Source organism: Nonomuraea sp. NPDC001636, from assembly GCF_040298265.1.
Taxonomy (GTDB): domain Bacteria; phylum Actinomycetota; class Actinomycetes; order Streptosporangiales; family Streptosporangiaceae; genus Nonomuraea.
Window position 1 is genome coordinate 114,386 of record NZ_JBEOZT010000021.1, and the last position, 53,054, is coordinate 167,439.

General features: G+C 74.2%; 59 protein-coding genes and 1 pseudogene (2 of these 60 running past the window's edge). 30 read left to right on the forward strand and 30 right to left on the reverse strand.

Features of this window, described 5'->3' with window-relative positions; genetic code table 11:
- The 3 genes in view from ABT158_RS33080 to ABT158_RS33090 are tightly spaced (at most 36 nt apart) and all read left to right on the forward strand, a layout consistent with a single transcriptional unit that may run on beyond the window.
- Window positions 1-1,998: the 3' portion of a helix-turn-helix transcriptional regulator gene (locus ABT158_RS33080; RefSeq protein ID WP_352360189.1), read on the forward strand. It extends 687 nt beyond the left edge of the window; 1,998 of the gene's 2,685 nt are visible here — the last part of the coding sequence; its start codon lies off the left edge, out of view; the stop codon is at window positions 1,996-1,998.
- 3 nt (window positions 1,999-2,001) lie between these two features.
- Window positions 2,002-2,889, forward strand: coding sequence for an alpha/beta hydrolase (locus tag ABT158_RS33085; protein ID WP_352360191.1), 888 nt, complete (start codon window positions 2,002-2,004; stop codon window positions 2,887-2,889).
- A gap of 36 nt (window positions 2,890-2,925) precedes the next feature.
- Complete coding sequence (locus tag ABT158_RS33090; protein WP_352360193.1) at window positions 2,926-3,414, forward strand: hypothetical protein; 489 nt, start codon at window positions 2,926-2,928, stop codon at window positions 3,412-3,414.
- Window positions 3,415-3,512: 98 nt separating this feature from the next.
- Here the strand turns inward: ABT158_RS33090 and ABT158_RS33095 are convergent, their stop codons facing one another.
- From ABT158_RS33095 to ABT158_RS33115, 5 genes are read right to left on the reverse strand one after another with little or no spacing between them, the layout of a single operon-like run.
- Window positions 3,513-4,673: an amidohydrolase gene (locus ABT158_RS33095; protein ID WP_352360195.1), complete on the reverse strand. Its 1,161-nt coding sequence runs from the start codon at window positions 4,671-4,673 to the stop codon at window positions 3,513-3,515.
- Window positions 4,674-4,728: 55 nt separating this feature from the next.
- A complete protein-coding gene (locus ABT158_RS33100; RefSeq protein WP_352360197.1) occupies window positions 4,729-6,540 on the reverse strand; it encodes a S9 family peptidase in 1,812 nt (603 codons plus the stop codon).
- Window positions 6,540-8,327 (reverse strand): N-acetylglutaminylglutamine amidotransferase, encoded by a 1,788-nt coding sequence (locus tag ABT158_RS33105; RefSeq protein WP_352360199.1) that lies wholly within the window; start codon window positions 8,325-8,327, stop codon window positions 6,540-6,542. Before ABT158_RS33105 ends, ABT158_RS33100 begins: the two co-directional genes overlap by 1 nt.
- A gap of 31 nt (window positions 8,328-8,358) precedes the next feature.
- Complete coding sequence (locus ABT158_RS33110; RefSeq protein ID WP_352360201.1) at window positions 8,359-9,576, reverse strand: carboxylate-amine ligase; 1,218 nt, start codon at window positions 9,574-9,576, stop codon at window positions 8,359-8,361.
- Between the two features lie 52 nt (window positions 9,577-9,628).
- Complete coding sequence (locus tag ABT158_RS33115; RefSeq protein ID WP_387680668.1) at window positions 9,629-10,228, reverse strand: helix-turn-helix domain-containing protein; 600 nt, start codon at window positions 10,226-10,228, stop codon at window positions 9,629-9,631.
- A gap of 117 nt (window positions 10,229-10,345) precedes the next feature.
- Between ABT158_RS33115 and ABT158_RS33120 the strand changes: the two genes are divergently transcribed.
- Window positions 10,346-11,380, forward strand: a complete 1,035-nt coding sequence (locus ABT158_RS33120; protein ID WP_352360205.1) for an alpha/beta fold hydrolase — start codon at window positions 10,346-10,348, stop codon at window positions 11,378-11,380.
- Here the strand turns inward: ABT158_RS33120 and ABT158_RS33125 are convergent.
- Together ABT158_RS33125 and ABT158_RS33130 are read right to left on the reverse strand one after the other, a co-directional pair.
- Complete coding sequence (locus ABT158_RS33125) at window positions 11,264-12,169, reverse strand: MerR family transcriptional regulator (RefSeq protein WP_352360207.1); 906 nt, start codon at window positions 12,167-12,169, stop codon at window positions 11,264-11,266. The genes ABT158_RS33120 and ABT158_RS33125 overlap by 117 nt on opposite strands.
- A 22-nt stretch (window positions 12,170-12,191) precedes the next feature.
- Entirely contained in the window at window positions 12,192-13,001 is an 810-nt protein-coding gene (locus ABT158_RS33130; protein ID WP_352360209.1) for an alpha/beta fold hydrolase, read from the reverse strand.
- A gap of 198 nt (window positions 13,002-13,199) precedes the next feature.
- Between ABT158_RS33130 and ABT158_RS33135 the strand changes: the two genes are divergently transcribed.
- From ABT158_RS33135 to ABT158_RS33145, 3 genes are all read left to right on the forward strand, one after another.
- The gene (locus ABT158_RS33135; RefSeq protein ID WP_352360211.1) at window positions 13,200-13,517 is read left to right on the forward strand and encodes a hypothetical protein; all 318 of its coding nucleotides are present in this window, start codon (window positions 13,200-13,202) and stop codon (window positions 13,515-13,517) included.
- Window positions 13,518-13,572: 55 nt separating this feature from the next.
- Window positions 13,573-13,905: a hypothetical protein gene (locus tag ABT158_RS33140; protein ID WP_352360213.1), complete on the forward strand. Its 333-nt coding sequence runs from the start codon at window positions 13,573-13,575 to the stop codon at window positions 13,903-13,905.
- A 165-nt stretch (window positions 13,906-14,070) separates the two neighbouring features.
- On the forward strand, window positions 14,071-14,496 hold the full coding sequence (locus ABT158_RS33145; RefSeq protein ID WP_352360215.1) for a nuclear transport factor 2 family protein: 426 nt from the start codon (window positions 14,071-14,073) through the stop codon (window positions 14,494-14,496).
- A gap of 89 nt (window positions 14,497-14,585) precedes the next feature.
- Here ABT158_RS33145 and ABT158_RS33150 read toward each other — a convergent pair whose 3' ends face one another.
- Window positions 14,586-15,647, reverse strand: coding sequence for a DUF2867 domain-containing protein (locus ABT158_RS33150; protein WP_352360217.1), 1,062 nt, complete (start codon window positions 15,645-15,647; stop codon window positions 14,586-14,588).
- 82 nt (window positions 15,648-15,729) lie between these two features.
- Here ABT158_RS33150 and ABT158_RS33155 point away from each other — a divergent pair, with 82 nt between their 5' ends.
- The 4 genes from ABT158_RS33155 (at window position 15,730) to ABT158_RS33170 (ending at window position 19,238) form a co-directional block, all read left to right on the forward strand.
- Window positions 15,730-16,326 carry a TetR/AcrR family transcriptional regulator gene (locus ABT158_RS33155; RefSeq protein WP_352360219.1) on the forward strand — a complete coding sequence of 199 codons (597 nt, stop codon included), beginning with the start codon at window positions 15,730-15,732 and terminating at the stop codon, window positions 16,324-16,326.
- 53 nt (window positions 16,327-16,379) lie between these two features.
- The gene (locus ABT158_RS33160) at window positions 16,380-17,138 is read left to right on the forward strand and encodes a class I SAM-dependent methyltransferase (RefSeq protein ID WP_352360221.1); all 759 of its coding nucleotides are present in this window, start codon (window positions 16,380-16,382) and stop codon (window positions 17,136-17,138) included.
- A gap of 168 nt (window positions 17,139-17,306) precedes the next feature.
- On the forward strand, window positions 17,307-18,533 hold the full coding sequence (locus ABT158_RS33165) for a cytochrome P450 (RefSeq protein WP_352360223.1): 1,227 nt from the start codon (window positions 17,307-17,309) through the stop codon (window positions 18,531-18,533).
- Between the two features lie 144 nt (window positions 18,534-18,677).
- Window positions 18,678-19,238 (forward strand): GNAT family N-acetyltransferase, encoded by a 561-nt coding sequence (locus ABT158_RS33170; RefSeq protein WP_352360225.1) that lies wholly within the window; start codon window positions 18,678-18,680, stop codon window positions 19,236-19,238.
- Between the two features lie 13 nt (window positions 19,239-19,251).
- Here the strand turns inward: ABT158_RS33170 and ABT158_RS33175 are convergent, their stop codons facing one another.
- The 6 genes from ABT158_RS33175 to ABT158_RS33200 all read right to left on the reverse strand — a co-directional run bounded on the left by ABT158_RS33175 (window position 19,252) and on the right by ABT158_RS33200 (window position 26,403).
- Window positions 19,252-19,659: a nuclear transport factor 2-like protein gene (locus tag ABT158_RS33175; protein WP_352360227.1), complete on the reverse strand. Its 408-nt coding sequence runs from the start codon at window positions 19,657-19,659 to the stop codon at window positions 19,252-19,254.
- Between the two features lie 149 nt (window positions 19,660-19,808).
- On the reverse strand, window positions 19,809-20,813 hold the full coding sequence (locus ABT158_RS33180) for a C-terminal binding protein (protein WP_352360229.1): 1,005 nt from the start codon (window positions 20,811-20,813) through the stop codon (window positions 19,809-19,811).
- Window positions 20,800-22,572, reverse strand: a complete 1,773-nt coding sequence (locus ABT158_RS33185; protein ID WP_352360231.1) for an IlvD/Edd family dehydratase — start codon at window positions 22,570-22,572, stop codon at window positions 20,800-20,802. Before ABT158_RS33185 ends, ABT158_RS33180 begins: the two co-directional genes overlap by 14 nt.
- Window positions 22,573-22,675: 103 nt before the next feature.
- Window positions 22,676-23,455: an LLM class flavin-dependent oxidoreductase gene (locus ABT158_RS33190; RefSeq protein ID WP_352360233.1), complete on the reverse strand. Its 780-nt coding sequence runs from the start codon at window positions 23,453-23,455 to the stop codon at window positions 22,676-22,678.
- Entirely contained in the window at window positions 23,455-25,791 is a 2,337-nt protein-coding gene (locus ABT158_RS33195) for an ATP-binding cassette domain-containing protein (RefSeq protein WP_502911587.1), read from the reverse strand. Before ABT158_RS33195 ends, ABT158_RS33190 begins: the two co-directional genes overlap by 1 nt.
- Before the next feature lie 57 nt (window positions 25,792-25,848).
- Window positions 25,849-26,403: an NADPH-dependent FMN reductase gene (locus tag ABT158_RS33200; protein WP_352360237.1), complete on the reverse strand. Its 555-nt coding sequence runs from the start codon at window positions 26,401-26,403 to the stop codon at window positions 25,849-25,851.
- 116 nt (window positions 26,404-26,519) lie between these two features.
- Here ABT158_RS33200 and ABT158_RS33205 point away from each other — a divergent pair, with 116 nt between their 5' ends.
- Window positions 26,520-27,437 carry an AraC family transcriptional regulator gene (locus ABT158_RS33205; protein WP_352360239.1) on the forward strand — a complete coding sequence of 306 codons (918 nt, stop codon included), beginning with the start codon at window positions 26,520-26,522 and terminating at the stop codon, window positions 27,435-27,437.
- A gap of 12 nt (window positions 27,438-27,449) precedes the next feature.
- Here ABT158_RS33205 and ABT158_RS33210 read toward each other — a convergent pair whose 3' ends face one another.
- Window positions 27,450-28,007, reverse strand: a complete 558-nt coding sequence (locus ABT158_RS33210) for a hypothetical protein (protein ID WP_352360240.1) — start codon at window positions 28,005-28,007, stop codon at window positions 27,450-27,452.
- A 200-nt stretch (window positions 28,008-28,207) separates the two neighbouring features.
- Here ABT158_RS33210 and ABT158_RS33215 point away from each other — a divergent pair, with 200 nt between their 5' ends.
- Genes ABT158_RS33215 through ABT158_RS33225 form a run of 3 tightly spaced genes read left to right on the forward strand, consistent with a single transcriptional unit; the run spans window position 28,208 to window position 30,367 of the window.
- Complete coding sequence (locus tag ABT158_RS33215) at window positions 28,208-28,792, forward strand: isochorismatase family protein (RefSeq protein ID WP_352360242.1); 585 nt, start codon at window positions 28,208-28,210, stop codon at window positions 28,790-28,792.
- 13 nt (window positions 28,793-28,805) lie between these two features.
- Window positions 28,806-29,747, forward strand: a complete 942-nt coding sequence (locus ABT158_RS33220) for a GlxA family transcriptional regulator (RefSeq protein ID WP_352360244.1) — start codon at window positions 28,806-28,808, stop codon at window positions 29,745-29,747.
- A gap of 8 nt (window positions 29,748-29,755) precedes the next feature.
- On the forward strand, window positions 29,756-30,367 hold the full coding sequence (locus ABT158_RS33225; protein WP_352326553.1) for a pyridoxamine 5'-phosphate oxidase family protein: 612 nt from the start codon (window positions 29,756-29,758) through the stop codon (window positions 30,365-30,367).
- A 15-nt stretch (window positions 30,368-30,382) separates the two neighbouring features.
- On the opposite strand, the gene ABT158_RS33230 is transcribed toward ABT158_RS33225, so the two are convergent.
- Window positions 30,383-31,360, reverse strand: coding sequence for a phosphotransferase family protein (locus ABT158_RS33230; RefSeq protein WP_352360247.1), 978 nt, complete (start codon window positions 31,358-31,360; stop codon window positions 30,383-30,385).
- A gap of 105 nt (window positions 31,361-31,465) precedes the next feature.
- Between ABT158_RS33230 and ABT158_RS33235 the strand changes: the two genes are divergently transcribed.
- From ABT158_RS33235 to ABT158_RS33255, 5 genes are all read left to right on the forward strand, one after another.
- On the forward strand, window positions 31,466-31,960 hold the full coding sequence (locus ABT158_RS33235; protein WP_352360249.1) for a DUF6653 family protein: 495 nt from the start codon (window positions 31,466-31,468) through the stop codon (window positions 31,958-31,960).
- Window positions 31,961-32,005: 45 nt separating this feature from the next.
- Complete coding sequence (locus tag ABT158_RS33240; protein ID WP_352360251.1) at window positions 32,006-32,620, forward strand: TetR/AcrR family transcriptional regulator; 615 nt, start codon at window positions 32,006-32,008, stop codon at window positions 32,618-32,620.
- 129 nt (window positions 32,621-32,749) lie between these two features.
- Entirely contained in the window at window positions 32,750-34,261 is a 1,512-nt protein-coding gene (locus tag ABT158_RS33245) for a nitrilase-related carbon-nitrogen hydrolase (RefSeq protein ID WP_352360253.1), read from the forward strand.
- 77 nt (window positions 34,262-34,338) lie between these two features.
- Window positions 34,339-35,556, forward strand: coding sequence for a sensor histidine kinase (locus ABT158_RS33250; protein WP_352360255.1), 1,218 nt, complete (start codon window positions 34,339-34,341; stop codon window positions 35,554-35,556).
- A gap of 44 nt (window positions 35,557-35,600) precedes the next feature.
- Window positions 35,601-36,191 (forward strand): LuxR C-terminal-related transcriptional regulator, encoded by a 591-nt coding sequence (locus ABT158_RS33255; protein ID WP_352360387.1) that lies wholly within the window; start codon window positions 35,601-35,603, stop codon window positions 36,189-36,191.
- On the opposite strand, the gene ABT158_RS33260 is transcribed toward ABT158_RS33255, so the two are convergent.
- Entirely contained in the window at window positions 36,181-36,825 is a 645-nt protein-coding gene (locus ABT158_RS33260) for a TetR/AcrR family transcriptional regulator (protein ID WP_352360257.1), read from the reverse strand. The genes ABT158_RS33255 and ABT158_RS33260 overlap by 11 nt on opposite strands.
- 98 nt (window positions 36,826-36,923) lie before the next feature.
- On the opposite strand from ABT158_RS33260, the gene ABT158_RS33265 reads away from it, so the two are divergent.
- Window positions 36,924-38,354 (forward strand): MDR family MFS transporter, encoded by a 1,431-nt coding sequence (locus tag ABT158_RS33265; RefSeq protein ID WP_352360259.1) that lies wholly within the window; start codon window positions 36,924-36,926, stop codon window positions 38,352-38,354.
- Here the strand turns inward: ABT158_RS33265 and ABT158_RS33270 are convergent.
- The gene (locus ABT158_RS33270; RefSeq protein WP_352360261.1) at window positions 38,293-38,772 is read right to left on the reverse strand and encodes a MarR family winged helix-turn-helix transcriptional regulator; all 480 of its coding nucleotides are present in this window, start codon (window positions 38,770-38,772) and stop codon (window positions 38,293-38,295) included. The genes ABT158_RS33265 and ABT158_RS33270 overlap by 62 nt on opposite strands.
- Window positions 38,773-38,867: 95 nt before the next feature.
- On the opposite strand from ABT158_RS33270, the gene ABT158_RS33275 reads away from it, so the two are divergent.
- Both ABT158_RS33275 and ABT158_RS33280 read left to right on the forward strand, forming a co-directional pair.
- Complete coding sequence (locus ABT158_RS33275; RefSeq protein WP_352360263.1) at window positions 38,868-40,280, forward strand: FAD-binding oxidoreductase; 1,413 nt, start codon at window positions 38,868-38,870, stop codon at window positions 40,278-40,280.
- 87 nt (window positions 40,281-40,367) lie between these two features.
- Window positions 40,368-40,949, forward strand: coding sequence for a hypothetical protein (locus ABT158_RS33280; protein ID WP_352360265.1), 582 nt, complete (start codon window positions 40,368-40,370; stop codon window positions 40,947-40,949).
- Between the two features lie 31 nt (window positions 40,950-40,980).
- Here the strand turns inward: ABT158_RS33280 and ABT158_RS33285 are convergent, their stop codons facing one another.
- The gene (locus ABT158_RS33285; protein ID WP_352360267.1) at window positions 40,981-41,439 is read right to left on the reverse strand and encodes a hypothetical protein; all 459 of its coding nucleotides are present in this window, start codon (window positions 41,437-41,439) and stop codon (window positions 40,981-40,983) included.
- 51 nt (window positions 41,440-41,490) lie between these two features.
- On the opposite strand from ABT158_RS33285, the gene ABT158_RS33290 reads away from it, so the two are divergent.
- A complete protein-coding gene (locus ABT158_RS33290) occupies window positions 41,491-41,616 on the forward strand; it encodes a hypothetical protein (RefSeq protein ID WP_352360269.1) in 126 nt (41 codons plus the stop codon).
- Window positions 41,617-41,992: 376 nt separating this feature from the next.
- Window positions 41,993-42,118, forward strand: a complete 126-nt coding sequence (locus ABT158_RS33295) for a hypothetical protein (protein WP_352360271.1) — start codon at window positions 41,993-41,995, stop codon at window positions 42,116-42,118.
- Here ABT158_RS33295 and ABT158_RS33300 read toward each other — a convergent pair.
- The 4 genes and pseudogenes from ABT158_RS33300 to ABT158_RS33315 form a co-directional block, all read right to left on the reverse strand.
- Entirely contained in the window at window positions 42,084-42,503 is a 420-nt protein-coding gene (locus tag ABT158_RS33300) for a hypothetical protein (RefSeq protein ID WP_352360273.1), read from the reverse strand. The genes ABT158_RS33295 and ABT158_RS33300 overlap by 35 nt on opposite strands.
- On the reverse strand, window positions 42,496-42,657 hold the full coding sequence (locus tag ABT158_RS33305; RefSeq protein WP_352360275.1) for an SPASM domain-containing protein: 162 nt from the start codon (window positions 42,655-42,657) through the stop codon (window positions 42,496-42,498). Before ABT158_RS33305 ends, ABT158_RS33300 begins: the two co-directional genes overlap by 8 nt.
- Window positions 42,654-44,081, reverse strand: a complete 1,428-nt coding sequence (locus ABT158_RS33310; RefSeq protein ID WP_352360277.1) for a nitronate monooxygenase — start codon at window positions 44,079-44,081, stop codon at window positions 42,654-42,656. The genes ABT158_RS33305 and ABT158_RS33310 overlap by 4 nt, the downstream gene beginning before the upstream one ends.
- A 106-nt stretch (window positions 44,082-44,187) precedes the next feature.
- Window positions 44,188-44,427, reverse strand: a pseudogene (locus ABT158_RS33315) (globin family protein); the annotation flags it as partial.
- A 212-nt stretch (window positions 44,428-44,639) separates the two neighbouring features.
- Here ABT158_RS33315 and ABT158_RS33320 point away from each other — a divergent pair.
- Window positions 44,640-45,065 (forward strand): pyridoxamine 5'-phosphate oxidase family protein, encoded by a 426-nt coding sequence (locus tag ABT158_RS33320; RefSeq protein ID WP_352360279.1) that lies wholly within the window; start codon window positions 44,640-44,642, stop codon window positions 45,063-45,065.
- A 51-nt stretch (window positions 45,066-45,116) separates the two neighbouring features.
- Here the strand turns inward: ABT158_RS33320 and ABT158_RS33325 are convergent, their stop codons facing one another.
- Both ABT158_RS33325 and ABT158_RS33330 read right to left on the reverse strand, forming a co-directional pair.
- Window positions 45,117-45,872, reverse strand: a complete 756-nt coding sequence (locus ABT158_RS33325; protein WP_352360281.1) for a sigma 54 modulation/S30EA ribosomal C-terminal domain-containing protein — start codon at window positions 45,870-45,872, stop codon at window positions 45,117-45,119.
- Window positions 45,873-45,994: 122 nt separating this feature from the next.
- On the reverse strand, window positions 45,995-46,462 hold the full coding sequence (locus tag ABT158_RS33330; protein WP_352360283.1) for a MarR family winged helix-turn-helix transcriptional regulator: 468 nt from the start codon (window positions 46,460-46,462) through the stop codon (window positions 45,995-45,997).
- Window positions 46,463-46,529: 67 nt separating this feature from the next.
- On the opposite strand from ABT158_RS33330, the gene ABT158_RS33335 reads away from it, so the two are divergent.
- From ABT158_RS33335 to ABT158_RS33345, 3 genes are read left to right on the forward strand one after another with little or no spacing between them, the layout of a single operon-like run.
- Window positions 46,530-47,306 carry an SDR family NAD(P)-dependent oxidoreductase gene (locus ABT158_RS33335; RefSeq protein ID WP_352360285.1) on the forward strand — a complete coding sequence of 259 codons (777 nt, stop codon included), beginning with the start codon at window positions 46,530-46,532 and terminating at the stop codon, window positions 47,304-47,306.
- A 55-nt stretch (window positions 47,307-47,361) separates the two neighbouring features.
- Window positions 47,362-48,186, forward strand: a complete 825-nt coding sequence (locus tag ABT158_RS33340; RefSeq protein ID WP_352360287.1) for an SGNH/GDSL hydrolase family protein — start codon at window positions 47,362-47,364, stop codon at window positions 48,184-48,186.
- Window positions 48,183-48,824, forward strand: coding sequence for an NAD(P)-dependent oxidoreductase (locus ABT158_RS33345; protein ID WP_352360289.1), 642 nt, complete (start codon window positions 48,183-48,185; stop codon window positions 48,822-48,824). The genes ABT158_RS33340 and ABT158_RS33345 overlap by 4 nt, the downstream gene beginning before the upstream one ends.
- A 44-nt stretch (window positions 48,825-48,868) precedes the next feature.
- Here ABT158_RS33345 and ABT158_RS33350 read toward each other — a convergent pair whose 3' ends face one another.
- The 3 genes from ABT158_RS33350 to ABT158_RS33360 all read right to left on the reverse strand — a co-directional run bounded on the left by ABT158_RS33350 (window position 48,869) and on the right by ABT158_RS33360 (window position 51,153).
- A complete protein-coding gene (locus ABT158_RS33350; protein ID WP_352360291.1) occupies window positions 48,869-49,585 on the reverse strand; it encodes a dienelactone hydrolase family protein in 717 nt (238 codons plus the stop codon).
- A 133-nt stretch (window positions 49,586-49,718) separates the two neighbouring features.
- Window positions 49,719-50,225, reverse strand: a complete 507-nt coding sequence (locus tag ABT158_RS33355) for a GNAT family N-acetyltransferase (protein WP_352360293.1) — start codon at window positions 50,223-50,225, stop codon at window positions 49,719-49,721.
- Window positions 50,226-50,307: 82 nt separating this feature from the next.
- Window positions 50,308-51,153, reverse strand: a complete 846-nt coding sequence (locus tag ABT158_RS33360) for an acyl-CoA thioester hydrolase/BAAT C-terminal domain-containing protein (protein WP_352360295.1) — start codon at window positions 51,151-51,153, stop codon at window positions 50,308-50,310.
- Between the two features lie 105 nt (window positions 51,154-51,258).
- Here ABT158_RS33360 and ABT158_RS33365 point away from each other — a divergent pair, with 105 nt between their 5' ends.
- Window positions 51,259-51,555, forward strand: coding sequence for a DUF4287 domain-containing protein (locus ABT158_RS33365; protein WP_352360297.1), 297 nt, complete (start codon window positions 51,259-51,261; stop codon window positions 51,553-51,555).
- A 56-nt stretch (window positions 51,556-51,611) separates the two neighbouring features.
- On the opposite strand, the gene ABT158_RS33370 is transcribed toward ABT158_RS33365, so the two are convergent.
- Entirely contained in the window at window positions 51,612-52,607 is a 996-nt protein-coding gene (locus ABT158_RS33370; protein ID WP_352360299.1) for a ribonucleotide-diphosphate reductase subunit beta, read from the reverse strand.
- Window positions 52,608-52,624: 17 nt separating this feature from the next.
- On the reverse strand, window positions 52,625-53,054 hold the end of the coding sequence (locus tag ABT158_RS33375) for a ribonucleoside-diphosphate reductase subunit alpha (protein ID WP_352360301.1). The gene runs 2,015 nt beyond the window's last position; 430 of the gene's 2,445 nt are visible here — the last part of the coding sequence; its start codon lies beyond the right edge, outside the window — the gene reads right to left on this strand; the stop codon is at window positions 52,625-52,627.

Sequence of the window (53,054 nt, forward strand, 5' to 3'; positions counted from 1 at the left end):
CTCGCCGGACGCGAACCGCTGCCCGACCCGCTGCCCGGCGGCGCCCGGCTGTTCGGCGACCGGGTGGCCGCGTTGTCCGCCGCCGCCCGGCTGGCCGCCCTGGTCGCCGCCGTGGAGGGCGACCTCGACGTGGTCCTGCGCGCCACCGGCCGGCTCCTCGCCGACCGCGCGGAGGCCGGGCGGGCGGCGCTGGCCGAGCTGGAGGAGGGCGGGCTGGCGGAGGTGTCGGGCGCCGGCGTGCGCTTCCGTCATCCGCTGATCCGTTCGGCGGTGCACGAGGCGGCCGCTCCGGCCGAGGTGCGCCGGGTGCACGCCGTCCTGGCGGAGCTGACCGCCGACGACCGCCGCGCCTGGCATCTGGCCGGAGCCGCCCTGGGCCAGGACGAGCAGGTCGCCGCCGCGCTGGTGGCCGCCGCCGGCCGGGCCCGCGACCGCGGCGGGTACGGCGCCGCCGCCACCGCCCTGGCCAGAGCCGCCGAGCTGACCCCCGAGCCGCGCGAACGGGCCGTCCGGCTGAAGGACGCCGCCGTCGCGGCCTGGCTCGGCGGCCGTCCCGGCCAGGCGGAGTCGCTGCTGGCCGAGGCGCGCGAACGGGCCGGCGACGACGTCGCCGTGACCATGGAGATCGCCCAGCTGCGGGGCCGGTTCGAGCTGAACTCGGGCAACGCCGCCGAGGCCGTGCGGATCCTGGCGGCGGGCGACAGCCTGGACATGCTGGCCGACGCCTCCGAGGCGGCCGCGTACGTCGGCGACACCGCGATGATCGTCGAGCTCGGCCGCCGGGCCGCCGCGCACCCGGAGGGCTTCCTGCGGGACACGGTGGCCGGCATCGGCCTGACCCTGGACGGCGACGCCGCCGGGCCCGGCCTGCTGCGCCGGGCGCTGGCGCGGGCCGGCGAGCTGGAGGACCCGGCGGGCCACCTGTGGGCGGCGGCCGCGGCCAGCCAGCTCGGCGAGACGGACCTGGCCGCCGAGCTGAGCGACCGGGCCGGGCAGGTGGCCAGGGTGTCGGGCATGGCCGGGCAGTTGCCGGTCGTGCTGGAGTTCGTGGCGACCGCCGAACGGCTGGCCGGGCGGCTGGCGCGCAGCCAGGCCCTGTCGGAGGAGGGCCTGGAGCTGGCCCGCGAGGCCGGTTACGAGAACACGGTGGCCGCGCACCTGGCCAACCTGGCGGTGGTGGCGGCGCTGCGCGGCGAGGAGGAGGACTGCGAGCGGCAGGCCCGCGCGGCGCTGGCGATCGCCGTCCCCCATCGGGTGGGGCTGCGCGCGGGGGTGGCGGCGTACGCGCGGGCGATGCTCGACCTGTGCCTGGGCCGGCACGCGGCGGCGCGCGACCGGTTCGCGGCCATCGCCGCGGCCGGGCCGGGCACCGGGCATCCGGCGGTCGCCTGGCGGACGACCCCCGACCGCGTCGAGGCCGCCGTCGGAGCGGGCGACGAGGCGGGCGCGCGGGCGGCGCTGGAGGCGTACGAACGGGGGTCGCGGCACGCGGCGACGCCGGAGTCACGCGCGTTGCTGGCCCGCTGCCGCGGCCTGGCCGAGTCGCGCGAGGACGCCTTCGACGAGGCGCTGCGGCTGCACACCAACCCCTTCGAGGCGGCCAGGACGGCCCTGCTGCTGGGCGAGCGGTTGCGGCGCGGGCAACGTCCGGGCGAGGCGCGGGCGCATCTGCGGACGGCGTGGGAGACGTTCGAACGGGCGGGCGCGCGGCCGTGGGCGCGGCGCGCGCAGGAGGAGCTGCGGGCGGCGGGCGAGAGCGGGCAGGCGCCGGCCGCGGCCGTGCTCGACGCGCTGACCCCGCAGGAGTTGCGCATCGCGGGCCTGGTCGCCGACGGGTTGTCGAGCAAGCAGATCGCCGCCCAGCTCTTCCTGAGCCCGCGGACGGTCGAGTACCACCTGTACAAGATCTATCCGAAGCTGGGCATCGGCTCCCGTACTGATCTGGCGCGGCTAGTAGTTCTACAGAAGGCGCCCGTAGCCGGGACGGGCAGGCTGTGAGGCATGCAAAACGTGAACATCTGGAGTGAAGAGTTCGGCGCCGCCACCGACGAGCCGATCCTGCTGATCATGGGTTCGATGTCGCAGGGCGTCCTGTGGCCGGACGAGTTCGTCGGGCTGCTGACCGCGGGCGGCCGCCGGGTGATCCGGTACGACCACCGTGACACCGGCATGTCGGACACGGTCGACTTCGCGGCGCACCCGTACACGTGGGAAGACATCAAGGACGACGTCTACCGGGTGATGGACGCGCACGGCCTGGACAGCGCGCATCTGGTCTGTCACTCGGCGGGCGGGCTGCTGGGGCAGTTCGTCGCGGTGGAGCGGCCGGAGCGGGTGCGGTCGCTGACGGTCATCGGCTCCTCGCCGCTGGGCGGTGCCGAGGGGCAGGTCATCATGCGGGCGCTGCTGGGGCAGCCGCAGCCGGAGGGCAGCCTGCCGGTGCCGCTGCCCGAGTTCGTGGCCTTCTACCAGGCCCTGATCGCGTCGCCGCCGCCGCAGGACCGGCGGGCGGCGATCGAGGGCATGATCGCCGAGCAGCGTCTGCTGCACGGGACCGGGCTGCCGTTCGACGAGGACGCGGCGCGCCGGTTGCAGGAGCGCATCTATGACCGGGCGCGCGACCTGTCGGCGACGGTCAACCACCGGCTGGCGGCGGGCGCCAAGCCCGATTTCGAGCCGGTGGGCGTGCTGCACCAGGTCAAGGCGCCGACGCTGGTGATCGAGGGCACGCACGAGCCGGCCAAGCCGGGTCATGGCGCGCTCATCGCCGAGCAGGTGCCGGGGGCGCGGTTGATGATGGTGGAGGGCATGGGGCACACGCTGCCGCCGCAGGTGCACGAGGAGCTGGCCGCCGCCGTCCTCGCGCACACGGCCCCCCGCGACCGCTGACTGGCGAACTCGCCGATCATGCCCGATGCTGAACCGATGATCAGCATCCCGCCGCGTACGGCCACCGACGCCTACTTCGCCGAGAGGGACGGGTCGAGGCGTCTCGACGTCGTCTTCGACATCGACCTCGGGGAGCTGGTGGAGGGCCACCACGTGGTGGCCCGGGGGCTGGAGCTGTCGGAGGCCGGCGGGGTGCTGCACTACGAGTTCGTCCCCGGGGTCCGGGACGAGGAGGCGGACAGCAAGGGGTCGTTCTTCTGGTACTGGATGCTGTCCGCCGAGGACGACCTCGGCACCGACTACTCCGGCCACAACAATGGCAGCTTCGACCGGGAGGGCGTCAGGGCCGCGCACGGGAGTCGCCAGCTCGGCGGGGTGGTCCCGCGCTCGGCCCGCCGGCTGAGTGTCGGTTTCGAACCCGCCTGGGGGTGGGCGCCGCCGGGGCCGTGGTGCCGGCGGCTGGACGTCGCACTGCCGGACGGCCCCGTCACGGAGGTGCGCACGGGCCCGCGCGAGACCGGCTGACCCCTCCGGCCCGCCGGCGGACGGGTTCCGGAGGTCGCCGCCGGGCCGAACCCGTCGCTGGGGCGGACGATCCGCCGTACCTGGTCGGGGGGCGGGGCTCAGCGGGTGGGGGGCAGGGCGCGGCGCGTCAGTGTGACGTAGAAGTCCGTCCCCGTCCGCAGGACGGCGTCGTTGAAGTCGTACTCCCTGCTGTGCAGCGGGTCGCCGCCCCGGCCGGGTTCGGTGCCGTTGCCGAGGAAGGCGAAGCAGGCCGGTACGGCCCCGGCGAACACGCCGAAGTCCTCGCTCGGCATGACGGGCGCGCAGTCGGGGTCGACGCCGTCCTCGCCGGCGACCGCGACGGCCGCCTCGACCGCCGCGGCGACGCAGGCGGGGTCGTTGACGGTGGGCGCGAACTCGTGGGTGTAGGTGACGGCGCACGTGGCGCCGTGGGCGGCGCCGATGCCCTCGCAGAGCCGCCGGACGCGGTCCTCCAGGAGCGCGGCGACGGCGGGGGCGAAGCTGCGGGTGTCCCCTCTGATGACGACCTCGCCGGGGATGGCGTTGCGCGCGCCGTCGGTGCTGATGTCGGTGCAGGACACCACGGCGGGCAGCGCGGGGTCGACGTTGCGGGCGACGACCGTCTGCAGGGCCAGGACGATCTCCGCGCCCACCACGATGGGGTCGACGACCATGTGCGGGCGGGCGGCGTGCCCGCCGCGGCCCCGGATGCGGATCTCGAAGTTGTCCTCGCCGGCCATGATGCTCCCGGCGCGGGTCAGGAAGTGGCCGGCGGGGGCGCCGGGCCAGTTGTGCAGCCCGTACATGGCCTGGACGGGGAAGCGGGCGAGCAGGCCGTCGTCGAGCATGGCCCGCGCGCCGCGGCCGGGCTCCTCGGCGGGCTGGAAGACGAACCGGACGGTTCCCTCGAAGCCGCCCTCGGCGGCCAGGATGGCGGCGGCGCCGAGCAGCATCGCCATGTGCCCGTCGTGGCCGCAGGCGTGCATGAAGCCGGGGTTGCGGGAGACGTGGGCGTGCGTGCCCGGCTCGTCGAGCGGCAGGCAGTCCATGTCGGCCCGCAGCCCGATGGCCCGGCCGGTGCCGCCCCTGGTCAGCGAGGCGACGACGCCGGTGCCGCCGACGCCGGTGACGACGTCGAGGCCCGCCGCCTCCAGCGCCTCGGCCAGGTAGGCGCTGGTCGCGTGCTCGGCGAAGGCGGGCTCGGGCCGCCGGTGCAGGTCGTGCCGCCAGGCGCGCAGCCGGGCGTCGAGGTCGGTCACGAGCGGGTCCTTCCGTGCCGGTGGGGCACCATGATGGACGCGTCCGGCCGCCCGATCAATGCGGGGAGGGCCGCAGGTGCTCGTCGAGCCAGTTCAGGACCTTGGAGACGAGGCTGACGCGGTTGGCGCGGTGGCGGATCTCGTGGCCTTCGTCCTCGAAGAGCAGCAGGTCGCAGGGCACCCCGCGGGCGCGGGCCGCCCGGAACGCCTGCCGGGCCTCGTGCACCGGCACGTTGGTGTCCTGCGTCCCGTGCACGACCAGGAGCGGGGCGGCCAGCCGGTCGAAGGCGCGCAGCGGGGACAGGGCGTGCAGCAGGTCGCGGTCCGTCTCCGGGTGCCCGTACTCGGACACCGCGGCGGCGGCGATCCACGGTTCGGTACGGGCGTAGAAGGTGGCGAAGTCGGCGATGCCGCTCATGTTCACGCCCGCGCGGAACAGGTGCGGATGGGTGACGAGGGCGGCCAGGGTCAGGTAGCCGCCGTACGACCAGCCCATGCAGGCCAGCCTGGACGGGTCCGCCGCGCCCGTCCGTACCAGCGCGGCGGCGCAGTCGGCGACGTCCTCGACCGCGCGGAAGCGCAGCGCCAGGTCGTCGGCCTGGCGGAAGGCCCGACCGTACCCGCCCGAACCGCGCACGTTGGGCGCCAGCACCCCGATCCCGGCGGCCAGGAGGTTCTGGTAGAGCGGGTTGAAGGTGGGGCGTTCCTGGTCCTCCGGCCCTCCGTGCAGCGACACCACGAACGGCGCGGGCCCCTGGACGTGCACGGGACGGTAGAGCCAGGCGGCCAGCTCCAGCCCGTCGCGGGCCGGGAAGCGCAGCAGCTCGGCGCCGGTGGCGACCGGGAGCCGCCCGGCCCCGGCGGCGTACCGGTACGTCCCGGAGGTCAGGTCGCACAGCAGCACGTGCGAGGGCTCCTCGGGGCTCTCGGCGGCGAGCACCGCCGTGCCGCCGTCCCAGGCGAGGCGGACCGAGGTGACCACATCGGCGGGCGGCGGCGGTAGCGGCCGGACGTGCGCGGCGGGCAGTTCCACGAGGTCCAGGGCCGAGCGGCCGTGCTCGTTCCACAGCAGGACGCCGCGGCGGCCGTCGGCGCTGAGCGCGAACCGGTCCAGCTCGGCGTCCGGCCGCTCGGCCAGCACGACGGGATAGGTGTTGCGCCGCACCGCCAGCAGCGCGGCCCGGTCGCGGCCCGCGTCCGACACCAGGTAGGCGATCTCGCCGTCGGGCGACAGGACCCCCTGGTCGGTCGAGCCGGGCAGGCCGGGCAGCAGGTCGCGCTCGCCGCCCGGCGGGTGACCGGGGACGGCGTCGGCCGCGTACATCCGGCGCAGTCCGCGCGGCCCGCGCCGGAGCAGCATGCGCGCGTGGTCGCGGCTGACCGCGGCCGGCCACAGCAGCTCGCCTGCGGCGATGACCTGGCGGGCGCCGGTGACGGCGTCGGCCAGCTCGGCCCGGGTCAGGCCGGCGGCGGAGGTCTCGGCCACCAGGACCGACTCGCCCCGGCCGGTCCAGCGGACGAGCGCGGCCGACCCGTGCGGCGGGACGGCGAGCGGCCGCAGCTCGCCGCCGTGCGGGCGCACGGTCCACACCTGCGTGTGCTCGCCGCCGTCCGGCGCCACCAGGACCGCCAGATGTTCCCCCGTGGGCCCCCAGCTCACGTCCACGACCGGGTGGTGGCCGGTGTCGACCGGCCACGCGTCGAGGTCCGCGCCGAGCGGCTGGACCCACACCCGGGGCACGCCGTCCTGGTCGCTGACGAAGGCCACGGCGCTGTTGTCGGGCGCCATCGCGGGCCGTCGGCAGTTCCAGGCGTGCAGCGCGGCGGCCGACGGCAGGTGCGACAGGTCGCCGAGGATGTCCGGCATCACATCTGGTGGGCCTGGAGCCACAGTTCGAGCAGGCCGATCTGCCACAGCGTGTTGACGCCGGTCGTCGCCCTGTCGGATTCGGGGTCGGCCAGCAGCCGCCGCACGAACTCAGGACGGAACAGGCCCCGCGCGCGGGCGGCCCCGCTGGTGAGGGCGTCCCGGACGAGGTCGAGCAGGGCCCCTTCGACGTGCCGGACGGCGGGCACCGGGAAGTAGCCCTTCGGCCGGTCGACGATCTGCGCGGGCAGCAGCCGGCGGGCGGCGTCCTTGAGCACGCCCTTGCCGCCGTGGGCCAGTTTGAGCCCGTCGGGGCAGGCGGCGGCCAGCTCGACCAGGTCGTGGTCGAGGAACGGCGTGCGGGCCTCCAGCCCGTGGGCCATGGTCATGTTGTCGACGCGTTTGACCGGGTCGTCGATCAGCATGGCCGTGGTCTCCAGGCGCAGCACGGCGTCGAGCGCGGTGTCGGCGCCCGGCCGCGCCACGTGCTCCCGGACGAAGTCGCCGCTGACGTCCCGGTCCAGCAGGTAGCCGGGGGCCAGGACGCCGGACAGCTCGTCGTGCGGGCGGTCGGCGAACTCCCTGTGGTAGACCTCGGCCGCCTGCTCGCGTGGCACGCCCGCCAGCGGCGGGAACCAGCTGTAACCGGCGAACACCTCGTCGGCGCCCTGGCCCGACTGCACGACCTTCACGTGCCGGGCGACCTCCTGCGACAGCAGGTAGAAGGCGACGCAGTCGTGGCTGGCCATCGGCTCGCTCATGGCGCCCACCGCGCGTTCCAGCCCGTCCAGCAGGCGGTCGCCGGGGATCCGGATGCGGTGGTGGTCGGTGCCGAACCGGCCGGCGACCAGGTCGGAGTAGGCGAACTCGTCCCCCTGCTCGCCGCCGGCCGCCTCGAAGCCGATGCTGAACGTGGTCAGGCCGCTCTGCCCCTCCTCGGCCAGCAGCGCCACGATGAGGCTGGAGTCCAGGCCGCCGGAGAGCAGCACGCCGACCGGCACGTCGGCGACCATCCGGCGGCGCACCGCCGTGCGCAGGGCGTCCAGGACGGCCCGGCGCCACTCCTGCGCGCTCAGCCCCGCGTGCTCGGGCAGGGCGGAGCGGGTGTAGGGCGGGTCCCAGTAGCGGTGGTCGGTGCTCGTGCCGTCCGCCTCGACGACCCGGACGGTGGCCGCCGGCAGCTTGCGCACGCCCGCGAGGATCGTGCGCTCGCCGGGCACGAGCGAGTGGAAGGTCATGTAGTGGTGCAGCGCCACCCGGTCGATGCCGGTGTCCAGGCCGCCGCCCGCGGCCAGCGCGGGCAGCGTCGAGGCGAAGCGCAGGCGGCGGGCGTCGTGGCTGACGTACATGGGCTTGATGCCGAGCCGGTCGCGGCCGAGGACCAGCCGGCCGCTGTCACGCTCGTGGATCGCGAAGGCGAACATGCCCTTGAAGTGGCCGACGCACTCGGCGCCCCACCGGTGGTAGGCCTTGAGCAGCACCTCGGTGTCGGAGGTGGAGTAGAACCGGTAGCCCGCGCCGCGCAGCTCCTCGCGCAGCTCGCGATAGTTGTACAGGCAGCCGTTGAACACCACCGCCAGGCCGAGCCCGGCGTCCACCATCGGCTGGGCCGCCTTCTCCGACAGGTCGATGATCTTGAGCCGCCGGTGGCCCATCGCGACGGCCCCCTGCGCCCACAGGCCGGAGCCGTCCGGCCCGCGGTCGTGCATGGCGTCGGTCATCCGGCCCACCGCCCCGATGTCGGCCTCCGCGCCGTCGAACCTGAACTCGCCGCTCAGCCCGCACATGCCGGCACCCCCGCCGCGCACCCGCCGGCCATCAGGCCGCCGGCCGGCACGAAGGGAGGTCGTGGTCCCCCGTCGGCCGGTCCCACTCGCAGGTGCGGGTCTCGCTGAGCACCAGGTCGACCACGTCCGCCAGGCTGCCCCGCTCGGCGTACGCCGCCCGCTGGCGGGCCGCCGACGTGCCCGTCTGCAGGACCTGCCGGGTCAGCCTGGTCACCAGCTCCCAGTCGCCGGCCGCCTCCAGTTGCGGGCGCAGGCCCGTCACCAGGTCCTCGACCACCTCCTTGGCCGGGCGCGGCACGCCCTCCACCGGATCGACCAGGTCGCCCTCCAGCCCCCACCGGGCCGCCTGCCAGGTCGCCGCGCGGGCCGCCTCCACCTGCACCTCCGGCCCCGGGCCGCGGCGCGCCGCGGCCACCTCCCTGGCCACCAGCGCCCGGAACAGCCCGGCGATCAGCACGACGTCCTCCACCCGGGGACAGGCGTCACAGATGCGCAGCTCCACCGTCGGCACATGTTGCGAGGGCCGGACGTCGAAATAGAGCATCCCCGCGTCGCTGATCACCCCGGACCGGATCAAACCCCGCACCATCTCCTGGTACTCGGCCGCCGAGCCGAACTTGCCGATCGGCCCCGTCGTCGGCCACCGCTGCCACACCAGCGTGCGGTAGCTGGCGTAGCCGGTGTCGGCGCCGTCCCAGAACGGCGAACTGGCGCTGAGTGCCAGCAGCGGCGCCAGCCAGGGCGTCAGCCGGTGCGCCACCGCGACCGCCAGGTCCGGGTCGGGCACCTCCGCGTGCACGTGCGTGCCGCAGATGAGCTGCTCACGGGTCAGCACCTGGAAGTCGCTGAGCATCTTCTCGTATCGCTGGTCGGGGAAGACCTTCACCTCGTCGAGGTCGGCCAGCTGCGGCGTGCCGACCGCCGCGATCCCCAGCCCCAGCTCGTCGGCGGCGGCGATCAGCTTGCGCCGCAGGCGGCACACGTCGCGGGCCAGGTCGTCCAGGGCCAGGAACGGCGCGCTGTTGGCCTCGACCATCGACCGCTGCAGCTCGTGCGTGAAGCTCTCCTCGGGCAGCGCGCTCAGCAGCGCCCCCGCCCGCGCGGTCACCCGGCGTGTGGTCGCGTCGACGATGTGGTACTCCTCCTCCACACCGACCCGGATCGCTCCCCCGGACCCCTCCACGGTCACCACTCCCATCATCAGGCATTCGAAGCCACCCCCTTCTCCCCCGAAAACGGGCTTCAGCACCTCTTGACCTCCACAAATGAAGGTCAGGCCGCAAATGCGGCCTGTCGGAGGCTCAGTGAGAGTGCCGGTGGGGGTCGGCGTGGATGTGGGTGCGCATGCCCTGCGGGTCGAACAGGATGAGCAGCTCGACCGTGCCGCCGTCGGCGCTGCCCAGCCAGTGGGGCATGGACGTGTCGAACTCGGCCGCCTCGCCGACCGGCAGCGTGAGGTCGCGGTCGCCGAGGACGAGCCGCAGGCGTCCGGTGAGGACGTAGAGCCATTCGAAGCCGTCGTGGGTCTGCGGGGCCGGTTCCAGCGGTTCCGGCCGCGCGGGGATGATCATCTTGAACGCGTGGACCCCGCCCGGCCGCCGGGACAGCGGCACGAACGTCATCCCGAACCGGGTGATCGGCTTGAGGTGGATCCGGGGGTCGCCGGTGCGCGGGGCGCCGACCAGGTCGTCGAGCGGGACGTCGTAGACGCGGGCCAGCGGCAGCAGCAGCTCCAGCGTGGCCCGGCGCTGCCCGCTCTCCAGCCGGGACAGCGTGCTCTCCGAGACGCCGGTCGTGGTGGCGAGCTCGGCGAGGGTGATGCCGCGGTGACGACGCAGGGCCCGAAGCCGCGGCCCCACCGCGCCCAGCACCTCGTCCATGTCGTCGTGCACGACGGCCATCTTGCCATAACCGCAAGTTTTCGTGCCAGATCGGCGGGCTGCTGGTGGGATTGAGCCCGCACTGATCGACGGCAGCACCGGCCGTCGACCCCGCCACTCTCCTCAGGACAGGACCACATGACCACCGCTCCACGGCCGTCGCCGGGCCGTCTCGCCCGATCCGCGCGCACGGCGGCGACCGTCGCGCTCGCCCTCCTGCTCGCGCTCGGCGCCGCGGCCTGTTCGCCGCCCGCCGCCGCTCCCCCGCCCGCCGCCTCCTACGCCACCGCCACCCAGGACGATCCGCGCTTCGGCACGACGTTCCGGCACGAGTTCGCCGACGTGGACGGCGTGCGCATGCACTACGTGAAGGGCGGGACCGGCACGCCGGTGGTGCTGATCCACGGCTGGCCCCAGACCTGGTACGGCTGGTGGCCGATCATGCCGGACCTGGCCCGGCACCACACCGTCTACGCCGTGGACCTGCCGGGGCTGGGCGACAGCGAAGGCTCGCCCACCGGCTACGACAAGGCCACGCTGGCCCGGTACGTGCACCAGCTGATCGCCGGGCGGCTCGGGATCCGGGACGCCGCCGTCGTCGGCCACGACTTCGGCGCCGCGGTGGCGTTCCAGTACGCCAGCCGGTTCCCCGCCGACACCGCCCGCCTCGGCTACCTGGACCTGCCGCTGCCCGGCCCGGCCGTCGACGCGGCCACGTACCGGTCGCTGAGCTGGCACATCGCCTTCCACTCCCAGCGCCGGGTGCCCGAGGCGGTGGTGGGCGACGACGTCCGCGAGTACCTGGCGTTGTTCTACCCCCAGGTCTCCTACGGCGGAACGGCGTTCGGCGGCACCTCGCAGCGGTCCCCGTTCACCGACGCCGAGATCACCGAGTACGCCCGCACCTACAGCCGGCCGCAGGCCCTGTCGGGCGGCTTCGAGCTCTACCGCGCCCTGGACCAGGACGTGCGCGACACGAAGGCGGCGGCGCCGGTACGCGTCCCGGCGCTGCTCATGACCGCCCAGGGGCAGCTCGACGCGATCCGGGCCACGGTGTCACCGCGCCTGACCAGGATCGTCCGCGCGGTGGACGTCCCGCGCGCCGGGCACTGGCTCGTCGAGGAGAACCCCGGTTTCGTCACCGCGGAGCTGGAGCGGTTCCTCGACGGCTGACCCGGCCGACGACCAGGACGGCGGGTCCACCCGCTCCAGCTTGCTCCAGCCGCTCCAGCCCCGCCGGCGCAGCAGCTCGATCAGCCGGCGGGCGGGCGGGACGGCGTCGAACGCCAGGGCGTCCATCAACCGGACGAACTGCGGCTCCACGTCGAGGTCGTCGGCGTAGCCCTCGTCCCGCGCGCCGGTCAGCCGCGTGAGGCAGGCGGCCAGCTCACCGGCCAGCTCCGCCAGCCGCGGGTCGTCGGCGGGCCGGGTGAGTGCCTGGCCCAGGATGCGGAAGAAGCGGACGAAGTCCGGGTCGTCGAGCTGGTCCCGTTTGCGGGCCATCCACTCCGGCACGCGGCCGGGCGAGTGCGCGGCCAGCAGGATCCAGCCGTCGCGTTCGGCCTGGACGATGCGGTCGTCCACGCCGAGTGCCCGCAGCCGGTCGAGGTAGCCGACCACCTCCGGCGGCAGCGCCAGGCCGTCCCCTGCGGCCAGCCGGGCGATCCGCTCCCGGTGGCGCTGCCGCCGCCGGATCTCGGCGCGCAGCCGCCGGTCGATGTCGGCGAGCGCGGCGGCGAACTCCTCCTCGCCGGCCCGCAGCAGCTCCCGCACCCGCGCGAGCGGCACCCCGGCCTCGGCGAGGGTCCGGATCCTGATCAGCTCGACCGCGGCGGCGGCGTCGTACCTGCGGTAGCCGTGGCGGTCGCGCTCGGGCTCGGGCAGCAGTCCCTTGGCGTGGTAGTGCCGCACCGCCCGCACGGTCACCCCCGCGTACGCGGCCAGTTCGCCGATGGTCAGCATGGGACCAGCCTTCCAGAGGCCATCAAGAAGCCGCCTGCCGGATGATCCGGGCGATCTCGGCGGCGTGCGTGAAGACCAGCCCGTGGTCGGCGTCGAGCCACGTCGTGGCGATCCGCGGCTGCCGCCGGACGAGCCGCTCGATCCCGGCCCGCCAGTTGCGGTTGAACCGCGCGGCGGGCCCGCCGCTCTCGCCCGCCATCGAGGTCGACATGATCATGCTGATCGGCCCGTCGATCATGGGGTATCGGGACAGGAGGTCGGACCGGACCACGTCGATCTCGACGTTCAGGTCGAGGATCTGCCGCGCGGTGAGCAGCACCTGGCGCGGGGTGCCGCGGCGGCTCTGCTGCTGCGCGGCCAGCTCCTCCCACATCGCGCGGAACGCCGGCAGGACGTCCTCGGTGAGGAACGGCTCGGGCACCGGGTTCGCCCCGTCGATCAGGACGAGCCCGGCGACGCTCCCGGGATGCCGGGCGGCGTGGTGCACGGCCAGGTCGGCCCCCAGCGAGTACCCCACGAGCACGGGCGCCTCGCCGAGGCCGAGCCGGCCCACCCGGGCCATCACGGCGTCCAGGTCGCCGAGGAACGCCTCGAAGGAGTACCGGTCCGCGGCCGGGGTGCGGCCGTGGCCGCGCAGGTCGAAGGTCACCACGTCGTGGTCGCGCCGCAGCAGCTCGATCAGCTCGCCGAGGTCGGCCTGGGTCGCGTTCAGCCCGGGGCACAGCACCAGCGGGCGGCCCCGTCCGCCGCGGGACAGCGGGATCGTGAGGCCGTCGTGGTGGGCGGTCAGCTCGCCGGACGGTGGGCGGTTCGTACTGGTCGCAGAGGTCATGCCCCCATGCTTGGACATTGACCCTGCGTCAGGGGAAGAGCGCCGCACACGGCCCCGGGCGCGAGTTCTCCCGGTTCGGCACGATCCTGCTAGCCTGATCGCCGTTTCTGCCGGAAGGCGGGAGCCGAGACGATCGTGTGCCCCGGCCGCGGCGAGCCGCTCGGCCCGCGCCGCCATGAAGTCTGGGGCCGACTGACGATGAGCGCGGAAGAGGACTTCCTGCAGGTCGGCGCCGAGCTGGCCGACCTGGGGGTGCGGGTCTCCAGGATGATGGGACGCCCGGCGCTCAAGGACCAGGCGGGCAAGGTGTTCGCCAGCCTGCAGCGTGACGGCGCGATGGTGTTCCGGCTGGTCAGGGACACCGCTGAGCACGCGGCCGCGCTGGAGCTGGCCGGGGCGCGCCTGTTCGATCCCTCGGGCGAGGGCAGGGTGGTCAAGGACTGGGTGGTCGTGCCGCACTCCTCGGCCGGGAAGTGGACGGATCTGGCCGAGGCCGCCCTCAGCCGGCCCCGCTGACCGGCGCCCCAACGACGAGGGCGACCGGCGCCTCATCTCCCAGGCCCAGCCCGCCGTGAGCAGCACGACGGAAGTGATCACGATCGACGGGATCACCCAGATCCGGTCGCCCCGCTCGACGTCGGCCACGGCCAGGAGCACGGCGACGCCGCCGAAGGCGAGCGCCACGGCGCCGATCCCGGCGAGCAACGCGGCGGCGCCCCCGGCGACCGCGACGGTCGTACCCGCGGGGATCCCGGCGGACGGCAGGACCTTGGTGCGGTCATCGGCATCGGCCGGGACCGGCTGCTGCTCGCCGAGCAGGGCCAGCGCCTCCTCGACGGTCGGCCTGCCGGGCGGCTCCTTGTCGAGCAGCCGGGCGGCTCGTTGTCGAGCAGCCGGGCGATGAGCGCCGCGAGCAGCCCGGCGTCCAGCCGGTAACGCCCGCCGACCAGGTGACCACGCTCCGCCGATGTCATGACCATCCATCCTCTTGCCCTGAATGTCGCCCTCACGTGGCGCGCAGCGTTCCCGTATGCTGTACGGTACGTCGTACGACACGAGGAGGAGCAGCATGTACCAGCCGAGCGCCGAGGAACTGAAGGACATCGACGACTGGTTCGCCGCCTACGACGCGCTGGCCGAGGAGGGCGCGATCGAGCAGCTCGCCGACCTGGCGGTCTTCCCGATGAACGTGGCCACCGACGTGCCCGGCGGCCACGCGAGCGTCCGCCAGTGGACGCGGGCCGAGTACGTCGAGGGCATGAAGCAGGCCATGGGCGGCGGCACCGCCGGGCTCGACCTGCGCTCGACGCGCACCCCGCGCTTCGTCAGCCAGAACCTGGTGGTCGTGGAGACCGAGGCGACGATGACGATCGAGGGCGAGGAGCACCGCATGCACTACGCCGACCTGCTGGTGCGCACCGGGGACGGGTGGGCGTTCCAGACCATGGTCCAGGGCGGCTGGGGGCACGGCTGGCCGTCCGCCAGGCGCGGCTGACCCCGCCGTCCCCGGTCAGGGCGCGGCTCCGGCGCACGTGACCGGGGGCTACCGGACAGGGCGCGGCTCCGGCGCACCTTGACCGGCCGCTACCGGACGCCGCCGCGGGTCATCCGCGCGGCGGCGCCCCGGAGCACCCCGGGAACCAGCCGGCGATGGATCGCCGACAGGGGCGGCCACACGACGCGCCCGAGGCCCCGGTCATAACGCAGGAGGGTGGTCAGCGACACCCGCCCGTCCGCCACCCGGACGACGAGGTTGGCGGTCAGGAACCAGGAGGCGGTCTCCAGCCGGATCCAGTCGTCGCCACGTGCGGTGATCCGCCACCCGGCCACGGTGGCGGACGATCGGCCGCGGGCGAGCCGGAGCCCCAGGAGGCCCCGCCAGATCAGCCGCTCCCCCGGACTGGGCACGTCGCCGAACATCGCCCGCGCCCACTGCTCCGCCGTCGCCCCGGCATCGGCGGCGCGGGCGGTCACGGTGAGGGCGAAGTGGTCGGCGTAGTCGACGACGGGCAACGAGCTCAGCGCGCGGACGGACGGCGGGATGCCGCCCGTCCCGACGGCGGACTCCAGGACGCCCGCGTCGCGCTCCCGCCAGGCGCGCTCCAGCCGCCGGACGAAGGCCGGCAGGACGAGGGTCCGGCGGAACGGCAGGATGGCGGCCATGTAGCACCGTCCCAGCAGTCCGTTGGGGCGCACGAGGACGGCCATGCGCAGCTCGCGCCCGCCGGCGACCGGCGCCCACGCCAGGTGCATCACCGCGTGCACGGTGCGGTTCGCCAGCTCCAGCGCGCATTCGTCGTCCAGCGCGTAGACCGGGGAGAAGGGCGCCAGGCCGGCGTCGGAGCCGTGCGGGGCCCGGCGCAGGTCGGCGGGCAGGCGGTCGCACAACGACGGGACGCGCCTTCCGACACCCGCCGACGCCCTGTCCCAGCCGAACAGCGCGCCCAGTTTCCAGCGCGCCGCGAGCAGCAGCCGCAGTGGCAGGGGGCCGCCGCTGGAGTCGCGCATCGCGGCGAGCACGGCGGGGAAGTCATCCCGTCCGGCGCCGGGGGTGCGGATCACCCAGACGTCCTCCAGCTGGAAATCTCCGGCGATGTCGTGGATGCGCCAGGGCCGGCCGGTGTGGGCGGCGTTCGCCAGCCTCATGATCCCTCCCGATCTATACGCTGCCGTATATACTGAGGTTAACCACGGTTATACGGTGGCGTATACATCTGTTCCGAGTGAGGTGGCACACACTGTGGGCGCGGTCCGTACGACACGGGAGGGGTGGATCGAGGAGGGATTGCGGGCGCTGGCCGCCGGCGGCCCCGATGCGGTGCGCGTGGAGGCGCTGGCCAAGCGGCTCGGCGTCACCAAGGGCGGGTTCTACGGGTACTTCGCCGACCGGGAGGCGCTGCTCGGGGCGATGCTGGACACCTGGGAGCGGGAGAGCACCGACGAGGTGATCGAGCGCGTCGAACGCGAGGGCGGCGACCCGCGGACCAAGATCAGGCGCGCCGGCGTGCTCACCTTCTCCGACGACCGCCTGCTGCCCATCGACCTCGCCGTCCGCGACTGGGCCAGGCGCGACGAGGCGGTCGCCGAACGCCTGCGACGGGTGGACAACCGGCGCATGGCGCTGCTGCGCGAGATGATCGGCAGCTTCTGCGCCGACCCCGAGGAGGTCGAGGCCCGCAGCCTCCTGGCCTTCTGCGTGGCGATCGGCGAACACTTCCTGGCCGCCGACCACGGCGGCCGCACCCGGGCGCAGGTGCTCGCCCGGGCGGCCGCCCTGCTGCTCGACAAGGCAGACGACAAGGCAGACGACAAGGCGGAAGCCTAGCCGGACCCGGCGGAAGCGCCGCGTCTCCGCGCCCCCGGGACGCGCGGGCCAGAATGGCCCCCATGACGACCATGCCCGAGAACCGGGTCTCGGATTCGCCCGAGAGCAACGCCTACGACGCGATCGCCGAAGGTTACACCGCCGAGAACGAGACCAGCCTGGTGAACGCGTACTACGAGCGGCCCGCGATGCTGGAGCTGGCCGGGGACGTGACCGGCCGGCGCGTCCTCGACGCCGGCTGCGGCTCGGGCCCCCTGTTCGCCGAGCTGCGCGATCGGGGCGCCGTCGTGACCGGCGTCGACGCGAGCGCCGGGATGCTGGAGCAGGCCCGGCGGCGGCTGGGCGCCGACGCGGACCTGCGGGTCGCCGACCTGGCCGACCCGCTGCCCTTCCCCGACGACGCCTTCGACGACGTCATCGCGTCGCTGGTGCTGCACTACCTGGAGGACTGGGGGCCGGCGCTGGCCGAGCTGCGACGCGTGCTGCGGCCCGGCGGCCGGCTCCTCGTCTCGGTCGAGCACCCCCTCGTCATCACCCTCATGCAGCACCAGGCCGGGGAGAAGCCCGATTACTTCGGAACCCGCAACCGGGTCGAGGAATGGACCATGGGCGGGCAGACCAGCCGGCTGAGCTTCTGGGACCGGCCGCTGCACGCGATGACCGAAGCCTTCACCGCGGCGGGCTTCCGCATCAGCGTGATCAGCGAACCGCCGTACGCGCCGGAGGCCCGCGAGCTGTTCCCCGAGGAGCTCCGCGAGATCTCCGGCGCGAGGTTCCTGTGCTTCCTGTTCTTCGTCCTGGAAGCCGGCTGAGGCGCCCGGCGTCAGGACGTCCCGCGCAGCTCCCGGAGGCCGCCGAAGCAGGCGCTTGACTTACCACCGCGCGCGTCGGTTACTGGACATGACAGCGGAGAGTGCCGGTGCGTCAGGCGGGAAGTCGATGAGCGCCGTCCGGGCCAGGCGAGCGGAAGGAACACCGTCATGACGGCCATCCCGGATCAGGGCATGTCCGGCACGCTGCCCGAGTTCCCCGGCGTCAGGGCGGCGGCGTGCCCGTTCGACCCGCCGCCGGCCCTGCAGGCGCTCCGGCAGGACGCGCCGCTGACCAGGGCACGGCTGCGCGGCGGCGGCACCGTGTGGCTGGTCACCGGCTACGCCGAGCAGAAGGCGGTGCTGAGCCATCCGCAGGTCAGCTCCGACGTCACCCGGCCGGGCTACCCGCTGCCGGTCCTGGCGCCCGACCGGCCCGACAGCGCGATCAGCTTCGTCTTCATGGACGACCCCGAGCACCACCGGCTGCGCCGCATGGTGCAAGCGGCGTTCACCGTCAAGCGGGTCGAGACCATGCGCCCGGCCGTCCAGCGCATCGTCGACCGCCTCGTCGACGACCTGCTGGCCGGGCCGAGGCCGGTGGACCTGGTGGAGGCGTTCGCGCTGCCGGTGCCGTCGCTGGTGATCTGCGAGCTGCTCGGCGTCCCGTACGCCGACCACGGCTTCTTCCAGGACAACAGCCAGATCATCGTCAAGCGGGACGTGTCGGTCGAGGACCGGACGGCCGCGGGCGGACGGCTGCGGCAGTACCTGGACGGGCTCGTCGGCGACAAGCTCGTCCACCCCGGCGACGACCTGCTGTCCCAGGTGGCCGCCCGGGTCACGGCGGGCGAGCTGACCAGGCAGGAAGCGGCCCAGATGGGCGTGCTGCTGCTCGTGGCCGGCCACGAGACCACCGCCAACATGATCGCCCTCGGCACCCTCGCGCTGCTCCGCCATCCCGGCCAGCTCGCCCTGCTGCGCGCGAGCGACGACCCCGCGCTGATCGCGGGCGCGGTGGAGGAGCTGCTGCGCTACCTGAACATCACCCACGGCGGACGCCGCCGGGTGGCCAAGGAGGACATCGAGATCGGCGGCCAGGTCATCCGCGCGGGCGAGGGCATCATCGTGGCCAACGACATCGGCAACCGCGACCCCGAGATCTTCCCCGCCCCGGACGAACTGGACGTGCGCCGCGACGCCCGCCGGCACGTGGCCTTCGGCTTCGGCGTCCACCAATGCCTGGGCCAGCCCCTGGCCCGGCTGGAGCTGCAGGTCGCCTACGGCACCCTCTACAGGCGCGTCCCCACCCTCGCCCTGGCCACCGAGTTCGAGAAGATCCCCTTCAAGCACGACGGCCAGGTGTACGGGGTGTACGAGCTCCCCGTGACCTGGTGACCGCAGGAACGGCGCCGGGTTCCCGGCCCGGAGGCGGTGCTGCCCCACCTGCGGGCCGTGCCCGCCCCGCCGAGATCAACGGGCCCGGCCGCCCGTGAGAGGATTCCCCCTCAAGACGGGTGAATCCTGGACGGAAAGGCAGCGATGTTCGCGATCTCCCTGGGCGACGACGGTGCGGAGCTGCGTCCGCTGGAGCCCTGGCGGGCCGAGGAGTTCCTGAGCCACATGGACCGCGGACGCGAGTTCATCGGACGGTTCATCTCCCTGCCCGACCTCGTCACCGACCTGGAGTCCGCCAGGTCGGTGCTGCAGGCGTACGCGGACAAGGCCGCGGCCGACACCGGGCGGATCTACGGCATCTGGACCGGCGGCGGGCTGGTCGGCGGCGTGCTGTTCCGGACGATGGACGTCCGGCAGGGCACCGCCGAGGCGGGCTGCTGGCTGGAGCCGTCGGCGGCGGGCAAGGGCCTGGTGACCAGGGCCATCCGCGTGATCATCGACTGGGCCGTCGAGGAACGCGGCATCCACCGCGTGGAGTGGCAGGCCGCGGCGGGCAACACCGCCAGCATCGCGGTGGCCCGGCGGCTCGGGATGAGCAAGGACGGCGTCCTGCGCGAGAGCTACCCCCACCGGGGCGTGCGGCACGACGTCGAGGTCTGGTCCGTGCTCGCCCCGGAGTGGCGGGCCGGCCGCAGGGCGGACTGAACCGCCTGCGCGGCTACCCCGCTTCGTCGAGTCGCCTAGTGGTCTGGTCGATCCGGCGGATGCGGCCGTCCGGGGCCAGGCGGCCGAACATGAAGACCTCCGCCGTGAAGGTCGTGCCCTTGCGCAGCCTCGTGCGCAGGGTCCACCGGGCGGCGATCCGGTCGCCGGAGACCAGCGTCTCGTGGATCTCGACCCCGGCCCCGTCGCCGGCGGCCGTCGCCTCCTGGTCGACCTGCCGCCGGACAGGGTGGACGTGGTCGATCATGCGCTGCCGGTCGATCACGAACCCGTCGTTGCAGTACTCGAAGTCCGGGACGAAGTAGCGGTCGATGATCGTGGCGGGCTCCTCGGGGGAGACGGCCATGTCCCGGGTGTAGGCGGTCAGGAAGTCGGCGAGGTCGCGCTCGCAGGTGATGCCCATGAAGCGTCCTTGAGGGAGTGGGGTGGCTGGCGTCCCGATCCTCGCCGCCCGCGCCCGCCGCCGTCGTCGTACGGCCGGAGACGGTCGGCGCTACTCCCGCCGTCGTACGCTGCCCCGCGGCTACGGCGCCGGGACCATACGACGGCCCGTCAGGACCGGGCGGTCACGTCGTTCACGGGGCTGCGCGGCGCCTGCCCGGTCAGGACCCGGACGGCCTCCTCCGCGGCGAACCGCCGCACGGTCTCGACCGCCTGCTCGGAGTAGTAGGCGGCGTGCGGGGTGACGATCACGCCGGGCAGCGTGAACAGCGGGTTGTCCGGACGCCAGTCGCGCTGCTTGGCCGGCTCCTCCTCCAGGTCGTCCAGGGCCGCGCCGGCGATCCACCCCTCGGTGAGCGCCTGGTAGAGCGCCTCGTCCTGGACGATCGGGCCGCGCGCGGTGTTGACGAGGATCGCGTCCGGCTTCATCCTGCGCAGCGTCGCGCGGTCGAAGGCGTGGTGCGTCCCCGAGGTGAGCGGCGCCTGGATCACCAGATGGTCGGCGCCCGACACGAGCTCGTCGAACGACACCGGCCGCACGTGGTGTGCCAGGATCTCGGAGTCGTCCAGGAAGGGATCGTGCGCCCAGACCTCGACGCCGAAGGGCCGCGCGCGGGCGGCGATGAGCTGGGCGATGGCGCCGAAGCCCAGCAGCCCGAACACCCGCCCCCGCAGCCGCCGGATCGGCTCGCCGGTCTGCCAGCGCCACACGCCCCGCCGGGTGGCGCGGTCGTACTCGCAGATCTTGCGGGCGGCGGCCAGCCAGAGCGCGACGGCGTGGTCGGCGACCTCCTCGGCGCACCACTCGTTCGGCGCGTTGGTGACCTGGATGCCGTGCCTGGTCGCGGCCTCGACGTCGACGATGTCCACGCCCGTGCCGTAGCGGGCGATCACCCGGCAGCGGGTGAACGCCTCGACGGCGCGGGAGCCGATCCGGGCGTACTGAGTCAGGACGCCGTCGGCGTCCCGGCCCTTCTCGATCACCTCGTCCTCGCTCTTGCACTGCTCGGCGCGGAGCTCGAACCCGGCGGCCTCGACGATCGCGCGTTCGATGTCCACGTCGCCGAAGTCGGAGTCGGCGATCATGACGGTGCCTCTGGCGTCAGTGCGAGTCACGGGGAATCCCCTTGGTGTGTACGAGGTCCTGGTACGACAGGGCCAGCTCCAGGCATCCCCCGCCGTCGAGCTGCCCGACCGTGGCGCGGTAGATCTCCTGCCACGGCGTCTGGTTCTCCAGCGCCGGCGGCGTGTGACGGGCCCACCGTGCGGCGATCTCCTCCTCCGACAGCAGCACGTCGACGCGCGCGTTGTCCACGTCGACGCGGACGAGGTCGCCGGTGCGCAGGATGGCGAGGTTGCCCCCGGCGGCGGCCTCGGGGCTGGCGTTGAGGATGGACGGCGCGTCGGAGGTGCCGCTCTGGCGGCCGTCGCCGAGCGTGGGCAGCGTGGTGACGCCCAGCCGCAGCAGCGCGGACGGCACCTCCATGTTCACCACCTCGGCCGACCCCGGGTAGCCGATCGGCCCGGTGTAGCGGATGACGAGGATGCAGCCCTCGTCCACGCCGAGCTCCGGATCCTGGATGCGGGCGTGGTAGTCCTCGGGCCCCTCGAAGACGATCGCCCGGTAGTCGCGGGCCGTGCGGAACTCCTCGCCGAGGACCGAGGTCTTCATGACGGCGGAGTCGAACAGGTTGCCCGTCATGATGAGCAGCCCGCCGCGCGCGGCGACCGGGCGGTCGTAGGGGCGGATGACCTCCGGGTCGGCGGGCGGGGCGTCGGCCAGGTTCTCGGCCACGGTACGGCCGGAGACGGTCATGACCTCTCCGTGCAGCCGCCCGGCCGCCAGCAGCGTCCGCATGACGGCGGGCACGCCGCCCGCGCGGTAGAAGTCCTCCCCCAGGAACTCGCCGGCGGGGGCGACGTCGGCCAGCACCGGGACGTCGGCTCCGACGCGCTGCCAGTCGTGGATCGTCAGCGGCACCCCGGTGTGCCGGGCGATGGCGTTGACGTGGATGGGCACGTTGGTGGAGGCGCCGATGGCCGAGGCGACGACGATCGCGTTCTCGAAGGCCCGCATGGTCATGATCTTGCGCGGGGTGAGGTCCTCGCGTACCAGCTGCACCGCGCGCAGGCCCGTGTCGTAGGCCATCTGGGCCCGGCGGCGGTAGGGCGCGGGGATCGCCGCGCAGCACGGCAGCGACATGCCCAGCGCCTCGGCCAGGCTGTTCATCGACAGGGCGGTGCCCATGGTGTTGCAGTGGCCGATGCTGGGCGCGGAGGCGGCCACGCGGGTCATGAACTCGTCGTAGTCGATCTCGCCGGTGGCCAGCAGCCGCTTCGACTGCCAGATCACCAGCCCCGACCCCGACGCGGCCATGCGCCTGCCCTGGTGGTAGCCGTTGAGCATCGGCCCGCCGGACAGGACGATCGCCGGGATGTTCACCGTCGCCGCCGCGGCCAGGCACGCGGGCGTGGTCTTGTCGCAGCCCGTCGTCAGGACGACGCCGTCGAGCGGATATCCGTAGAGCACCTCGACCAGCCCGAGGTAGGCGAGGTTGCGGTCGAGGGCGGCGGTCGGGCGTTTGCCGGTCTCCTGCAGCGGATGGACGGGGAACTCCAGCGGGATGCCGCCGCCGTCGCGGATGCCGTCCCTGACCCGGTCGGCCAGGGCGAGGTGGTGGCGGTTGCAGGGCACCAGGTCGCTGCCCGTCTGGGCGATGCCGATGATCGGCCGGCCGGACTGGAGCTCCTTCGGGGTCAGCCCGAAGTTGAGGAAACGTTCGAGGTAGAGAGCGGTCATCTCCGGATTGCCGGCGTTGTCCCACCATGCCTGGCTGCGCAGGCCGCCGCTCTCGGGATGCCCGGTCGGGCGCATCAGCTCGCTCCTCACTCGCGCGGGCCGCCGGCCGGGTGGTGTCGTGACGCACCTCAGGCGGGCGATGACTGGCCTACCCCGCCGCCGTCGTCGCGCAAACGTCTCAGATCATCGCCGCCATCACCTGCTCGACGCTGCTGACCTCGGGAAACTCGATGAGGCACCACGTCGCGCCCGCGTCCTCGTACGGGCCGGGATGCACCCCCGGCGGGACGCCGACCGCGACCTCGAAGCCTTCCAGCCCGCCCCGGTGCTCGGCGACGACGGCCAGCATCTCCCGCAGCCCGATCGGCGTGGTCTCGGGACAGAGCCCGTCGAAACGGGCGGCGCGGCGGAGCGGCGCCTGCCGGACCGACTGGGCGGCCACCCAGACGGGGATCCGCGGCCGCTGCACGGGCTGCGGCTGGAACGCCAGGTCGTCGACGCGGTAGTGGCGGCCCCGGTGGCGGACGGGCAGCCCGGTCCAGAGCCGGCAGATGACGTCGAGGCCCTCGTCCAGCATCTCCGCCCGGACGCGCGGGTCGCCGGTCTCGCCGAGCCTGCTCAGCTCCCCGCCGTTGTCCGAGCCGAGACCGACGCCGAGCACCATGCGCCCGCCGCTGAGCTGGTCGAGGGCGGCGGCCTGCCGGGCCACCTCGTACGGCCGGCGCCGCGACAGCGGCGTGACCCTGGTGCCGATGCGGATGCGCTCGGTGGCGGCGGCGATCGCGGCCAGGGCGATCCAGGCGTCGCAGACGGCCAGCCCCGGGCTCAGCGGGCGCACGACGTGGTCCCACAGGAAGACGCCGTCGAACCCGGCGTCCTCGGCGCGGACGGCCAGGTCGGCGAGCACCCGCGGGTCGGCCAGCTCCCCGAACGGCGGCAGGTACAGCGCGCGGCGCATCACAGCAGGCCCTTCAGGTGCGGCGCGGTACGGCTGCGCGGGCTGGCGGCCACCTGCGCCGGCGTGCCCGCGGCCACCACGGTGCCCCCGGCCGAGCCGCCTCCCGGCCCGAGGTCGATGACGTGGTCGGCGGTCGCCACCACCCGCATGTCGTGCTCGGCGACCACGACCGTGCCGCCGCCGCCGACCAGGTCGTGCAGCCGGTCCATGAGCACATCGGTGTCGTGCGGGTGCAGGCCGGTGGACGGCTCGTCGAGCAGGTAGATCGTGGACTCGGCGCGGCGGCCCTGCAGCTCGGCGGAGAGCTTGATGCGCTGGGCCTCGCCGCCCGACAGCTCGGTGGCGGGCTGCCCCAGCCGGAGGTAGCCGAGCCCGACCTCGTGCAGCGTCTCCAGCGGGCGGCGTACCGCGGGGACGTCACCGAAGAAGCCGGTGGCCTCGTCGACCGTCATCTCCAGGATCTGGGCGATCGTGCGGTCGCGGTAGGTCACCCGCAGCGTGTCGGGGTTGTAGCGGGCGCCGCCGCAGTCGGGGCAGGGCGCGTACGTCGTGGGCAGGAACAGCAGCTCGACCGCGACGTAGCCCTCGCCCTGGCAGGTCTCGCAGCGTCCGCCGGGCACGTTGAAGGAGAACCGGGCCGGGCCGTAGCCGTGGGCGCGCGCGCCGTCGGTGGCGGCGAACAGCTTGCGCACCGTGTCGAACAGGCCGGTGTAGGTGGCCAGGTTGGAGCGCGGGGTGCGGCCGATGGGCTGCTGGTTCACCCAGACCACCCGCCGCTCCCCGGCGGCGGCGGCCTCGGCGACGGCCGCCAGCAGGCTGCTCTTGCCCGCCCCCGACACGCCGGTGACGGCGGTGAACACGCCCAGCGGCACGTCGACGTCCACGCCGCGCAGGTTGTTGCGGGTGAGCCCGCGCAGTTCCAGCCGGCCCGCCGGCCGGTGCGCCGGCCGTTCCGGCACGACGGTGTGGAACAGGTAGCGGCGGGTGACCGACCCGGCGACCTCGCGCAGCCCGGCGACCGGCCCGCTGTACAGGACGCGCCCGCCGTCGCCGCCCGCGCCGGGGCCGACGTCCACCACCCAGTCGGCCTGGCGCACGACGTCCATGTCGTGCTCGACCAGGCAGACGGTGTTGCCGGTGTCGCGCAGGCGGCGCAGCAGGTCCGACAGCGCGGCGGAGTCGGCGGGGTGCAGGCCGGCCGAGGGCTCGTCCAGCACGTACACGACGCCGAACAGCCCGGCGCGCAGCTGGGTGGCCAGCCGGATCCGCTGCAGCTCGCCGCTGGACAGGGTCGGCGCGGGCCGGGCCACGCTCAGGTAGCCCAGGCCCAGCTCGTCCAGCACCTCGATGCGGTCGAGGATGTCGCGGGTGAGCGCCCCCGCCGGTCCTGGTTCGTCCCGGTGCGGGCGCAGCACGCCGGCCAGTTCGCCCATCGGCATCGCGGCCAGCTCGACGACGGTGCGGCCCGCGTACGTGACCGCCAGCGCCTCGGGACGCAGCCGCCGCCCGCCGCAGAGCGGGCAGGTGCGGGCGGTCATGAACCGTTCGGCGCGCAGGCGGCTCTTCTCGCTGGCCGAGGACGCGTACGCCTTGAGCACCAGCCGCCGGGCGCTGGCGTACTTGCCCTGGTAGGGGCGGTGGATCCGGCCCGCCTCGCGTACGGGATGGACGGTGACCACCGGCTCCTCGTCGGTGAACAGGATCCATTCCCGCTGCTCCCGCGGCAGGCTGCGCCAGGGCGCGTGGATGTCGTAGCCGAGCGTCGCCAGGATGTCGCGCTGGTTCTTGCCCTGCCAGGCGCCCGGCCACGACGCGATCGCGCCCTCCGCGATGCTCAGCGACGGGTCGGGCACCAGCGACTCCTCGGTGACCTCGTGCAACACCCCCTGCCCCTGGCACTGCGGGCACGCCCCGGCGACGGTGTTGGGCGAGAACGCGTCCGAGTCAAGGCGCGGCGCGCCCGCCGGGTAGGCGCCGGCGCGGGACATCAGCATGCGCAGCGAGTTGGAGACCCGGCTCAGCGTGCCGACCGTGGACCGCGCGGACGGCGTGGACCGCCGCTGGCCGAGCGCGACCGCGGGCGGCAGGCCGGTGATGTCGTCGACGTCGGGCATCGGCAGCTGCTGCAGCAGCCGCCGCGCGTAGGGCGCGACCGACTCCAGGTACCGGTGCTGCGACTCGGCGAAGATCGTGCCGAACGCCAGCGACGACTTGCCCGACCCGGAGACCCCCGTGAACGCCACCAGCGCGTCGCGCGGGATCGCCACGTCGACGTCCCGCAGGTTGTGCACCCGCGCGCCGCGCACCCGGATGCCGCTGACCACCTCGTCTTCCACTCTGCGCAATCTACCCATCGCCCGCCGTGCGACCGCCGGGCGGTCACTGCGGCGGGATCAGGCCGCCCGCAGCGGGCGCAGCGCCGAGCCCCAGGCGAGGACCTGGTCGAGGACGGCGTTCAGCCGGTCCTCGTGGGCGGCGGCGGGCTTGAAGCCGTCGGCGAAGTCGGTGTGGATCGACAGCCCGACCTGGTTGGACACGGTGGCCACGCTGAGCAGGCCCAGCACGTGCCGCAGGTGGGCGATGGCCCGGGGCGCGCCGTCCACGCCGTAGCCGACGAATCCGGCCGCCTTGTTGGTCCACTCCGCGTAAAGGAAGTCGAGGGCGTTCTTGAGCGCGCCCGGGTAGGAGTTGTTGTACTCCGGGGTCACGATCACGAACGCGTCCAGCTCCGAGACCGTGGCCGACCAGCGCTTGGTGTGCTCGTGCCGGTAGTTGCCCATGGCGGGGTGCTCGGGTTCGTCCAGGATGCCCAGGTCGTAGTCCTTCAGGTCGATGAGCCGGTAGTCGGCGTCGCCCCGCTTGGCCGCCAGATCGCGGACCCAGTGGGCCACCGCCTCGCCGTTGCGGCCAGGACGGGTGCTGCCGAGGATGATGCCTACCTTGAGCATGTCTCTCTCCCTCAGTTCGGTTACGGAAACCAACCGTAGGGAGAGCGGCTGAGATACTGAATGCGCTGCAATCCACCATTTATACGCGAGCGTCTCAGCCCTTAGACTCAATCCTCATGGACGTGCTGAGTGACGTGATGGCCTTCATGCGGTGCGGGCGCCCCACCTCCTCCCGCATCTCCTGGCGGGCGCCGTGGGGAGTGGCGTTCCGCTCGGTGCCGGGGTCGGCGGGGTTCCATGTGGTGCTGCGCGGGTCGTGCTGGCTGATCCCGCCGGACGGCGAGCCCGTCCCGCTCAGCGTGGGCGACGTGGTGTTCCTGCCGCACGGCGACGACTTCGGGCTGGCCGACGACCCCGCCCGCCCGCTGGCCGAGTCCGACTGCGAGCCGCACTCGGAGCTGTTCGCGTCGGCCGGGTTCGGCGGCACGGGGGCCGAGACGGTGGTCCTGTCCTGCGGCTACCGGCTCGAACTCGACCGGACCCACCCGATCCTCGGCTCGCTGCCCGGCGTGATCCACCTGCCCGCGACGCTCGGCGGCCGTCCGGAGCTGCGGGCCGCCGTCGAGCTGCTGGCCGCCGAGATCGACGGCCCGCGGCCCGGCACCGACACCGTCGTGTCGTCCCTGCTCGACATGTTGCAGCTGTACGTCCTGCGCGCCTACTTCGAGACCCAGGACGAGCCCTGCACGATCTCCGGCTGGGCCGCCGCGCTGGCCGACCCCGTCGTCGGCCGGGCGCTCGACGCCATCCACCGCGACCCGGCCCGCCGCTGGACCGTCGAGTCGCTCGGAGCGCACGCGGGCATGTCCCGGGCCGGCTTCGCCCGCCGCTTCACCGGGCTGGTGGGGCAGCCGCCGCTGGCGTACCTGACGTGGTGGCGGCTGATGAGCGCGGCCCGCCTGCTGCGCGAGTCCGACGCGCCGGTGGCGCGGGTGGCCGAGCAGGTGGGCTACGGGTCGGAGTTCGCCTTCGGCAACGCCTTCAAGCGCGAGTTCGGCGTCGCCCCCGGCCGCTACCGCCGGTCGGCGGCCTGACCCTTCCGGCCGTCACCGCCGGTCGGCGGCCTGATCCCACGGGCCGGCCGGGTCAGGGCCCCATCGTTCCTGGGCGTACTGGCGGCGGACGCCGGCCGACTCGCCGATCCGGGTCCAGGTGCGGCCGTCCTTGCGGGCCGCGCGCACGGCGGCGTCCAGGTGGCCCTGGGCCCGGCGCACCGCCTCGGCGGCCTGGCGGACGGCGACCAGGCTCGGCGGGTCGAGGTGCGTCTCCCACTCCGCGCGGATCGCCACGGCCACGTCGTCGGGGGCGGCCCCGGACAGCAGGCACTCGCTCAGCGCGTAGATGCGCCGGGCCGCGAAGTCGTGGCGCGTCTGGGCCACGCGTTCCCACAGCGGCCCCTGCCATCCGCAGGCGCAGTGGCCGCGCCAGCCGATCGCGGTGCGGCCGTCCACGACGTCGCCGCGGCCGTAGCCGATGCGGCCGTCGGAGCCGATCGGGTACACCCTCGCCCCGCCGTCGGCCGGGCCGGTGGAGACCCGCCCGTCCGGGAAGACGGCGGCATCCCAGCCTTCGTGGCGTCCGTCGTCGCCCTCCCACCACCTCATGACACGCCCCCTCCAGAGATCGTCCGGATCAGCTGGCGCCTCCATGGTGGCAGGCGGCACCGGACCTTGCGAGGGCCCGCGAATTACGGTGTCACGCTGGGGGGATATCGGCCCGGCGGCGGGGCGCCGACTGGATCGGTCCACACGCTGACCAGGTCGTGCCTTCCGCCGGAACCCCTCGTCCGGCCAGCCTGGATGGCATGATCAGCGCCCTCGTCGTCGTCGACGTCCAGAACTCCTTCCTGCACCTGCCCGACTGGCGGCACACGTCCAGGCCGGACATCGTCCCGCAGGTCAACCGCCTGGCCGTGGCCGCCAGGCAGGCCGGGGACGCGGTCGTGTGGGTGCTCGGGGCGCGGCCCGGCTCGGGCACGGTCTTCGATCCGGCCCGCGGGTTCGTCCAGCTGATGGACGGCCTGGAGCCCCTTCCGGACGAGCCCGTGCTCACCAAGTCGGCGCACAACGCCTTCACCACCACCAACCTCCACCAGTTCCTCACCCGGCGCGGTGTCAGGCGGCTGACCGTCTGCGGCATCCGGACCGAGCAGTGCTGCGAGACCACCGCGCGCCTCGCCTCCGACCTGGGCTTCGAGGTGGACTTCGCCATCGACGCCACCGCCACCACGCCGCTCCTCCACCGCGACGCGCCCGGCGACGTCCCCTTCGACGAGCTCGTACGGGACCCGCGCACGCTCGGCGTGGCCGAGATCCTCGCCCGTACCGAATACGCTCTGTCGGGCCGTTTCGCCACGATCAGGACCGTGGACGAGCTCACCGGGAACTGAGGAGGCGCCGGTCATGTCCCGAGTCGTCTTCCTGCTCATCCCGCGGGTGCACCTGCTCGACGTGGCCGGGCCCGCCCAGGTGTTCTCCACCGCCGCCGACCTCGGCCGGCCGTACACCATCGACTACGTCGCCGAGGAGCGCGAGGTGGCCAGCGTGCAGGGGCTGACGCTGCACGCGCGGACCTCCTGGCCGTCACTGACGCCCGACGACCTGATCGTCGTGCCGGGCTGGCGGGGGCCGGCCCGGCCGGCGAGCGGCGAGACGTCGCGCCGGCTGCGCGACCACCACGCGTCCGGCGGCACGGTGGCCGGCGTGTGCGCGGGGGCCGACGCGCTGGGCCGGGCCGGGCTGCTCGACGGCCGCCGGTGCACGACGCACCACACCGTCCAGGACGAGCTGGCCCGCCTCTACCCGCGGGCGAGCGTCGCCAGGGACGCGCTGTACGTCGAGGACGACCGGATCGTCACCTCGGCGGGCGTGGCCAGTGGGATCGACGTGGCGCTGCACCTGGTGACCACCCGGCACGGGCCGTACGCGGCGGGGCAGGTGGCCCGCGCGATGCTCGTGCACGCCCACCGCGACGGCACGGCGGAGCAGGTCAGCCCGCTGCTGCGGCGGCGTTCGCACGTGGACGAGACGGTCCATCGCATCCAGGACCTGATCGAGACCCGGTTCACCGAGCGGCTGCCGCTGAGCCTGCTGGCCGGGGCCGCGGGATGCAGCGAGCGCACGGTGACCCGGCTGTTCCGGCGGGCGACCGGGCTCACCCCGCTGGCCTACCAGACCGCGCTGCGGCTGGAGCGGGCCGAACACCTGCTCGGCCGCGGCGCGACCGCCGAGGTCGCCGCCCGCGAGGTGGGCTTCGCCGACGCCCGGATGCTGCGCCGGCTGCGCACCCGCACGACGACCTCACCGACGCCCCTCACCCCCGCACGAAACCGCGGAAGGGGATAATCCGAATCATGGGAAAGACCTACGACCGGATCGACGGCCGGTTGCGCACGTTCATCGAGTCACAACCCATCTTCTTCACGGCGACCGCTCCCCTGGCCGGCGACGGCACGGTCAACCTCTCGCCCAAGGGCCTGAAGGGCTCCTTCGCCGTCCTGGACGACCACACCGTGGCCTACCTCGACTTCGCCGGCAGCAACGCCGAGACCATCGCCCACCTGCGCGAGAACGGCCGCGTCACGCTGATGTGGTGCGCCTTCGACGGCCCGCCGAACATCGTGCGCGTGCACGGCCACGGCGAGCCGGTCTTCCGCGACGACCCCCGCTGGGCCGGCTTGCTGCGGCACTTCCCGGACATCGACCCGGCCCCGCACGGCCTGCGCGCGATCATCGTCGTGACCGCCCGGCTGATCCGCGACACCTGCGGGTACGCCGTCCCGTTCATGACCTACGACGCCGACCGCCCGTTGCACGGCTCCCGCTTCGCCCGCGAGGACGACGAGTCGCTCGACGCGTACTTCCACAAGAAGGAGCACGTGGCGACCAGCATCGACGGCCTTCCCGGGCTGCCGCTCCCGCTGCCCCCGCTGCCCCCGCTGCCCCCGCTCCCCCGCGAAGGCTGACCGGACGGGCCGCCGTCACAGGACGGCGAGGGCCTTGGCGATGTTCCACTCGGCCAGGTCCAGCATCCAGCGCCGGTCGGGGAAGTCGGTATCGGCGATGCGCAGCGGGCCCTCGATCAGCGAGAGCACCTGCGCGTACCGGTAGAGCTCCAGCCGGTGGGGATCGAGGGCGGGCGGGCGCAGCGCCGGGTAGGCGTCCTCGAAGCGCATGCGCAGCCAGGCGTGCTCCCATTCGGCGTCGAAGCAGGTCAGGCCCTCGAAGTCGATCATGACGGGTTCGCCCGCGGGCGTGACGAGCACGTGGTCCGGCCCGAGTTCGCCGTGCACGAGCCCGTACCGTTCGCGGGGGGCGACCGCGTCGCGCAGGCGGCGGACGTGGGCGGCGATCCGGTCGTGCGCCCGGCCCATCCGGGCGTCGCGGGCGGCGACGGCGGCGAGATGGGCGAGCGCGCGGTCCAGGACGACGTCCTCGGCGGGCCGGGACGGCCGGGCCCGGCCGTCGGCCAGGTGGGCGAGCTTGCCGTAGGACGGGCCGAGGGTGGTGTGCATGCGGCGCAGGGCGTCGCCGAGCGCGGCCAGCGGCCGGGCGGCGGCGACCGGGTCGCGTTCCATCAGGGCCTCCAGCGTCGTGGCGCCCGCGTCCTCGACCAGGGCGAGGGCGGCGCCGAGGTGGCGACCGCCGGGGTCGAGCGCCAGCAGCCGGGGCACCCGCACGTCCGCCGCGGTCAGGGCCGCGTGGGCGGCGGCGAACAGGTCCGCTCCCGACGCGTCGGTGAAGGGGTCGTCCTCGACCGCCGGCGACGGCGGCCAGTAGTTCTCGCCCTCCGCCCAGACGTAGAGGATCACGCTGGTCGCGTCGTCCAGCCGGAGCCGGTAGACGCCCTTCTTGCTGCCGCCGGTCAGCCGGTCGAGCGCGGCCGGCCGCCGGTCGGCGCCGAACTGCCCGGCGACCAGGTCGCGCACGTCGTCGGGCCGCAGGAACGTTCGAGTCATGATCGTTTTCTACCACCCCGCGGATGTTGAAAACAAAATTCCAATCTGGTTTTATGGACGCAGCGCGTCGGGGAGGCCCCGGCGGTTCCCCCTCAAGGAGCGGCGATGAAGCTCACCCAGGCCGCGGCGGCCACGTTCGGACTCGACGACGAGGCATGGAAGCGGCACGCCAACCCGTGGAGCGTATGGACCCGGATGGCCGGGCTGGCGCCCATCCTGCTGCCGATCTACTTCCGCGAGGCGCTCGGCTGGTGGTCCCTGGCCCCGATCGCGGCCGGCGTGATCTGGATGTGGCTCAACCCCCACGCGTTCCGGCCGGTGCACGAGCCGCGCGGCTGGGCGTCGAAGGGCATCTACGGCGAGAAGCTGTACGCCGCCGACCACTCGCCGGCCGCCGCGGGGCACCGCCGGATGATCCGCCGGCTGCTCGCCATGGCCGCCGCCGGCCTGGGCGTCATGGCGTACGGGCTCGTCCGCGTCGAGCCGTGGCCGTCCCTGTTCGGCCTGACGCTCATCATCGTCTCCCAGCTGTGGCAGATCGACCGTTTCGTGGCCATCTACGAGGAGGACCTGCGCCGCGCCGCCGCCGCGGGTTCGTGACACCATCTGATCGGCATAACTGGTCGTGCAGGAAGGTTGTCCCCGATGCCGCCCGCGTTCACCGCAGAGGAGAAGGCCCGCATCACCGCCCTGTTGCTGGCGAACGGCGAGAAGCTGTTCACCGGCCAGGGGCTGCGAAAGACCTCCCTGGAGGAGCTGATGGCCCCCACGGGGGTGGCCAAGAGCAGCTTCTACGTCTTCTTCGACTCCAAGGAGGCGCTGTACCTGGAGCTGATGCTGCGCCAGACCGGCGAGGTGCGGCGCCGGGTCATCGACGGCGCGCTCATGAGCGCCGACGATCCGCGCGAGGCGCTGCGCCGGTTCCTGCACGCCACCGTCGAGGAGTTGTCGGTCAACCCGCTGTGGCGTCGCCTGATGACCCATCCGGAGGAGATGCAGGCGGTGGCCCGCAAGCTCGACCCCGGACGGGTCGCCGCGATGTCCGGCAGCCCGGCCGCCGCCCTCACCGAGTACGTCACCGCCCGCCGGGCCGCGGGCGAGCTGGTCGACGCCGAGCCCGCCGTCATCATCGGCGTGCTGCAGTGCGTGCTGCTGGTGCCGATGTTCGCCGAGCGGCTCGGCGACCCGGCCCTGCACCCCAGGATCATCGACCTGCTCATCGACATCGTCGCCGCGGGGCTGGCCCGTCCCGGCGGATGACCTCCCTGCGGACGACCTCCCTGCGGACGGCCTCCCTGCGGATGGCCTCCCGGGGGTGGAGATAACTACAGGGGGAGTCGAGAGTCAGCCGCAATGGCGGCGGCCGCGCGATCGGCGAGGCTCCTGTGCATGGCAAACACGGCAACCACGACAATCCCCCACCTGGCCGGCGGCCGGCGAAAATACGCCTGGCTGGCGGCGGGGATCGTGCTCGGGCTGTTCGGCACGAACAGCGAATGGTCGGTCCCGCTGGCCGGATGGCTGTTCTCCATCGGCCTCATGCGCTTCACCCGCAGCTCGGGCGGCCTGGCCGGGCTCGCGGCCGTCGCCCTGTCGGCCGCCGCGACGACGGTGGTCTTCGTCGCGGCGGCGGGCTCGCTCACCGTCCTGCCGATCCTGCTCGGCTGCCTGCTGCTCAGCCTGGTCCTGAGCCTTCCGCTGCTGGCCGACCGGCTGCTCGTCCGGCGGCTCGGCCCGGTCACCGGCACGCTGGTCTTCCCGGCCGCCCGGGTGACGGCCGAGTTCCTGATCGCCACGATCAGCCCGCTGGGCACGATCTTCGGGCCGATGGCCGCGACGCAGTCGGCGAACCTGCCGCTGCTCCAGACGGCCTCCGTCACCGGCGTCTACGGGATCAGCTTCCTGATGGCGTGGGCCGCGCCGGTCGTCAACCTCGCGCTGGAACGCCGGGTGGCCTGGCCGTCGATCCGGGCCGCCACGCTGACGTACGTCTCGGTGCTCGTCCCGGTGCTGCTCGGCGGCGGCCTGCGGCTGGCGGCCGCGCCGGCCGCGCCGGAGCTGCTGCGCGTCGCCGGGATCAGCGCCTCGCCGGCCGCCGAGCGGCGCATGCGGGAGATCGACGACTTCCACACCCCGCAGGTCCTGCCCGCGCGGAAGCCGACGCTGCGCAGGGCGTTCGCGGTGATCGACGACGACCTGTTCGCCCGCACCCGGATCGAGGCCGACGGCGGCGCGAAGATCGTGGCCTGGGCCGAGGCCGCCGCGGTCGTGCTCGGCGAGGACTACCCCGGCTTCCTGCGCGAGGCCCAGGACCTGGCCAGGGAGAAGGGCGTCTATCTCGACATGGGGGTGGCCGTCGTCCTCGACGGGGAGCCGCGCTCCCGCGACCTGGCCGTGCTGGTGACCCCCGAGGGGCGGGTGGCGTCGGTCTTCGACAAGGCGCATCCGGTGCCCGGCATGGAGAGCCTGCGGCCGGGCGACGGGGGCGTGCCGGTGACCGGCACGCCGTACGGGCGGCTGGCCCACGTCATCTGCTTCGACGCCGACTTCCCCGCCACGCTGCGCACCCGCGCCGACGTCATGTTCGTGCCGGCCAACGACTGGAAGGGCATCGAGCGCATGCACGCCGCGAACGCGGTGTTCCGGGCCGTGGAGAACGGCTACAGCCTCGTCCGGACGGCCAGCAACGGCCTGGCGATCACCGTCGATCCCTACGGCACCCCCCTGGCCAGGGCGAACTACTTCGGCACGGCGCGGCAGAGCATGGTCGTCTCCGTCCCGACCCGCGGCGCCTGGACGCTGTACGGCCTGGTCGGCGACCTGTTCGCCGGGCTGTGCGCGGCCGCCCTGGCCGGGCTGACCGGGCTCGCCGTGCTCCGGCGGGCCGCGTACCGGGGCTGACCATGGGATTTCCGGAGGAAGGTGCGATGATGCCACGGGCGCGGAACCGGAAGACACGGACGACGGGGAGACGAGGAGTGCGGGCGAGACTCACGACGCCGGTGTGGGCGCTGGCGATGATCGGGCTGTCGGTGGCCGGCGTGCTCGCGGCCGTCCTGGTCGTGCTCAGCGCGGTGCCTGCGGTGGCCGGCGTGGGCCGGGGGGCGTTCCGGCAGGCGGTGTCGCTGCTGCGCACGGTCGCCGGCACGGCCCGGCGGCTGGCGGGCCGGCTCGGCGTGCGCATCCAGCGTCCCTACGGTCCGGCGACGGACGCGTCCGCGCTGCTGAGGGACCCGGCGACCTGGCGGGACGTGCTCTGGGGCGTCCTCGACCCCTTGATGGGCACGTGGGCGTCCGCGCTGGCGCTCGGCATGCCGCTCTACGGCCTGTACGGCGTGGCGGTGCAGCCGTTCGTGTGGCGGGCCAACCTGCGGGCCGGCGGCGCGAACGCCTACGGCGTCATCCACGTCACCTCGACGGCCGCCGCGCTGGCGGCGATCCCGGTCGGGCTGGCGCTGATCGCGCTCGGCCTCTACATCGGCCCCCCGCTGCTGCGCCTGCGCGCCCGGTGGGCCGGCGCGCTGCTCGGGCCGTCGCGCACGGCCGCGCTGGAGCAGCGGGTCGAGACGCTGGTGGAGACGCGCGCCGACAGCGTGGACACCCAGGCCGCCGAGCTGCGCAGGATCGAGCGCGACCTGCACGACGGCGCGCAGGCCCGGCTGGTCGCCCTGGGCATGGGGCTGGGCCACGCCGAGCGGCTGTTCGACGAGGACCCGGAGGCGGCCCGCGCCCTGCTGGCCACGGCCCGCGAGTCCTCCTCCAAGGCCCTGGACGAGCTGCGCGACCTGGTACGCGGCGTGCATCCGCCGGTCCTGGCCGACCGCGGTCTGGCCGACGCGATCCGGGCCCTGGCCCTGGACTGCCTGCTCGACGTCGAGGTCACCACCGACCTGGCCGGACGGCCCGCGCCGCCGGTGGAGTCGGCCGTCTACTTCGCGGTCAACGAGCTGCTCGCCAACACCAGCAAGCACGCCGGGGCGGCGACGGTCCAGATCACGCTCGCCCACCGGCACGGGATTCTGAGCTGCGACGTCGTGGACGACGGCGGCGGCGGCGTCGATCCGGCCGACGGCACCGGGCTGCGCGGCATCCAGAGCCGGCTGGCCGTCTTCGACGGGACGATCGCCGTCGACAGCCCGCCCGGCGGGCCCACCCGGGTGCATCTGGAGGTGCCGTGCGCGATCAGGTCCGAGTAGTCGTCGCCGAGGACCTGTTCCTCATCCGGGACGCGCTGGTCCGCATGCTGACCGAGCACGGCTTCACGGTCGTGGCCGCCGTCGACAACGGGCCGTCGCTGCGCAAGGCGCTGGCCGAGGAGCGGCCGGACGTGGCGGTCGTCGACGTGCGGCTGCCGCCGTCGTTCACCGACGAGGGGCTGCAGGCCGCGATCCAGGCGCGCCGCGACCGGCCCGGCTTCCCGGTGCTGGTGCTGTCGCAGTACGTGGAGCAGCTCTACGCCCGCGAGCTGCTGGCCGACGGCGCGGGGGCGGTCGGCTACCTGCTGAAGGACCGGGTGGCCAACACCGGGCAGTTCATCGACGCGGTCACCTCGGTGAGCCGGGGCGGCACGGCGATGGACGCGCAGGTCATCGCCAAGCTGCTGACGCGCGGCGACGCGCGCGGCCGCACCGGCGAGCTGAGCCCGCGCGAGCGGGAGGTGCTGAGCCTGATCGCCGCCGGGCGGTCCAACGCGGCGATCGCGCACCAGCTCGTGATCTCCGCCAGCGCGGTCAACAAGCACATCGCCGGCATCTTCGGCAAGCTCCAGCTGCCCGAGTCCGAGGACGACAACCGCCGGGTGCTGGCCGTCCTGGCCTATCTCAACCGCTGACCGGGGCGCGGCGGGCGTAGTCGCCGATGGCGGGCCGCAGCAGGTCGTAGGCCTGCCGCGCGGTGCGGGCGAGGGCGGCGAAGATCTGCTCGGACTCCTCCCCCGCCAGGACCCGGCGCTGGGCCTCGTCGAACAGCAGCCGCTCCACCCCGGCCAGCGCGGCGGCCACCAGGCGGGGCGTGACGCCGCCGTCGCCGGTCTCCTCGGCCAGGACGGCGGCCAGTTCGGCCTCGGCCTGGTCGTGCAGCTGGCGCAGGCGGGCCCGCAGCACGGGCGTGTCGCGCACCATCCGCTGCCAGTCGGCGCCGGCGTCGGGGATCGCGCCGTCGCGGCGGCGCAGTCGTTCGTCGTAGTCGCGGTGGGCGGCCTCCAGGGCCGACTCGCCGGGCTCGCGCCGCGACACGGCCCTGGCCAGGCCCTCGACCACCTCCTCGTGCCGGTCGAGGATGAGGTCCTCCTTCAGCGGGAAGTGGTTGGTGACGGTCATCTTGGCCACGCCGGCGGCGGCCGCGACGTCGGCGATGGTGACGTCGTCGTAGCCGCGCTCCAGGAACAGGCCGGTCGCGACATCGGAGATGAGCTGCCGGGTCTGGTGTTTCTGGCGCTCCCGCAAGCCCTTGGATCGTTCGGTCACGAGCTCTGCCCTTCCACGCGTTCATTAGGTTTGACCTAACGATTAGGTCGGACCTAGTGTTTGGAGTCGTCCTAGTCAATCGATCCTAAGGGTGTTCGATGACCGCCACCTCTGCGGCCGGGGCCGCGCGCGACCGACTCGACCCGCACCTGCTGCGCATGGGGATCGTGCTGATCGCGGCTCCGATCCTGGCCACGATCGACGCCACCGCCGTGGGCATCGCGGCCGACGCGATGGCGGCGCACTTCCGCACGTCACTGACCGACGTGCAGTGGGTGGCGGCCGGTTACCTGCTCGCGATCGCGGTGGTCATGCCGCTGTCGGGGTGGCTGAGCCGGCGGTTCGGGGCCAAGCGCACGTGGATGGCCGCCGTGGCGGTCTTCACCGCCGGTTCGGCCCTGTGCGGCCTGGCCTGGTCGCTGCCCGCCCTCATCGCGTTCCGGCTCGTGCAGGCGGTCGGCGGCGGGCTGATGAACCCCGTCGGCCAGACGATCCTGGCCCAGGCGGCCGGGCCGTCCCGGATCGGCCGGGCCATGAGCGTGCTGACGATCCCCGTCATGTTCGCGCCGGTGCTCGGGCCGATCGTGGGCGGCCTGGTCGTCCAGCAGCTCGACTGGCGCTGGATCTTCTACCTCAACCTGCCCGTCTGCCTGCTCGTCCTGCCGGTGGCCGCCCGCGTCCTGGCCCGGGACGAGAACGAGGACGGGGACGGGCCCGGCGGCGCGCCCAGGCTCGACCTCCTCGGCCTGGCGCTGCTCTCCCCCGGCCTGGCGGCGGTGGTCTACGGGCTCACCATGGTGGGCGGGCGCGAGGGGGCGTGGACGCCTGCCGTGCTGGTCGGGGCGGGGCTGGCGCTGGTCGCGGGCTACCTGGTGCACGCGCTGCGCACCCGCCGCCAGCCGCTGATCGACGTCCGCCTGTTCGCCAAGGGCGGGTTCACCGCGGCCTGCGTGGCGCTGTTCCTGCTCGGGGCCTCGCTCTACAGCTCCATGATCCTGCTGCCGCTGTTCTTCCAGCACGACCGGCACGCCGACACGCTCTCGACGGGCCTCCTGCTCACCCCGCAGGCGCTCGGGGCCGCGGTCGGCTCGTTCGCCGCCGGGCGGCTGGCCGACCGTCACGGCCCGCGCGCCGTCGTGACCGGCGGGCTCGTGCTCTCGCTGGCCGGACTGCTCGCCTTCACCCAGGCCCCCGCCCGTCCGGACACCTGGCTGCTGACCCTCTGCCTGGTCCTGTACGGCCTGGGCATCGGCGGCGTCTCCGCGCCCACCATGGCCGCGGCGTACGCCTCGGTCGACCGGCAGCAGACGCCGGGCGCCGCCGGCGCGCTGAACGTCGTCAACCGGCTCGGCGGCTCACTGGGCACCGCCATCCTCACCACCGTCCTGGACAGCGGGCTGCGCCAGGGCGGCGGCCCGGCGCACGCCTACGGCACCGCCTTCTGGTGGGCCTTCGGACTGTGCCTGGTCACCCTGGTTCCGGTGGCCTTCCTCCGCTCGGCGCGGCGTGATGCTCGGCGAGACGGGTGAGCAGGTCGACCAGGCGCTCGCGGTCGGCGGGGGGCAGCGGGGCGAGGAACTCGTCCTGGGCGCCGGCCAGCAGGCGGTCGAGCTCGGCCAGCCGGCGGCGGCCCTCCGCCGTGATGGTGACGATGTTGCGGCGGCGGTCGTCCGGGTCGGGCGCGCGTTCGACGAGCGCGCGCCCGGCCAGGTCGTTGACGGTCGCCACCATGTCGCTGCGGTCGATGCCGGTACGCCGGCCGAGCGCGGCCTGGCTCGCCGGGCCGTACTCCTCCAGCGCGGCGAGCAGCGCGTAGTGGTAGCGCCGGACCTGGGCCTGGGCGAACGCCTGGTCCACGATCCGGTTGGCGGCCAGCGCCGCGGCGTTGGTCAGCCTGCTCGGCAGCGCGCGCAACCGCTCCGGCGGCCTCCCCTCTGGGGTGTTCACAGAGGCAATCTAGCAAGTCGTTGGCACCACCCACGATTATCTGTATTGTTGGCCGAACCAACGTTGGCCCAACCAACTATTGAGTGAGGTGCAACATGTCGGACATCGATGTCCGGACCGGCCCGGCGCACGACGTGGCGGCCCTGGCCGCGCTGATCCGGGGCCGCACGCTCCGGCCGGGCGACGAAGGCTTCGCGGACGCCTGCTCCGGCTGGCTGCTGACGGTCCAGCACCGGCCCGCGGTGGTCGTGGTCGCCGCCGACGCCGGCGACGTCGCCACCGCCGTCACGTACGCGGCCCGCACGGGACGGGCGGTCGCGGTGCAGTCCACCGGGCACGGCAAGTCGCTGCCCGCCGACGGAGCCGTCCTCATCGCCACCGGCGAGCTGCGCGAGCTGTCGGTGGACCCGGACGCCCGCACCGCGCGGATCGGCGCGGGCCTGCGCTGGGGCGAGGTGGTCGCCGCGGCGGCGCCCCACGGGCTCGCGCCGCTGTGCGGATCGTCGGCCGAGGTCGGGGTGATGGGCTTCCTGACCGGGGGCGGGCTCCCGCTGGCCGCCCGCACGTACGGGTTCGCCGCCGACCGCGTCCGCTCGCTCGACGTCGTCACCGCCGACGGCCGGCTGCGGACCGTCTCGCCCGGCGCGGAGCCCGACCTGTTCTGGGCGGTACGCGGCGGCAAGGGCAACTTCGGCGTCGTCGTCGCGGCCGAGACCGAGCTGCTGCCGCTGCGCACGGTCTACGGCGGCGAAATGTACTACCCGGGCGAGGACCCCGGGCACACCGCCCACGTCCTGCGCTCCTACCTGGCCTGGGCGAAGGAGCAGCCGGAGGAGATGTCGTCCTCGGTGACGCTGGTGCGCTTCCCCGACGCGCCGCAGCTGCCGCAGGAGTTCCGCGGCCGCTCGATGGTGCAGGTCCGGATCGTGTACGCCGGGGACGCGGAGCACGGCGCCCGGCTGGTGCGGCCGTTGCGCGCGCTCGCCCCTGAGAAGGACACCTGCGCGGCCATGCCCTACAGCGGGATCACCGAGATCTACCAGGACCCCCGTCACCCGGTCTCGGCGCACCTGCGCAGCGCGCTGCTGCGCGAGCTGGACGACGACGCCGCCGCGGAGCTGGCCTCGTTCATCGACCCGGCCCGGACGGAGGGGCCGTTCCCCGGCATCCAGCTGCGTCACCTGGGCGGGGCGCTGGACCGGCCGCCCGCCCGCCCGCACGCGGCCGGCACCCGGGGCGCGGCCTTCCTGCTGTGGATGCGGCTGCCGGCCCCGCCCAGACGGGCCGAGGCGGCACGCGCGGCCGCCGACGAGGTGCTGGACCGGCTGCGGCGCTGGGACACCGGCGCCATGCTGCCGGGCTTCCTGTTCGACCACGACGCCACCCCGGACGGGGTCAGGCGGGCCTACTCCGAGGCCGACCACCGGCGGCTGTCCGCGCTCAAGGCCCGGTACGACCCGGACCGGCTGTTCCGCGTCAACCACAACATCGCCCCGGCCGCGCCGTGAGGAGACGCCGCCCCGGAGGCAGCCGGGCCCGCCCTGCTCAGGTGGGCGGGCTGGCCTTCGAGGGGTGGGAGCGTCCATGATCGGCTCATGCTCAGCACCAGTGAGGGCGCGCCGACGAGCGCCTACGTGACCCGCCGGCCGCTGCTCGCCGGCGCCAACCCGTACGTCACCCTCTACGACGGCGACGTCCCCACCGGGTACGCCTCCCTGTGGCAGGTCGACTGGTCCACGCACGGCGCCGGCGCGGTGATGGTGGTGTGGACGCCCGCCGGGCTGCGCGTCGTCAGCGACGACCCGGAGCTCGGCACGTGGATCGAGGAGCACTTCGTCCGGCACTTCGACGAGGCCGCCGCGCTGCCGTCCTGGCCCGCCGCGCGGGTGCAGCGGGCCGCCGTGGACCTGCGCGTGGACCCCGCCACGGGCACGCAGGCCAGCGCGGCCGGCCTGGCGGTCAGCATCACCGGGCCGCTGGACGCCAGGCCGTTCTCGATGGCCGACTTCCCGCTGCTGGGCGTCAGCCACGGGCTGTCGATGCAGATCATCCCGTGCGAGCACGCCTCGATCACCGTGGACGGCGTCCCCGTGCCGGGCCGGCCGGTCGTCACGTGGCCCGGCGGCCGGCCCGTCTCGTCGGCCATCACCACCGTCCACGAGGCGTGGAGCCGGTGAGAGCGGACGCCCGCCGCGCGTCCGCCCCGGGTCAGCGGCGGGCCAGCAGGGCGAAGCGGCAGGCGTGGGCGGTCAGCGGCCGGCCGCCCGCCATCCGGTCGTGCAGGGCGCGCAGGCGGTGGCCGTACCGGGCGGCGTCGAAGTCGGGGACCTGCCACGGCACCATCCGCAGGAACAGCACGAGCGCCCCGACGTCGTGGAACGTCGTCCGCACCCGTGCCCGCGCGCTCCACGTCACGGTCAGCCCGGCCCCGGCCAGCCCGGCGGCGGCCCGCGCGAGGTCCCAGCCGCGGTACGCCGGCGGCGGCGCGCCCAGGGCCCGGTTGACCTCTTCGAGGTCGCGGCCGCCCACCTGCTGGGTGACGAAGACCCCGTCGTCGGCCAGCACGCGGCCGACCTCGCGCGGGTCGTAGGACTCGTGCCGGTTCGCCACCACGGCGAACGCCCGGGCGGGGAACGGCAGCACGTCGTCCTCCCGGATCGCGGCCACCTCGACGCCGAGCGGCTCCAGGCGGCGGCGGGCGATCGGCAGGTTGGGCGGGTGGCCTCCGTGGCGGCGGTGCGCGGCGGCAGCGGCGCCAGCCCGGCCAGGAACTCGCCGCCGCCGGTCCCCATGTCCAGCAGCGAGGCCGCGCCGGGCAGCCGGTCGCGCAGGAGGCGCTCGTAGCTCCAGGGCAGCGGCTCCTCGACGACCCGGCCGCGCAGGGCGGTGAAGTCCCAGCCCTCGATCGCCGCCGCCGACGCCCGCGCGACCAGTTCGCCGTACTCCATGGCCGTGATCGTCCCCGACGCCGCGGGCGCCCGTCACGCGGTTTTCCGACGGAGGTCGGGGGCGATCCGGGACTTTTCGGCCCTGACCGGCGTCGTCCCGCTGGGAAGGGTGGAGGCAAGGGGCGGCCCGAGGACCGGAACGCGTATGCGCGCTCCCACTGATCGGCCGCCTGTCCCAGGAGCACCGGGACATCCAGGAGTGCGCGGGGGCGCTGCGCCGCGCGATCGGGGAGCTGCGCCACGGTGACGCCGTAGGGCTGCTCGCGGACCTGATGGCCCGGCTCGTCCCGCACACCGACACCGAGGAGCGCGGCCTGTTCCCAGCGGCCGTCATCATGCTGCCCCTGGCCGCCTGGGACCGCATCACGCCCGGCCACTCCCCCGCCCCGACCGGCTGACCAGCCGACCCGCTCGCGGCTCACCGGCCCGGTCGCCGGACGCCGGGCGGCGGGGGATGCCGGTCGCGCCGAGGTGGAGCCGGGCGTAGAAGTCCTCCAGTGCGGCCAGGGTGCTGTTGATCGTGCTGGGGGCGTAGCGGCCGTGCAGCTCGCCGTGGTAGGCGTGGGCGGTGCGGACGGCCACGGTCGTGTCGGCCAGCGGCTCGCCCGCCAGCAGGCCGCGGTCGGAGGCGGCGGCCACCCAGGTCAGGTAGCGGCCGACGCGGCGCAGGTAGCTGGCCTTGCTGGAGGCGGCCAGCGGCGAGCCGGCCAGCGCGGCGGCGTACGCGGCCAGCATCGTGTCGTAGGGCGCGGCCAGCCCGCCGGCCCTTCTTCGCTCATGCATGGACGGCCGGTTCCTTCCGGTGGGCGACCCGGTCGCGCACGTTCCCGGCGTCCGGCTGGAGGAAGCCCGAGGGGTGCACGGTCCCGGTGTGGGAGACGATGACGAACGCGCGCCGGACGCGGCGCGGCGGCCGCCGGCCGGGTGGTGCGGTCATGCGGGTGCTCCTCGCAGGAGGTGGGCCACGACGTCGGCGGCCGAGTGGTCGTCGGGCAGGCCGTCCAGGAAGCCGAGGTCCTGGCCCAGGGTGAGCAGGGCGGGCTCGTGGTAGCCGTCGGCGCGGTGCTGGCCCAGGCCGACGGCGGCGGTCAGCCCGTTGCACAGGCACTGGCGGCCCTCGGCCTCCTCGGCGGGCCGGCCCTTGCGGACGTAGGCGTCCACGGGTTCGGCCGGGCAGCGGTAGCCGATCGCGCCGCCGGGCCTGACGTACGGGGTGCGCAGGTAGCCCAGGTCGCACAGCCGGGGACGCCGGTCGAACACCTCGGGCTCCGACAGGGTGCCGGGCAGGCCCGCGACCTTGAACGGGAAGCCGGTGGGCGAGGCGCGCGGGTCGTTGCGCACCTCCAGCGCGCCCCGGCGGGCCCGGCTCAGCATGCGCCGCCGCAGGCCGTCGTCGAGGCCCGACTCCCGGCACAGCGCGAACGCCGTCCCGACCTGGATGCCGGCGGCGCCGGTGGCCCGCGCGCCGGCCGCGCCGCCGGGGGTGGCGTAGCCGCCGGCCAGCCAGAACGGCAGGCCGATCGCGGCGACCTTGGCGGTGTCGGCCTCGTCGCGCGGCCCGTAGACGGGTTCGCCGCGCTCGTCGAGCACCAGCCGGCCGCGCGGCGGCGCGCTGTGCCCGCCGGCCACCGGCGTCTCCAGGACGAACCCGTCGGGCCTGGTCACCGGCGAGCGGGCCAGGTAGGCGGCCAGCACGTGGGAGGAGACGATCGCCAGCAGCTTGGGACGCCGCAGCGGCTCGGTGGGGACGGCCCCGGGCCACAGCGCGGCCGGGTCGAGGCCGACCGTGTGGCGGGCGTCGCCGGCGTCGGCCACGGCAACGGTGATCTCGGCCGGGCGGTGGGCGGCGAAGGCGTCGAGCAGCGCCGGGATCTCCGCCGGGATGCCCGCGCCCATCAGCACGTGGTCGACGCCGGCCAGCATCGCGCCGTAGGCGGCGGCGGGCGTGGCGAGCTGGATCTTCTCCAGGTAGTTGACGCCGACCGGCCCGTCGTGGCCCTGTTTGGCCAGGAAGACCTCGGCGAAGTTGGCGACCACGGCCAGTTCGTCGCGGGCCCGGCTGGGCCGCAGCCCGAGCCGGGGCACCGGCCGGTACGGCGTGCCGGGCGCGATCCCGCCGGGCACGAACCAGCGTCCGAGCACCCGTTCGGCGATCTCGGGGATGGGGAAGCAGGCCAGTGCCCGGCGCAGGTCGCCGCCGGGGTCGCCGCGCTGGAGGCGGCGGGCCAGGGTGACGTCCAGGGCGGTGCCCGACACCACGCCGAGCTGCCCGGTACGGGCGACCGCGCGCGCCAGCCGCCACCCGGACACCGCGACGCCCATGCCGCCCTGGATCAGGATGGGGAGCCCGGCCTCAGACACGCCGCGCCCGCAGCGTCCCGGCCCACGTGAGCACCTCGGCCTGGTTCTCGTCGATCTCGCCCAGGCCGCCGGTCGCGGCCGGCTCGGCCGGCTCGCGGATGTTGCGGATGGTGTCGGGCCGCCGGCCGGGGTGGTCCAGGAGGGTGGCGGCGAAGGCGGCGACGGAGGCGGCCAGCGCCTTGCGCTGCTCGCCGCTGGCCTGGTTGCCGCGGTTGAACAGGCGGTCCAGCAGCTCGGGCCGGTCGGCGAACATCGTCGCGTAGAACCGCTCGGTGACGGCGTCGAGCGAGGCGCCCAGGACGGGCAGCGTGGCGCGGACGACGGCGGCGGATTCCGCGGACAACATGGTGACCTCCACAGTCCCGGGGGTGAGACCCGCGACCGCGGGCCGGTTCTCAGGCTAGGGACCGGGGCCTGGCCGCTGACCGGGGCGAACGTCCGCACTTGTCGGGCCGAAGGTCCCGGGCCGGACATCCGGCCACCCGCGGGCCGGTCGCCGGGGAAGATGGGACTTTCGTCCCTGCCGCGGGCGGGGGCGGGTCGGGGATGCTGGAGAGCATGCAGCTCGACTCGTCCGGACTGCAGGTGCTCTCCGAGGAGGAGTGCTTCCTGCTGCTGTCCTCGATGCCCATCGGGCGGATCGTGTTCACCGATCGTGCCCTGCCCGCCGTCCAGCCGGTGAACTTCTGTCTCGACGGGCGGTCCATCGTGATCCGCACCGCGACCGGGTCGAAGCTGGCGGCGGCCACCCGGCGGGCCGTGGTGGCCTTCGAGGCCGACGACTTCGACGCCGGGCGGCGTACCGGCTGGTCGGTCACGGCGGTGGGGCACGCGCGCGAGGTCACCGACGCAGCCGAGCTGGCCCGCCTGGCCGAGCTGCCGCTGACGACGTGGGCGCCGGGCGAGCGGGACCACTACATCGTGGTGGAGGCCGAGCAGATCTCCGGCCGCCGCATCGCCCCCGCCCGCGCGGCCGTCGTGTGACGGATCTTCGAGAGGCCGGCGCCGCCCCCGGTCCGGGGGCGGCGCCGGCCTTCAGTCTTCGTGTGCCGTGGTCACCAGGCCGTAGTCCCCGTCGTCGCGGCGGTAGAGGAGGCAGCCCGCCCCGGTGCCGGAGTCGGCGAAGAAGACGAACGGGAAACCGGTCAGCTCCAGCCGGTCGAGGGCCTGCCCGGCGGTGAGGCGGGGGGCGGGCAGGGGGCTGACCGAGATCGCCGCGCAGGCCGGCGCCGGCAGGTCGGGACGGGGGTCGAGCCGGGCGAGGCGGTAGCCGTCGCCGGTGCGGTAGATCACGCTGTCCTGGCCGGTCGCGGTCTCGGTGAACAGCAGGAAGTCGTAGTCGAGGTCGTCCATGTCCACCGCCGCCTCGTCGGGCACGGCGCGGGCGGCCGTGAAGGTCCGGACGATCCGGCGTTCCCCGGCGGGCGGGGCGAGGTGGGGCGACCGGGGTTGGCGGCCGCGCCGGTTCTCCCAGTCCCGGGCGCTCTCCAGCAGCCGCGCCCGCAGCCGGTCGCCGAGCAGGTGGATGGCGGCGCGGGTGGAGCCGGCGCCGGCCCGGGCCCTGATGAGCCGGCCCTGGACGTCCACGACGGCCTCGGCCGTCCGCCGTTCCCCCGCGACCCGCGGTGTGGCGGCGAGCTTGACCGTCGCGCCGAGCACCGGCTCGTGGGCGAGCCGGGTCAGGTCGGCCACGGTGTGGCGGGCGCGCCGCACGTCGGCCGCGCGCACGCCGCCGCCGCGGATCCTGACCTGCACGTCGTCGGCGTCAAGGGCGATGGGCCTGTGCCTCATTCGTGAACACCTTCTTCGCATCCGGTGGTGATGATCCAAGCCTCTGGCCCGGGCGGATGCTGCTGCCAGAGCCGTAGGTCCTCCCGCGCGGGGACCTACGGCCCGCCGGGCGGCGGGCGGCCTCAGGAGCGGCGGTAGCCGGGATGCACGCCCGGCGTCAGGCCCTGGTCGGCGGCGACCAGCTCCAGCAGGGCGAGCAGCTGACCGCGCTGGTCGGGGCTGAGGCACGAGGTCACGTCGGCCTCGTGCGCCATCGCGGTCCTCCTGATGTCCTCCATCACCTTCGCGCCCTGCTCGGTCAGGTGCAGCTCGTGGTTGCGGCGGTCGCCGGCCGAGCGGCGCCGCTCCACCAGGCCGGCCCGGTCGAGCGGGTCGAGCAGCGCGGTGACCCGGCTGGGCACCACGCCGAGGTCGGCGGCGAGCGACTGCTGGCTGCGGCCCGGCTGGAGGGCGATCATCCGCAGCAGCCCGACGTCGGACGGCGACAGGCCGAGCTCGGCGACCCGCGCGGCGAACCGGCCGGCGGCGTGCGCGCCGAGCTGCGCGAGCAGGAAGGCGACGCCCATCGGGCGGTTGCGGGACGCGGACACAGCGCATACTGTACTCCGCACAGAACCTTTCACATAGGTGAACCTTTCTCTGGAGAGAAGTAATGCGATGACCACCGACCGGCCTGACTGGCCCAGACATCCCGGACTGGAGGGCAAGGTCGCCCTCGTCACCGGCGGTTCCCGCGGCATCGGCGCGGCGACCTGCCACGCGCTGGCCGCCAACGGCGTCCGGGTCGCGGTCACCGGCCGCGACACCGAGGCGGTGGACCGCGTCGTCGCCTCGATCACCGCCGAGGGCGGCCGGGCGCTGGCCGCGCCCGGCGACGTGACCGACGCCGCCACCCTGGCCCGCATCCGCGCCGCGGTGGAGGCCGCGCTCGGGCCGGTGGACATCCTGGCCCCGTTCGCCGGCGGCCAGGGCGCGCCCGCGCCGACCGCGGGGCTCGACCCCGGCCGCTGGCGTGCCGTGCTGGAGTCCGACCTGACCTCGGTGTTCCTCACCGTCCACGAGTTCCTGCCGGGCATGCTGGAGCGGCGGGCCGGGTCGATCATCCTGATGTCGTCCACCGCGGGCCGGCAGCCCGGAGGCGCCAACGCCGCCTACGCCGCCGCCAAGGCCGGCGTGGTCATGTTCGCCCGGCACCTGGCCGCCGAGGTGGGCGGCGACGGCGTGCGGGTCAACTGCCTGGCGCCCTCGGCCGTGCTCAACGACAAGCTCGCCGCGCTGCCCGCCGAGCGGCTCGCCCAGCTCGCCGCGGCCTTCCCGCTCGGGCGGGTCGGCCGTCCCGCCGACGTCGCGCAGGCCGTCCTCTACCTCGCCTCGCCCGCCGCCTCCTGGGTGACCGGGGCGACCCTCGACCTCACCGGCGGACGGGTCTCGTGACGAACGCCGCGCTCCGCCCGTCCCCCGCATCCACCGTCCAGACGGAGGCCATGTCATGACCGACCCGATGACCGAACGGCTCGTCCGGTTCCAGCGGCCCGGCGCCCTGCCGTACCTGATCGGCGCGGACGAGGCCCGCCTCGCCGCCCTGTTCGGCCTCGACGCCGACGCCTACCGCGCGCTGCTGGACGCCTTCGACCGCCAGACCCGGCAGGCCGCCGAGACGCTGCTGGCCCGGCCCGGCCTCGCCGACGCCGTCGACCGGCTGCCCCTGCGCCCCGAGGACTCCCGCGACGCCTTCCACGTGGTGGCCCTCGGGGAGAGCACCACCGCCGACCGCCTGTCCTGGTTCGAGATCCTGCGCCATGTGGTCGCGCTGCGCCGTCCCGGCGACGCCGTCCGCTTCACCAACCTGGCGATCACCGGCAGCACCACCACCCAGGCGCTCACCCAGCTGCCCGCCCTCGGCTTCCAGCGTCCCGACCTGGTGCTGTGCATGATCGGCGCCAACGACGCCCAGCACCTGGCCCCCGACGCGCCGACCCTGGTCAGCGCCGCCGAGACCGAGCGCAACCTGGCCATGCTGCACGACCTGGCCCAGCGGCGGGGGCCCGTCCGCTGGGTCTGGCTCACCCCCAGCCCCTTCGACGAGCCGCGCGCCGCCGCCTACCCGCACTTCCGGCGCGCCGGCATCACCTGGGCCGGCAAGGACGTCGACGCCACCGCCGACCACCTGCTGGGCCGTCCCGAGCCGACCGTGGACACCAGGCTCGCCGTCCGCGAGGACCACCACTTCCTCGACGACGGCGTGCACCTGAGCATCGAGGGCCAGCGCGAGATCGCCGAGGCCGTCGTACGGGCCCTGGCCGGTGCGGCATGAAGCTGATGGTCCTCGGCGCGACCGGCGGGACCGGACGCCAGGTGGTCGAGCAGGCGGTGGCCGCCGGGCACGACGTCACCGTCCTGGCCCGCGACCCCGCCCGCGTCCCGGTGGGCGAGCGGGTGAGCGTGATCGGCGGCGACGTGCTGACCCCCGGCCCCTGGCGGGACGCCGTCGCCGGGCACGAGGCCGTGCTGTCGTGCCTGGGCAGCACCGACCGCGGCCACCCCACCACCGTCTACTCCCAGGGCACCGCCAACGTCGTCGCCGCCATGCGCGACGGCGGGGTGCGCCGCCTGCTGTGCCTGTCGTCGGCGGGCCTGGACATCCCGCCGGGCACGCCGCTGGGCCGCCGCCTGGTCACCCGCTTCGTGATCCAGCGCCTCTACCGGCACGGCTACGCCGACATGAGACGCATGGAGGCCGCCGTCACCGCCGCCCACGACATCGACTGGACGATCGTGCGCCCGCCGATGCTCACCGACGGCCCCCTGACCGGCCGCTACCGCACCGCCATGAACGCGCCCCTGGCCAAGGCGGGCTCGATCTCCCGCGCCGACCTGGCCCACTACCTCCTCGACCACCTCACCGACGAGCACAACCGCCACGCCGTCGTCGAGATCACCGGCGGCTCCTGACGTCCCAGGCGAATACGTCGTGGGCGTGGCCGGCCGCGGCGGCCTCAGGCCAGCCGGTCGGCGAGGAAGCGCAGGGCGCTGTCGATCTCGAAGTCCGGCACGTCCGCGTGCCCGCCGGGGTTGGCGTGCAAGGTCTTCTCGGCCGAGGCCAGGGCGTCGAACAGGGCCAGGGCCTCGGCCCGCGGCACCCGTTCGTCGTCCCACTGCAGCAGGAACCGCACCGGGACGGTGATCCCGGCGGCGGCCTGGGCCGAGGCCAGCGAGGTGCCGCTCAGCCCCAGGACCGCCGCGCCGATCCGCGGCTCGGCGGCCACCAGCGGGATCCCCAGGGCACAGCCCAGCGAGACGCCCCAGTAACCCACCGGCCCCTGGTCGTCGAGCGCGTCCAGGACCGACCGCCACTCCGGCACGGTCTGGGCGGCCAGCAGCGTGTGCAGCTCGGCCAGCAGCGGGGTGGGGTCGCCCGCGCCGGCCATGCGCTCCCGCATCGCGGCGATGATCCGCTCGTGCTCGGCGCTCCGGGGCCGGTCGCCGTGGGCCGGCGCGTCGATGGCCGCCGCTGCGAAGCCGCGTTCGGCCGCCAGCCGGTGCGCGCGCCCCACGACGCCCGGGGCCTGCTTGTGCTGCCCGCCGCCGTGCCCGATCAGGACCAGGCCGCGGGGTTCGGCGTCGCGCGGGGTCCACAGGACGCCGGGGACGTCGCCGAGGGCGAAGGATCGTTCGATGACGCCGTCGGCCGACGTCCGGGAGAGAAAACGCATGCGCGTCTCGAGCCTTTCGGGATGCCTTGTGCGGGCGCTCCCTAGGCGATGCGCGTGAGGGAGCCCCGACCTGTCACAACGTTGATCGGTCTCACCCCCTCAGTTCGATGCGTCGCAAGAACGTACCACACCATCAGATCTCGGCTGCGGTGAAGGAGATCCACACGTCCGGCGGGACGTCCGGGCGGTTGGGGACGGGCCGGCGCTCCTCCGTCCACGCCTCACCGGCGAACTCGGTCGCCACGCGCCGCCAGAACGCCACGCCCGCCGTGTTGGCGTCCTGGAAGGCGATCCGCCACGGCCCGGGATGCCGGGAGATCACCTCCCGGACGACCCGCAGCCCGATCCCCGACCGGCGCGCCCCGCGGACCACGAAGAAGCTGTTCAGCACCCGGACCGGGCCGGCCGCCGCACGCACGAACGCGAACCCGACCGGCCGGTCGCCGCTGGTGAACAGGTAGGCCGTCCAGTCGTCGTCATCGAGGGCGGTGCGCAGGCGGTCGCCGTGGTAGGTGCCGTCGGGGTCGGGGAGCCCGCCCTGGAAGTCCGCCATGTCGTGGCGGAACATGAGCCAGAGGCGTTCGACGGTGGGGTGATCCGCGGCCTCGACGAGCCGCACACTTACCGGAGAAGTGGTCATACAAGCACTCTCGGCCAGATGCGACATCCGGCCGGAAGGTACAAACTAGCAGAAGACGATCACCGTAGGGGAACCGCGGGCGTCAGCCGTGCAGCAGGTCGAGGATGTGCGGCCAGGCGTCGGCCCCGAGCCCGGCGTCGGCGACCGGGTCGCCCCCGTAGACGAAGTCCGGCGACTCGGGGGCGGGCCCCTCCCCCGGCAGGCGCGGACGATGACCGGCCCCGGCCCGGCTGACCACCCGCACCGGGCGCCCGGCGGCACGTCGCCGGGCGGCCAGCCGCCGGGCGAACGGCAGGGACGGCCACATGGCGTCATCCCCGCCGGCCACCAGCAGCACGTCGGCCGCCGCCGCCTCGATCGGGATCTCCGCGGCCGGCAACAGGCCGGCGAACGTGCGCTGGCTGAGCTCGTACAGCTCGCGCAGGGCCAGCGGGCCGTGCTCAGGCTCGGCCTCGGCCCAGTCGTCGTCGTACGGGACGAACGGCAGCGGCCGCCCCTTCCACGTCCAGGACGACCGGTAGGGACGTCTCTCCCCGTCCGGCCCCGGCCCGACGTTGCCCCACACGAGCGAGGTCGGCGACAGCGCCACCACCCCGCCGATCCGCCGGTCCCGGACTGCGGTCAGCAGCGCGGCCTCGGCCCCCTTCGACATGCCCAGCACGCAGACCCGCCGGACGCCGGTGGACTCCAGCAGATCGACGGCCGACACGAACGTCTCCAGCGGGATCTCGCAGATGCCCGGCGGCTGCCCCGGCCCGCCGAACCAGCGGATCGACAGCGCGGTCACCCCCTCCGCGGCCAGCAGGCGGGCTCTGTCCCGTTCGATCCGCCCGCTCGACCCCGCCAGCACGAGCACGCCCGTGCGGACGGCCGGGCCCGGTGTGACCAGGACGCCTTCCCACGGGCGGCTCAGTTCGCGCTCGTCCATCACCGTCACCCCTCGGCACTCGGCGGAACGGCATTCTACTGAGACGGCGCACCCATCGAAATGGTGCATCATGGCCGCAACACCCCATGACGAGCGGAGAACACCATGTCCTTCCAGGCTTACCTGGACAACATCGAAGGCAAGACCGGACTGACCCCCCGTGAGTTCATCGCCCTGGCCAAGGAACGCGGCTTCGACGCCCCGTCCACCAAGGCCGGGACGATCATCGACTGGCTCAAGCAGGACTACGACCTCGGACGCGGCCACGCCATGGCCCTCGTCCACGTGATCAAGAAGGGTCCGCGGATCGACGCCAGGCACGTCGGCACCACCGGTTCCCACCGCGACGAGTCCGACGTCCTCTGGCTGGACGGCAAGGACAACCGCCCCGACCCCGCCTGACCCGCCCGGCGGGGATTCGTCCCGCCGGACGGCTTTACGTTGTAGATCTGTAGGGATCAGAAGTCGGCGTCGAAGCTGACCGAGCCGGTCACCCCCATCTGATACGCCGACACCCGCCGCTCGAAGAAGTTCGACAACTCCTGCACGTCCTGCAGCTCCATGAACGCGAACGGGTTCTTCGACCCGTACAGCGGCTCGATGCCGAGCTGGGCCAGCCGCCGGTCGGCCACGTGCTCCAGGTACGAGCGCATGTCCGCGGTCGACATGCCCGGCACGCCCTGCCCGAGCAGGTCCTCGGCGAACTGCGCCTCGCAGTCGACCGCCTCGGCCAGCATCTCCCTGACCTGGCCTGCCATCTCCTCGTCGAAGAGGTCCGGCTCCTCCTGCCGGACGACGTCCACCACGTCGAAGGCGAAGGCCATGTGCATGGACTCGTCGCGGAAGACCCAGTTGGTGCCCGAGGCCAGCCCGTTCAGCAGGCCGCGCGAGCGCAGGAAGTAGACGTAGGCGAACGCGCCGTAGAAGAACAGGCCCTCGATGCAGGCGGCGAAGCAGATCAGGTTGAGCAGGAACGCCCGCCGGTCCTCGCGGGTCTCCAGCCGCTGGAGGCCGCCGATGGAGTCGATCCAGCGGAAGCAGAACTCGGCCTTGCGCCGGATGGAGGGGATGTTCTCCACCGCCGCGAACGCCGCGAACCGCTCCTCCTCGTCCGGCACGTACGTGTCCAGCAGGTTCAGGTAGAACTGGACGTGCACCGCCTCCTCGAACAGCTGCCTGCTCAGGTACAGGCGCGCCTCGGGGGCGTTGACGTGCTGGTAGAGGTTGAGCACCAGGTTGTTGGCCACGATCGTGTCGCCGGTGGCGAAGAAGGCGACCAGGCGGCTGACCAGGTGGCGCTCGGCCGCCGACAGCCTGGTCAGGTCCTTCAGGTCGGAGTGCAGGTCCACCTCCTCGACCGTCCAGGTGTTCTTGATCGCGTCGCGGTAGCGGTCGAAGAACAGGGGGTAGCGCATGGGCCGCAGGGTCAGGCTCATGCCCGGGTCGAGCAACATCGGATTCTCCTCGGGGGTCACTGGCAGGCTTCGCACGACTCGGGGTTCTCCAGGGAGCACACCAGGGCCTCCTCGGACTTGTTCCCGAGGGGCACGGGGGCCGCGGGGGACGCGAGGGGCACGGTGGCCTGCTGGATGCGGGTGGCCGGGCGCGAGCGCAGGTAGTAGGTGGTCTTCAGGCCGGACTTCCAGGCGTACAGGTACATCGAGGAGAGCTTGTCGATCGTCGGCGCGCTCATGAACAGGTTGAGCGACTGGCTCTGGTCGATGAACGGCGAGCGCGCGGCGGCCATGTCGATCAGCGCCCGCTGCGGCAGCTCCCAGGCGGTGCGGAACAGCCGGCGCACGTCCTCCGGCAGCTCGGCGATGCCCTGCACTGAGCCCTCGGCCTGCTTGATGGCCGCCCGGACGCGGTCGTTCCACAGGCCGCGCGACTTCAGCTCGGCC

Excerpts from the sequence above, each read along its gene's own strand:
- ABT158_RS33170 (WP_352360225.1), top strand. The coding sequence starts at position 18,678 with ATGTTCGCGATCTCCCTGGGCGACGACGGTGCGGAGCTGCGTCCGCTG.
- ABT158_RS33245 (WP_352360253.1), top strand. The coding sequence starts at position 32,750 with ATGGCAAACACGGCAACCACGACAATCCCCCACCTGGCCGGCGGCCGG.
- ABT158_RS33090 (WP_352360193.1), top strand. The coding sequence starts at position 2,926 with ATGATCAGCATCCCGCCGCGTACGGCCACCGACGCCTACTTCGCCGAG.
- ABT158_RS33355 (WP_352360293.1), bottom strand. The coding sequence starts at position 50,225 with ATGACCACTTCTCCGGTAAGTGTGCGGCTCGTCGAGGCCGCGGATCAC.
- ABT158_RS33120 (WP_352360205.1), top strand. The coding sequence starts at position 10,346 with ATGACCACCGCTCCACGGCCGTCGCCGGGCCGTCTCGCCCGATCCGCG.
- ABT158_RS33280 (WP_352360265.1), top strand. The coding sequence starts at position 40,368 with ATGCTCAGCACCAGTGAGGGCGCGCCGACGAGCGCCTACGTGACCCGC.
- ABT158_RS33160 (WP_352360221.1), top strand. The coding sequence starts at position 16,380 with ATGGCCCCCATGACGACCATGCCCGAGAACCGGGTCTCGGATTCGCCC.
- ABT158_RS33295 (WP_352360271.1), top strand. The coding sequence starts at position 41,993 with ATGGCCCGGCTCGTCCCGCACACCGACACCGAGGAGCGCGGCCTGTTC.
- ABT158_RS33275 (WP_352360263.1), top strand. The coding sequence starts at position 38,868 with ATGTCGGACATCGATGTCCGGACCGGCCCGGCGCACGACGTGGCGGCC.
- ABT158_RS33360 (WP_352360295.1), bottom strand. The coding sequence starts at position 51,153 with ATGGACGAGCGCGAACTGAGCCGCCCGTGGGAAGGCGTCCTGGTCACA.
- ABT158_RS33105 (WP_352360199.1), bottom strand. The coding sequence starts at position 8,327 with ATGTGCGGGCTGAGCGGCGAGTTCAGGTTCGACGGCGCGGAGGCCGAC.
- ABT158_RS33370 (WP_352360299.1), bottom strand. The coding sequence starts at position 52,607 with ATGTTGCTCGACCCGGGCATGAGCCTGACCCTGCGGCCCATGCGCTAC.
- ABT158_RS33335 (WP_352360285.1), top strand. The coding sequence starts at position 46,530 with ATGACCACCGACCGGCCTGACTGGCCCAGACATCCCGGACTGGAGGGC.
- ABT158_RS33340 (WP_352360287.1), top strand. The coding sequence starts at position 47,362 with ATGACCGACCCGATGACCGAACGGCTCGTCCGGTTCCAGCGGCCCGGC.
- ABT158_RS33175 (WP_352360227.1), bottom strand. The coding sequence starts at position 19,659 with ATGGGCATCACCTGCGAGCGCGACCTCGCCGACTTCCTGACCGCCTAC.
- ABT158_RS33350 (WP_352360291.1), bottom strand. The coding sequence starts at position 49,585 with ATGCGTTTTCTCTCCCGGACGTCGGCCGACGGCGTCATCGAACGATCC.
- ABT158_RS33130 (WP_352360209.1), bottom strand. The coding sequence starts at position 13,001 with ATGACCTCTGCGACCAGTACGAACCGCCCACCGTCCGGCGAGCTGACC.
- ABT158_RS33225 (WP_352326553.1), top strand. The coding sequence starts at position 29,756 with ATGGGAAAGACCTACGACCGGATCGACGGCCGGTTGCGCACGTTCATC.
- ABT158_RS33265 (WP_352360259.1), top strand. The coding sequence starts at position 36,924 with ATGACCGCCACCTCTGCGGCCGGGGCCGCGCGCGACCGACTCGACCCG.
- ABT158_RS33220 (WP_352360244.1), top strand. The coding sequence starts at position 28,806 with ATGTCCCGAGTCGTCTTCCTGCTCATCCCGCGGGTGCACCTGCTCGAC.
- ABT158_RS33200 (WP_352360237.1), bottom strand. The coding sequence starts at position 26,403 with ATGCTCAAGGTAGGCATCATCCTCGGCAGCACCCGTCCTGGCCGCAAC.
- ABT158_RS33305 (WP_352360275.1), bottom strand. The coding sequence starts at position 42,657 with ATGACCGCACCACCCGGCCGGCGGCCGCCGCGCCGCGTCCGGCGCGCG.
- ABT158_RS33325 (WP_352360281.1), bottom strand. The coding sequence starts at position 45,872 with ATGAGGCACAGGCCCATCGCCCTTGACGCCGACGACGTGCAGGTCAGG.
- ABT158_RS33300 (WP_352360273.1), bottom strand. The coding sequence starts at position 42,503 with ATGCATGAGCGAAGAAGGGCCGGCGGGCTGGCCGCGCCCTACGACACG.
- ABT158_RS33115 (WP_387680668.1), bottom strand. The coding sequence starts at position 10,228 with ATGGCCGTCGTGCACGACGACATGGACGAGGTGCTGGGCGCGGTGGGG.
- ABT158_RS33215 (WP_352360242.1), top strand. The coding sequence starts at position 28,208 with ATGATCAGCGCCCTCGTCGTCGTCGACGTCCAGAACTCCTTCCTGCAC.
- ABT158_RS33210 (WP_352360240.1), bottom strand. The coding sequence starts at position 28,007 with ATGAGGTGGTGGGAGGGCGACGACGGACGCCACGAAGGCTGGGATGCC.
- ABT158_RS33230 (WP_352360247.1), bottom strand. The coding sequence starts at position 31,360 with ATGACTCGAACGTTCCTGCGGCCCGACGACGTGCGCGACCTGGTCGCC.
- ABT158_RS33345 (WP_352360289.1), top strand. The coding sequence starts at position 48,183 with ATGAAGCTGATGGTCCTCGGCGCGACCGGCGGGACCGGACGCCAGGTG.
- ABT158_RS33100 (WP_352360197.1), bottom strand. The coding sequence starts at position 6,540 with ATGCCGGACATCCTCGGCGACCTGTCGCACCTGCCGTCGGCCGCCGCG.
- ABT158_RS33240 (WP_352360251.1), top strand. The coding sequence starts at position 32,006 with ATGCCGCCCGCGTTCACCGCAGAGGAGAAGGCCCGCATCACCGCCCTG.
- ABT158_RS33125 (WP_352360207.1), bottom strand. The coding sequence starts at position 12,169 with ATGCTGACCATCGGCGAACTGGCCGCGTACGCGGGGGTGACCGTGCGG.
- ABT158_RS33255 (WP_352360387.1), top strand. The coding sequence starts at position 35,601 with ATGCTGACCGAGCACGGCTTCACGGTCGTGGCCGCCGTCGACAACGGG.
- ABT158_RS33150 (WP_352360217.1), bottom strand. The coding sequence starts at position 15,647 with ATGAGGCTGGCGAACGCCGCCCACACCGGCCGGCCCTGGCGCATCCAC.
- ABT158_RS33365 (WP_352360297.1), top strand. The coding sequence starts at position 51,259 with ATGTCCTTCCAGGCTTACCTGGACAACATCGAAGGCAAGACCGGACTG.
- ABT158_RS33085 (WP_352360191.1), top strand. The coding sequence starts at position 2,002 with ATGCAAAACGTGAACATCTGGAGTGAAGAGTTCGGCGCCGCCACCGAC.
- ABT158_RS33145 (WP_352360215.1), top strand. The coding sequence starts at position 14,071 with ATGTACCAGCCGAGCGCCGAGGAACTGAAGGACATCGACGACTGGTTC.
- ABT158_RS33165 (WP_352360223.1), top strand. The coding sequence starts at position 17,307 with ATGACGGCCATCCCGGATCAGGGCATGTCCGGCACGCTGCCCGAGTTC.
- ABT158_RS33185 (WP_352360231.1), bottom strand. The coding sequence starts at position 22,572 with ATGCGCCCGACCGGGCATCCCGAGAGCGGCGGCCTGCGCAGCCAGGCA.
- ABT158_RS33235 (WP_352360249.1), top strand. The coding sequence starts at position 31,466 with ATGAAGCTCACCCAGGCCGCGGCGGCCACGTTCGGACTCGACGACGAG.
- ABT158_RS33320 (WP_352360279.1), top strand. The coding sequence starts at position 44,640 with ATGCAGCTCGACTCGTCCGGACTGCAGGTGCTCTCCGAGGAGGAGTGC.
- ABT158_RS33135 (WP_352360211.1), top strand. The coding sequence starts at position 13,200 with ATGAGCGCGGAAGAGGACTTCCTGCAGGTCGGCGCCGAGCTGGCCGAC.
- ABT158_RS33190 (WP_352360233.1), bottom strand. The coding sequence starts at position 23,455 with ATGCGCCGCGCGCTGTACCTGCCGCCGTTCGGGGAGCTGGCCGACCCG.
- ABT158_RS33205 (WP_352360239.1), top strand. The coding sequence starts at position 26,520 with ATGGACGTGCTGAGTGACGTGATGGCCTTCATGCGGTGCGGGCGCCCC.